General features: G+C 72.3%; 37 protein-coding genes and 1 pseudogene. 17 read left to right on the forward strand and 21 right to left on the reverse strand.

The window, feature by feature from the left end:
• Nucleotides 1-291: 291 nt before the first annotated feature.
• From B124_RS24370 to B124_RS24410, 9 genes are read right to left on the reverse strand one after another with little or no spacing between them, the layout of a single operon-like run.
• Complete coding sequence (locus B124_RS24370) at nt 292-846, reverse strand: NADPH-dependent FMN reductase (RefSeq protein WP_496505080.1); 555 nt, start codon at nt 844-846, stop codon at nt 292-294.
• Nucleotides 847-851: 5 nt separating this feature from the next.
• A complete protein-coding gene (locus B124_RS24375; protein WP_496505081.1) occupies nt 852-2,087 on the reverse strand; it encodes a cytochrome P450 family protein in 1,236 nt (411 codons plus the stop codon).
• A 40-nt stretch (nt 2,088-2,127) separates the two neighbouring features.
• A complete protein-coding gene (locus B124_RS24380; RefSeq protein WP_496505082.1) occupies nt 2,128-3,321 on the reverse strand; it encodes a cytochrome P450 in 1,194 nt (397 codons plus the stop codon).
• 57 nt (nt 3,322-3,378) lie between these two features.
• Nucleotides 3,379-3,654, reverse strand: a complete 276-nt coding sequence (locus B124_RS24385) for an acyl carrier protein (RefSeq protein ID WP_496505083.1) — start codon at nt 3,652-3,654, stop codon at nt 3,379-3,381.
• A 19-nt stretch (nt 3,655-3,673) separates the two neighbouring features.
• Nucleotides 3,674-5,428, reverse strand: coding sequence for an acyl-CoA dehydrogenase family protein (locus tag B124_RS24390; protein WP_496505084.1), 1,755 nt, complete (start codon nt 5,426-5,428; stop codon nt 3,674-3,676).
• Nucleotides 5,425-7,107 carry an acyl-CoA dehydrogenase family protein gene (locus B124_RS24395; RefSeq protein ID WP_496505085.1) on the reverse strand — a complete coding sequence of 561 codons (1,683 nt, stop codon included), beginning with the start codon at nt 7,105-7,107 and terminating at the stop codon, nt 5,425-5,427. Before B124_RS24395 ends, B124_RS24390 begins: the two co-directional genes overlap by 4 nt.
• Complete coding sequence (locus tag B124_RS24400) at nt 7,104-8,858, reverse strand: fatty acyl-AMP ligase (protein WP_496505086.1); 1,755 nt, start codon at nt 8,856-8,858, stop codon at nt 7,104-7,106. Before B124_RS24400 ends, B124_RS24395 begins: the two co-directional genes overlap by 4 nt.
• Nucleotides 8,855-10,570, reverse strand: a complete 1,716-nt coding sequence (locus tag B124_RS24405) for a thioester reductase domain-containing protein (RefSeq protein ID WP_496505087.1) — start codon at nt 10,568-10,570, stop codon at nt 8,855-8,857. Before B124_RS24405 ends, B124_RS24400 begins: the two co-directional genes overlap by 4 nt.
• Complete coding sequence (locus B124_RS24410) at nt 10,567-17,823, reverse strand: amino acid adenylation domain-containing protein (protein WP_496505088.1); 7,257 nt, start codon at nt 17,821-17,823, stop codon at nt 10,567-10,569. Before B124_RS24410 ends, B124_RS24405 begins: the two co-directional genes overlap by 4 nt.
• A gap of 254 nt (nt 17,824-18,077) precedes the next feature.
• Here B124_RS24410 and B124_RS24415 point away from each other — a divergent pair, with 254 nt between their 5' ends.
• Both B124_RS24415 and B124_RS24420 read left to right on the forward strand, forming a co-directional pair.
• Entirely contained in the window at nt 18,078-19,316 is a 1,239-nt protein-coding gene (locus B124_RS24415; RefSeq protein ID WP_496505089.1) for a helix-turn-helix transcriptional regulator, read from the forward strand.
• A complete protein-coding gene (locus tag B124_RS24420; protein ID WP_496505090.1) occupies nt 19,306-20,832 on the forward strand; it encodes an MFS transporter in 1,527 nt (508 codons plus the stop codon). Before B124_RS24415 ends, B124_RS24420 begins: the two co-directional genes overlap by 11 nt.
• 69 nt (nt 20,833-20,901) lie before the next feature.
• On the opposite strand, the gene B124_RS24425 is transcribed toward B124_RS24420, so the two are convergent.
• The 3 genes and pseudogenes from B124_RS24425 to B124_RS24435 all read right to left on the reverse strand — a co-directional run bounded on the left by B124_RS24425 (nt 20,902) and on the right by B124_RS24435 (nt 23,552).
• Nucleotides 20,902-22,263, reverse strand: coding sequence for a tannase/feruloyl esterase family alpha/beta hydrolase (locus B124_RS24425; protein ID WP_496505091.1), 1,362 nt, complete (start codon nt 22,261-22,263; stop codon nt 20,902-20,904).
• A 359-nt stretch (nt 22,264-22,622) separates the two neighbouring features.
• Nucleotides 22,623-22,859, reverse strand: a pseudogene (locus B124_RS24430) (lysozyme); the annotation flags it as partial.
• 54 nt (nt 22,860-22,913) lie between these two features.
• Nucleotides 22,914-23,552 carry a TetR/AcrR family transcriptional regulator gene (locus tag B124_RS24435; protein ID WP_496505092.1) on the reverse strand — a complete coding sequence of 213 codons (639 nt, stop codon included), beginning with the start codon at nt 23,550-23,552 and terminating at the stop codon, nt 22,914-22,916.
• Between the two features lie 122 nt (nt 23,553-23,674).
• On the opposite strand from B124_RS24435, the gene B124_RS24440 reads away from it, so the two are divergent.
• From B124_RS24440 to B124_RS24455, 4 genes are all read left to right on the forward strand, one after another.
• On the forward strand, nt 23,675-24,463 hold the full coding sequence (locus tag B124_RS24440; protein WP_496505093.1) for an SDR family oxidoreductase: 789 nt from the start codon (nt 23,675-23,677) through the stop codon (nt 24,461-24,463).
• Nucleotides 24,464-24,868: 405 nt separating this feature from the next.
• Nucleotides 24,869-25,369 (forward strand): nuclear transport factor 2 family protein, encoded by a 501-nt coding sequence (locus tag B124_RS24445; RefSeq protein WP_496505094.1) that lies wholly within the window; start codon nt 24,869-24,871, stop codon nt 25,367-25,369.
• 137 nt (nt 25,370-25,506) lie between these two features.
• Nucleotides 25,507-26,142, forward strand: coding sequence for a hypothetical protein (locus B124_RS24450; protein WP_496505095.1), 636 nt, complete (start codon nt 25,507-25,509; stop codon nt 26,140-26,142).
• A gap of 110 nt (nt 26,143-26,252) precedes the next feature.
• A complete protein-coding gene (locus B124_RS24455) occupies nt 26,253-29,018 on the forward strand; it encodes an ATP-binding protein (RefSeq protein ID WP_496505096.1) in 2,766 nt (921 codons plus the stop codon).
• Here the strand turns inward: B124_RS24455 and B124_RS24460 are convergent.
• From B124_RS24460 to B124_RS24475, 4 genes are read right to left on the reverse strand one after another with little or no spacing between them, the layout of a single operon-like run.
• Nucleotides 29,002-30,129, reverse strand: a complete 1,128-nt coding sequence (locus B124_RS24460; RefSeq protein WP_496505097.1) for an XdhC family protein — start codon at nt 30,127-30,129, stop codon at nt 29,002-29,004. The two genes, B124_RS24455 and B124_RS24460, sit on opposite strands and share 17 nt — an antisense overlap.
• A 3-nt stretch (nt 30,130-30,132) precedes the next feature.
• A complete protein-coding gene (locus B124_RS24465) occupies nt 30,133-32,373 on the reverse strand; it encodes a xanthine dehydrogenase family protein molybdopterin-binding subunit (RefSeq protein WP_496505098.1) in 2,241 nt (746 codons plus the stop codon).
• Complete coding sequence (locus B124_RS24470) at nt 32,370-33,350, reverse strand: FAD binding domain-containing protein (RefSeq protein ID WP_496505099.1); 981 nt, start codon at nt 33,348-33,350, stop codon at nt 32,370-32,372. The genes B124_RS24465 and B124_RS24470 overlap by 4 nt, the downstream gene beginning before the upstream one ends.
• Nucleotides 33,351-33,352: 2 nt before the next feature.
• Entirely contained in the window at nt 33,353-33,964 is a 612-nt protein-coding gene (locus B124_RS24475) for a (2Fe-2S)-binding protein (protein WP_496505100.1), read from the reverse strand.
• Nucleotides 33,965-34,200: 236 nt separating this feature from the next.
• On the opposite strand from B124_RS24475, the gene B124_RS24480 reads away from it, so the two are divergent.
• Nucleotides 34,201-34,578, forward strand: coding sequence for a nuclear transport factor 2 family protein (locus B124_RS24480; RefSeq protein ID WP_496505136.1), 378 nt, complete (start codon nt 34,201-34,203; stop codon nt 34,576-34,578).
• Between the two features lie 420 nt (nt 34,579-34,998).
• Here the strand turns inward: B124_RS24480 and B124_RS24485 are convergent, their stop codons facing one another.
• Nucleotides 34,999-36,027 (reverse strand): acetylxylan esterase, encoded by a 1,029-nt coding sequence (locus B124_RS24485; RefSeq protein WP_496505101.1) that lies wholly within the window; start codon nt 36,025-36,027, stop codon nt 34,999-35,001.
• 223 nt (nt 36,028-36,250) lie between these two features.
• Between B124_RS24485 and B124_RS24490 the strand changes: the two genes are divergently transcribed.
• The 10 genes from B124_RS24490 to B124_RS24535 all read left to right on the forward strand — a co-directional run bounded on the left by B124_RS24490 (nt 36,251) and on the right by B124_RS24535 (nt 49,396).
• Nucleotides 36,251-37,318 (forward strand): LacI family DNA-binding transcriptional regulator, encoded by a 1,068-nt coding sequence (locus B124_RS24490; RefSeq protein WP_496505102.1) that lies wholly within the window; start codon nt 36,251-36,253, stop codon nt 37,316-37,318.
• Nucleotides 37,315-38,916 (forward strand): FAD-dependent oxidoreductase, encoded by a 1,602-nt coding sequence (locus B124_RS24495; protein WP_496505103.1) that lies wholly within the window; start codon nt 37,315-37,317, stop codon nt 38,914-38,916. Before B124_RS24490 ends, B124_RS24495 begins: the two co-directional genes overlap by 4 nt.
• Nucleotides 38,917-38,934: 18 nt before the next feature.
• The gene (locus B124_RS24500) at nt 38,935-40,908 is read left to right on the forward strand and encodes an ABC transporter substrate-binding protein (RefSeq protein ID WP_496505104.1); all 1,974 of its coding nucleotides are present in this window, start codon (nt 38,935-38,937) and stop codon (nt 40,906-40,908) included.
• 30 nt (nt 40,909-40,938) lie between these two features.
• Nucleotides 40,939-41,931 carry an ABC transporter permease gene (locus B124_RS24505; RefSeq protein WP_496505105.1) on the forward strand — a complete coding sequence of 331 codons (993 nt, stop codon included), beginning with the start codon at nt 40,939-40,941 and terminating at the stop codon, nt 41,929-41,931.
• 9 nt (nt 41,932-41,940) lie between these two features.
• Nucleotides 41,941-43,044, forward strand: coding sequence for an ABC transporter permease (locus B124_RS24510; RefSeq protein ID WP_496505106.1), 1,104 nt, complete (start codon nt 41,941-41,943; stop codon nt 43,042-43,044).
• A 12-nt stretch (nt 43,045-43,056) separates the two neighbouring features.
• Nucleotides 43,057-44,121, forward strand: coding sequence for an ABC transporter ATP-binding protein (locus B124_RS24515; protein WP_496505107.1), 1,065 nt, complete (start codon nt 43,057-43,059; stop codon nt 44,119-44,121).
• On the forward strand, nt 44,118-45,215 hold the full coding sequence (locus B124_RS24520) for an ABC transporter ATP-binding protein (RefSeq protein WP_496505108.1): 1,098 nt from the start codon (nt 44,118-44,120) through the stop codon (nt 45,213-45,215). The genes B124_RS24515 and B124_RS24520 overlap by 4 nt, the downstream gene beginning before the upstream one ends.
• Nucleotides 45,212-47,671, forward strand: coding sequence for a beta-glucosidase (locus B124_RS24525; RefSeq protein WP_496505109.1), 2,460 nt, complete (start codon nt 45,212-45,214; stop codon nt 47,669-47,671). Before B124_RS24520 ends, B124_RS24525 begins: the two co-directional genes overlap by 4 nt.
• 80 nt (nt 47,672-47,751) lie before the next feature.
• Nucleotides 47,752-48,828: a glycoside hydrolase family 5 protein gene (locus B124_RS24530; protein ID WP_496505110.1), complete on the forward strand. Its 1,077-nt coding sequence runs from the start codon at nt 47,752-47,754 to the stop codon at nt 48,826-48,828.
• Nucleotides 48,829-49,228: 400 nt separating this feature from the next.
• On the forward strand, nt 49,229-49,396 hold the full coding sequence (locus B124_RS24535; protein WP_496505111.1) for a hypothetical protein: 168 nt from the start codon (nt 49,229-49,231) through the stop codon (nt 49,394-49,396).
• Between the two features lie 58 nt (nt 49,397-49,454).
• On the opposite strand, the gene B124_RS24540 is transcribed toward B124_RS24535, so the two are convergent.
• The 4 genes from B124_RS24540 to B124_RS24555 all read right to left on the reverse strand — a co-directional run bounded on the left by B124_RS24540 (nt 49,455) and on the right by B124_RS24555 (nt 57,351).
• Nucleotides 49,455-50,906, reverse strand: a complete 1,452-nt coding sequence (locus B124_RS24540) for a tetratricopeptide repeat protein (RefSeq protein WP_496505137.1) — start codon at nt 50,904-50,906, stop codon at nt 49,455-49,457.
• An 843-nt stretch (nt 50,907-51,749) separates the two neighbouring features.
• Entirely contained in the window at nt 51,750-54,536 is a 2,787-nt protein-coding gene (locus B124_RS24545) for a family 20 glycosylhydrolase (RefSeq protein WP_496505112.1), read from the reverse strand.
• Nucleotides 54,537-54,905: 369 nt separating this feature from the next.
• Nucleotides 54,906-55,838 (reverse strand): beta-sandwich domain-containing protein, encoded by a 933-nt coding sequence (locus tag B124_RS24550; RefSeq protein WP_496505138.1) that lies wholly within the window; start codon nt 55,836-55,838, stop codon nt 54,906-54,908.
• A gap of 154 nt (nt 55,839-55,992) precedes the next feature.
• On the reverse strand, nt 55,993-57,351 hold the full coding sequence (locus tag B124_RS24555) for a Gfo/Idh/MocA family protein (protein WP_496505113.1): 1,359 nt from the start codon (nt 57,349-57,351) through the stop codon (nt 55,993-55,995).
• Nucleotides 57,352-57,671 lie beyond the last annotated feature (320 nt).

Genomic DNA, 57,671 nt, shown 5'->3' on the forward strand with positions numbered 1-57,671 from the left:
CTGGACCTCGACGTCATGGTGGTCTTCGGCCCAGTCATCGCCGATCAGCAGCAACTCGTCCTCCTGGTCAGGAACTTCGCTTCCTCTGCAGCCTGCGGAAGGCGCGGCACGCGGCCTAATGGATCCAGTGCTCACGCCCCATGGGGCAGGCACGCCACCCCATCAACGGTCTGGCCTCCCGGCCGACCAGCAGGGGCACGGTCTGACCACAGAAGTCGGATGCTTCCGGCGAAGAAAGTGCTCACCTGCTGGCGGCTACGGCACCGAGTCTCACCGACCCGGCAAGTCCCATTAGGCGTAGGTGTCGTTCTCCTCCCGGGCCTTGACCGCGGCGTCGGCGAGGTCGTCGAGGAGGTCGCGCAGGGCGGCGACGGTCGGCTCGTCCGTGAGCCTGCCGTCGTTGATCTTCCGGGTGGCGATCGGGATGCGGAGGTCCTGCGGGATCACCTGGGCCCCCATCACGGTGAGGGTCTGCGACACCCAGGCCCGGGCGTTGTCGCCGCCGGTGATCGCGGTGGACGCGCTGACCAGGGCCACCGGCTTCGCCGCGATCTCGCCGCCGCCGACCATCCACTCCAGCGCGTTCTTCAGCACGCCGGAGGTGCCGTGCGCATACTCGGGGGTCACGATGAGCACCCCGTCGCACGCGCCGACCGCGGCGCGCAGGTCTGCCACGATGCCGGGCAGCGCCGTCTGCTCGACGTCGGCGTTGAAGAAGGGCAGGCGGCCCAGGTCCGGCCAGACGACGAGTTCCCGCGGGGCGACGGTCATGTCCACCGCGGTGCGCAGCACGGACGCGTTGAACGACCCGGAGCGCAGACTTCCGCACAGGCCGAGAATCTTCACGCCGATCAGCCTACGTTCCTGAAGGTCACCGGGAGGGAGGAAAGGGCCCGGGAGACGGTGGACGGACGGTAGGACGGCTCACCGTCCAGGGCCAGGCCGGGCAGTTTCGCGAACACCAGGGGAACGGCGATGCGCGCCTCCAGGCGGGCCAGCGGCGCCCCCAGGCAGTGGTGGATGCCGTGGCCGAAGGCCAGGTGCGAGCGCTCGCCGCGGGTGACGTCGAACGACTCCCCGCCCGGGTAGCGGTCCGGGTCCCGGTCGGCCGCGGCCACGCTCAGCGCCACCGCCTCGCCCGCCGGGATGGTGACGTCCCCGACCGCGACCGGCTTGCGGGTGAAGCGCCAGAGGGCGTTCTGGATGGGGCCGTCCCAGCGCAGCACCTCCTCCACCGCGTCCGCCCACCGCCCGGGCTCCCGCTGGAGCAGGGCGAGTTGACCGGGGTGGCGCAGCAGCGCCAGGACCGTGCTGCCGAGCAGGTTGACGGTGGTCTCGTGGCCGGCGGAGAGCAGCAGCGCCAGCATCGAGACGAGTTCGTTTTCGCTGAGCCGGTCGTCCTCGTCGCGGGCGCTGACGAGCGCCGAGGTCAGGTCGTCGCCGGCCTCGGTGCGCTTGCGCGCCACGAGGGTGCGCAGGGTGTCGTGGACCTCCTGGAAGGCGGCCATGGCCGCGTCCCGGCTGTCCTCGTCGTTGCTCATCACCGCTTCCACGGCGTGCCGCAGCCGCTCCCCGTCCTCGGCGGGCACGTCCAGCAGTTGCCGGACGACCTCCATCGGCAGCAGCGCGGCGAACTCGGTAGTGAGGTCGGCGCGGCCGGAGTCCTCGCCCCGCCGCCGCAGCAGGCCGTCGAGCAGGCCGGTCGCGGTCGCCTCGATGCCCGGGGCGAGGGCCTCGATGCGGCGCGGCGTGAAGGCCTTGGAGATCAGGGCCTTCAGCCGGGTGTGGCGGGGCGGGTCCGAGACCAGCATGTGGTCGCCCATCCCGATCACTACGTCACCGGTGATCGGGACACGCTGCTCCTGGAAGGCCGTCCAGGTGCCGGCCATGTCCTTGGAGTAGGAGTCGTTGTCGAGGAAGGCGCGGCGGCAGTCGTCGTACGAGGTGAGCAGCCAGGCCTCGACGCCGCCGGGCAGGGTCACCCGGTGCGCCCGGCCCTCCTCGCGCAGCCCGGCGTACGCCGCGTAGGGGTCGGCGACGAACTCGGGGGTGAACAGGGCGTCGGCGGCGTGCGGACAAGCGGTCATGAACGGTCCATTCGTCAGGCGGGGGTCGGCGCGGGCGGGGTCACCAGGTGACGGGGAGTTCACGGACGCCGTAGAGCACCATGTCGTGGCGGAACGGCAGTTCGTCGAGGGGGCGGGTCGGGCGCAGCCCGGGCAGCCGCCGGAGCAGGCCGCCGAAGACCTCGGTGAGTTCGACGCGGGCGAGCGTCGCTCCGACGCACTTGTGGAAGCCGTGGCCGAAGGCGAGGTGCTTGCTGTTGTTCACGCGGTGGATGTCGAACCTGTCGGCGTCCTCGAAGACGTCCTGGTCGCGGTTGGCGGCGTTCAGCATCACCAGGACGCCGTCCCCGGCCCGGATCTGCTGACCGCCGACGAGCACGTCCTCGGTGACGCCGCGGGGCAGCCCCGCGTGGTTGATGGACAGGTACCGCAGCATCTCCTCGACCGCGCCCGGCAGCAGCGCGTCGTCGTGCCGCAACGCCTCAAGCTGATCGGGGTGTTCGAAGAGGGTGACCGTGCCGATGCCGATCATCTGGGCCATGGTGTCGTAGCCGCCGAGCAGCAGCAGGGCGGCCATGCCGACGAGTTCCTCGTGGGTGAGGCCGCCGTCGGCGGACCGGGCGACCATACGGCCGAACAGGTCCTCGGACGGCTCCTTCTCCTTGGCGGTGACCAGCCGGTCGAAGTAGCCCATCAGCTCGCCTGCCGCCTGCACCGCCTGCTCGGGGGTGCTGGAACGGTCCAGGACGGTGTCGGTGAGCGACACGAACAGCACGTGGTCCTCGAAGGGGACGCCGAGGATCTCGCAGATCGTCATGGCGGCCATGGGCAGCGCGAACTCCCGGACCAGGTCGCCCGACGCGCGGTCGTCGGCGGTCATGCGGTCGACCAGGTCGTCGAGGATGCGGCGCATCGTGGGCCGCAGCGCTTCCATCTGGTTGATCAGGAACTCGCGGGTCACGGTACGGCGCAGCCGTCCGTGGTCCGGCGGGTCGGCCTGCATGAAGAACCCCGGCGGCGGGGGCACGTCCCCGGTGACGTAGGTGGGGAATCCTGGCGTACGGGGATCCGAGCTGAAGGCGCGGTCGGTCAGCACGGCCCGTACGTCCTCGTGGCGGGTGACGACCCAGGCGGTGTCCCCGCGGGGCGTACGCACCTGGAAGACCGGGCGTTCGGCGCTGAGCGCGCGGTACTGGGGCGGGGGGTCGAGCGGATGCTCACGCGGCATCGGGAAGTCGGGCAGGACGGCGGTCATCGCGGCTACTCCTGGCGTGGTGGCGGGATGTGCGGGGGCGGGCGGTTCAGCGGCGGTTCAGCGCGCGGCGATCAGCGGCACAAGGGCCTCGGCCAGCGGGGCGAGGGAGGTGTTGTCCCACATGATCGTCGGCTCCACCTCGATGCCGTAGTGGTCCTCGATCTCGGCGGAGAGACCGAACAGGTACACCGAGTCCAGGCCGTAGTCGCTGAGCGGGACGCCGGGGTCGATCTCCGCCGCCTGGCGGCCGGTCTGGGCCGCCACCCGGCCGCGGAGCCATTCGACGACCTCGGCGGCGGCCGACTGCGAGGTCTCGGTGGTGAGTTCTGACACGGTTCCTCCTGGGGACGGTTCAGGCCCCGGTGGGGCGGCAGTCGAGGTCGAAGGTGAGGCCGGCGTCGAGGCGCCGGAGGAGTTCGGCGTGCAGCGGTTCGGCGAGACGGCGCGGCAGGGGCTCGCGGTGGTGGTCCAGGTGGGCGCCGAGCCGGTGCAGCAGGGCGAGCGGGACGGCCGGGTCCGCGGCGCCGGGGGCGGTCTCCTCCGGGCGGCACCACCAGGTGTTCAGGCACGCCGACGCGGCCAGGACACCGGTCCAGCGCGTGGCCAGACCGAAGGCGTACGGGGGCGCGTCGGGCCCGATGAGGGCGGGGGCGAGGCCGGCCGCCTCGTCGGCCAGCGCCGTCAGCTCCGCGCACCAGGCGCGGCCGGCGGGGGCGAGCGGGTCGTCCGCGTCCGCGGCCCCGGCGGCGGTGACGAGCGAGCGGGCCAGCGGGTCGCGCCCGCCGGCCGAGACCGCGAGGTCGTCGAAGGACAGCGCGGGCAGCGGCCGGTCGGCGCGGAAGGTGTCCACGGGCAGCGCGGCGGCGGTACCGGACCGCCAGCCGCGGCGCGCGGTGAGCGGCAGTTGCGGGAGCAGCGCGGACAGGCAGGAGACCCGGGAGGCGTGCCCGAAGGCCGACGGCTGTACGTCGCGCAGCAGCTTCTGGAAGAGCGGCTGTTCGCCGTCGCGCAGGTAGAACTGCGAGCCGAGCAGCTCCGACAGGCGGCTCACGGCGCGGATCAGGACCGTCGGCACGAGGGCCTTGACGGCGCTCGCGCAGACGCCCGCCTGGGCCGGCGCGGTGTGCGCGGCCCGGGCGGCGACCATGGTGAAGGTGTCCGTCAGCAGCAGGTCGGCGAAGACCTCCGTCAGGACCGACCGGGACAGCGGCAGATCCGCCGCACGGGCACCGTAGAGGGCGCGTCCGCGGCTGCCGCGCAGGGCGGTGCGCAGGGCGGTGTCGAGCAGGCCGATCGTCATGCCGGGCAGGGCGATGCGGGTGAGCTGGAACGAGCGCAGGGCGGTCTCCACGCCCTGCCCCGGGTGCCCGACGACGCTGCCGTCGGGCACCGGGCAGTCGGTGAACTCGACGCCGCCGAGCTGCACGCCGCGCATGCCCACGGTGGCGAACCGGTCCAGGTGCCTCACGGCGCCGGCGGGCAGGTCCCCGGCGTCCAGCAGCAACTGGGAGTGGCTGCGACCGCCCTGGGCCGGGTCGGTACGGGCGAAGAGCACCATGGTCTCGGCCCGCCGCAGGTTGGCCACGACCTCCTTGCGCCCGTTCAGGCGCAGCCGCCCGTCGGGTCCCGGCAGGGCGGTGAGGCCGGCCCGGGTGAGGTCGTTGCCGTGGTCGAGCTCGTGGTACGCGCAGGCCGCCCGGGCGCCGGACAGCAGCCGCCGGGCGAGGAAGGCGCGCTGCCCGGCGCCGCCGGCCGTCCACACGTTGACGGCGGCCATGAAGGAGCCGGCGCCGTAGCCGAGGCCCAGGCACGGGTCGCGCCGGTAGACGGCCCGCATGACGCGGACGAGGTCGTCGAGGCGGGCGAGGCGGCCACCCAGCTCGACGGGGACGAAGTGGGCGTTCAGCCCGTACGCGGTCAGCAGCTCCTCGCCGGCCCGGAGCATCTCGCCGCGTTCGTCGGCGGCCAGGACCGCGGCGCGGCCGGCCGGGTTCCCCGGGTCGCCGGCGTCCGCGAAGAGCTTCTCCAGGCGGTCGGCGTCCTCGCCGCCTGCCGGCCCGGCCGCCGGCCGCGGTACGGGCTCGCCCGCCGTGTTCGCCGGGGTCATGCGATCAGCTCCCTCGCCGGCCCGGCGAGCACCGCCACCGCCGGCTCGTACGCCTCCTGCGGTGCCTCGTGGCCCGGCCGCAGGAGTTCCAGGGCCCGTTCGAGGGCGGCGGTCAGGAGGGTGACGCGCCGCTGGTCCCCGGGGTCCGCGAGCAGGAGGTGGGCAGCCGCGGCGCCCGCGTAGCACCGTTCGTAGCGGCGGGCGGTCTCGAATGCCTCGGGGGGCGCGTCGCGGCCGGCCGGCCGCAGGGCCGCCATGGCGTCCGCGACCGCCGCTGTCTCCTCGGTCAGCGCACCGGCCAGGTCGTGGACCCGCCCCGGCACGGTGCCGGCGGCGGCGAGCGCGGCGATCCGGCCGGCGACGGCGGGCAGCGCCTGCACCACGCTGCAGCCGGTACGGCTCACCAGCCGCAGTGCCCCGAAGTCCAGCGGCGGGACCGGCCCGGCCGAGACGGCGGCAGCGAGCCCCGCGCCGTCGTGCCCGCCGCCGCGTATCCGCCGGGCGAGCACGGGGAACTGGCCGATCAGCGCGGCGCGGTTCACCGCGGTGCTGCCGTCGAAGACGGCCACCACCCGGTGGTCGCGCTCCAGCTTCTGGAAGCGGCCGTGCTCGTGGTGCCCGGTCAGGAAGCCGCGGGCGCCGAGGAGTTCGGCGAGGTCGTCGACCGCGAGCTGGACGATGTCCGGCACGCCGGCCTTGACGACCGCCGACACCACGCTCATCTCCCCGGTCAGGCAGTGCGCGGAGCGCGCCGCCAGCAGCGAGGCGGCGTCGGCGAGCGCGAGCGAGGCCGCGGCCCGCCCGAGCACCCGGCGGGCCAGCGGGAGCCGCAGCAGGGTGGTGCCGTACAGGGCGCGCCCGGCCGCGAACCCGTGGGCCAGCCGCAGCGCGTGCTCACCGGCGCCCAGCGACAGCGAGGTGCACACGGTCCTGGTCAGTTGGAGGGAGCGCAGCACGACGTCCAGGCCCTCGCCGGCCCGGCCGGTCAAGGCGTCTTCGGGGACGTACGCGCCCTCGAAGCGGACGCCGCTGATGTCAGCGCCCCGGATGCCGTGCGTGGGCTCCTTGGGCAGGGGCCGCCAACTGCCCGGCGCCAGCGCTTCCTTGTCGATGAGGAACACGCTGAACCCGCGCGGCCCGCCCGCGGGCGCCGTACGGGCCAGCACCGAGACGAACCGGCCGCGGGTGGCGTTGTTGACCGGCCACTTGGCGCCGTCGAGCCGCCAGCCCCCGTCCGGCGCCTGCTCGGCCGTCAGCTCGCCGGCCAGCAGGTCGCTGCCGTGGCCGGGCTCGGTCAGCCCCCAGGACACCACCTCGCCGTCCAGGACCCGGGCGGCGAGGTCCCGCCGCTGGCCGTCCCGGCCGGCCACCCAGGTCGGCACCGAGCCCAGGAAAGTCTTGCCGTGCGCGACGGCGACGGTCACATCCCGGCGGGCCACCGTGCGCAGCGCCGCGATCAGCTCCGGCAGGCCGCCGGGTGCGCCGCCCAGTCCGGCCGGCACGTAGGCGCGGGCGATGCCGCAGGCGTCGAGGACCGCGGCGGCCTCGGCGGGGAACTCCTCCCGGGCGTCGAGCCGGGCGCTCGCCGCCGGGTGGAACGGCCCGTCGGCGGCAGCGTCCATGGCGGTCTCCAGGAGGCCCGGCAGGCCGGCGGGCCAGTCCGCCGCGCCGCCGCTCACGCGCCCTCCCGGCGCACCAGCGCGCCCACCGCCGCCTCCAGGTGGGCGTGGACGGGGGTGAGGGCGCCGTCGAGGAACAGCCGCCGCATCTCGGCGCGCTGCACTTTGCCGCTGGTCGTCTTGCGGACGGACCCGGGCCTGAGCAGGACCAGGCCGGCCGTGCGCACCCCGAACTCCTGGTAGACCGTGGTGCGCATGTCCCGGGCCAGCTCCTGGTACTGCTCGTCGGTGAACCGGCCGCGGACCTCGTGCAGGACGACGACCTCCTCCTGCGGTACGGACACGGTGAACGCGGTGCCGGCCAGCGTGGCGAGCGCGGGGTGCCGCAGCCGCAGTGCGTGCTCGATGTCCTGCGGGTAGAGGTTGCGGCCGTGCACGATCAGCAGGTCCTTGCTGCGCCCGGTCACGTAGATCTCACCGTCCTGCAGGGCGCCCAGGTCGCCCGTGCGCAGGAACGGACCCGCGCCGTCCGCGGTGCGGGCGCCGAAGGTCTCCTCGGTGGCGTCCGGGCGGCCCCAGTAACCCGTGGCCACGCTGGGACCGCGCAGCCATATCTCGCCCGTGGTGCCGTCGGGCAGCACCGTGCCGGCCTCGTCCACGATCCGTACGTCGAAGTCCGGTACGTTCCCGCAGCCCACCAGCTCGCGGACACCGCCGCCGGGCAGCGGGGGCTGCAGGACGTGTTTCTCCAGGGCTTCGGAGTCGACGGCGGTGATCCGGGGCCGCCGGCCGGCCAGGCCGGACACGTACACGGTCGCCTCGGCCATCCCGTAGCAGGGCGCGAGGGCCTCGGCGCGGAACCCGGCGGCGGCGAAGCGGTCGGCGAAGTCGCGCACGGTGGACGGCTGGATCGGCTCCGAGCCGTTGGCCGCGAACCGCCACCGGGACAGGTCGAGCTGTTCGAGCTGGGCGTCGGTCACCCGGCGCACACACAGCTCGTAGGCGAAGTCCGGCGCGGCGGAGTACCCGACGTCGTAGCGGTCGATGAGGCTGAGCCACTGGTGGGGGCGTTTGAGGAACGCCATCGGCGACATCAGTGCACAACTGCTGCCGAGGAACAGGCTGGGCAGCAACTGCCCCATCAGGCCCATGTCGTGGTACAGCGGGATCCACCCGCCGAAGTTGGTCTTCTCGGTCAGCCCGAGGGCGCGGCGCAGGCTGTCGGCATTGTGCAGCAGGTTTCCGTGGTCGACCATGACGCCCTTGGGGTCGCCGGTGGACCCGGAGGTGTACTGGAGCATGACCAGGTCGCGGGGGCCGGCCGCGGGGGCGCGCCAGCGGCCGGCGGCGCCGAAGTCCGCGCCGTCGCTGGCCGCCACGGTGAAGTCGAGGCCCTCGGCGTCGATCCAGCGGCGCGCCTCGTCAAGCTGCCCGGTGTCGGTGAGCGCCACGCTCACCCCGGCGTCCAGCGCGATGCCGGTGACCCGGCGCTGCTGGTACTGGAACTGCCCGGGCATCGGCGAGGGGACCGCGACGGTGCCCGCGTACAGGCAGCCCAGGAAGGCGGTGACGAAGGGCAGGCCCGGCGGGTGCAGCAGCAGGACCCGGTCGCCTGGCGCGCAGCGCTCCTGGAGCCAGGAGGCCACGCGGCGGGCCTCCGCGTCGAGTGCCGCGTAGTCGAGGGTGCGGGCGCCGTCGGCCGCGTCGTGGTCGTGGACGAAGGTGACCGCGGTCCGGCCGGGCCGTTCGCCGGCGTGGCGGCGCAGCAGGTGGACGGCGCTGGGCTCGTCCGGCAGCAGGGGTCCGGTCACGGGGCTGTCCTCTCCGCGGTCCTCTCCGCACGCGCGGGCAGGAAGCAGGTGGCTTCGAAGTGGTCGAGGTAGCGGCCGACGAGTTCGCGCCCGGGCGGCAGGCAGGCGATGCCCGAGCCCGCCAGCGCCGCCCGCAGGTTGGCGGTGTCGAAGACGGGCCGGCTGCCCCGGTAGCCCAGGTCCTCGGCCGGCTGGTCGGAGCCGAACAGGGGCAGGAAGCGGGCGAGTTCGTTCTCCTCGCCGCGTTCGACGGCCCGGGTCAGTGCGGCGTACCAGTCGGCGTACGGGAGTCTGCGCAGCGGGTATCCGCACTCGTCGAGCAGGCCGACCAGCCGGTCCCAGGCGAGCGGACGGCCGCCCGGCAGGTTGAAGGCGGTGCCGTGGCCCTGTCCGCCGAGGGCGATGTGCGCGACCGCCGCGGCGCAGTAGTCGACCGGGGTCATCTCCAGGAACACGTCGAACTCCAGGGCCGCGCCGAGCTGGACGCAGCCCTTGAGGGTGGCGTTGAGGAACGTGTCCTCGGCGCAGGCGCCGGTGGTCTGAGCGCCGGTGATCTGGCCGGGCCGGTAGACGCAGGTGGGCAGGCCCCGTTCGTGGGCCTGTGCCATCATGCGGTCGCCGACCCACTTGGTCTGCCGGTATCCGCCCACCACGCCCTCGGGGCCGGTCGCCGCGTCCTCCGGCCAGTGGTGCTCTCCGGGGCGGCCGGGGTACACCGCGAGCGAGGAGATGTAGTGCACCGGCTTGATGCGGTGCCGGGCGGCGAGCCGCAGCACCTCCTGGGTGCCGAGCACGTTGACCGGCTTGAGCCGCCGGTAGGGCAGCGCGTAGCTGGACCAGGCGCCGTTGTGGACGATCATCTGCACGTCGCGGGCGAGGCGCCGGTACGTACCGTGGCCGAGGCCGAAGTACGGGCGGGCGAGGTCGCCGGGCACCCCGGTGAACCGGCTCTCGTCGCCGTGCCGCCACACCCCGTACCGCTCCATCGCCGCCCGGACCCGCCCCGCCGCCTGCCCGGGCGTGTCCGCGCGCACCAGGACGTACAGGTGGGCGCCGGACCGGTCGAGCAGCTCGCGCATCAGGAACGCCCCGGTGTATCCGGTGCCGCCGGTGAGCAGGACGGTGGTGTACGGCGCCGGGGCCGGCGGGGCGGCGTCGTCCGCCGGGGCGATGCCGGCGGGCAGGACGGCCTCCGCCGCCAGGTCCGTACCGGAGATCGACCGTGGGTGCCGGCCGCTGTCCGCGGCGGGCGCCGGGCCGTCCTGGGCGCCGATGTGGCGGGCGAGACGTCCCAGCGTCGGGTGGTCGAACAGGCCGCGCAGGCTCACCTGGAGCCCGGTCGCCGCGCGCAGCCGGGCCGCCATCTGGGCCGCCGCGAGGGAGTCGCCGCCGAGCTCGAAGAAGTTGTCCTTCAGGCCGACGCGGCCGACGCCGAGCAGATCGGCCCAGATGCCGGCGAGCCGGATCTCCAGGGGCGTCTGCGGCGCCACGTAGGCGGTGCCGGCGCTCTCGCCGTCGGACGGTGCGGGCAGCCGGCCGCGGTCCACCTTGCCGTTGGGCAGCTTGGGCAGCTCGGGCAGGACGACGAAACGGGACGGGACCATCGCCTCCGGCAACTGGTCGGCGGCGAACTCCCGCAGCCGGGTGCGGAAGGCGGCCCAGGCCGTCTGCGCCAGCGGGTCATTGGCCAGGGGCGGGGTGGGTGCGTTCACGGTCCCTGCTCCTTCCTCGGCGGCCGGTCCGCCGGCTCGGATGCGGTCCGTCGCGGTGCCTGCCGCGCCTTGGTCCGGGGCTCGGTCCGGGGCTCGAAGACGACGTCGAACTCCCCGGTGCCGCCGGGCCGCGACGGCAGCAGCCGGACGGTACGGCCGTGCCGGCCGGCCAGCTCCGCGAGGTCCTCGGGGTCGACGCCCTGGTCGGCCGAGAAATCCCACAGCGCACGCTCCAGCCCCCACGCGGTCTGGTCCTGCGCCTGCCCGCCGCGCAGCAGGGACAGCGCGGCGAGGGGGCGTACCAGGCGCCCGTCGGGCAGGCCGGTGACGGTCAGGGCCCGGTCCGCGGCCGTGCCCTCCAGCAGTTCCGTGAGGGCACCGGGGCCCGGCAGGTCCGTCCACGGCAGCCGTTTGCCGTCGGCGTCGCCCGGGGCCCGGCGGGGGCCGTACAGCGTCACGTCCCAGCGGAAGCGGGTCAGCTCGTTGGCGTGGCGGCCCCGCTTGAGCTCGATGCGCAGGCCGAGCCCGGCGGCAGCGGCGAAGTCCTCGAAGAAGCCGGGCGTCAGGCACAGTTCGCGTTCCTCGGCCAGGGCGCGGGCCGAGGCGGCGGCCACTTCCCGGGCCGGCGTCAGCGGCGGTGCCAGGCGAAGCTGGGTGTCCGCGTGGAAGGCGGGCAGCAGCGCCAGGTCCCGGACGTCGCCGACGAAGACGGCGCCCTCGGGGCCGGCGACGCGGACCGCCTCGCTGAGGACGCGGCGCAGGTAGTCCGGGCCGGGGAAGTACTGGACGACGGAGTTGAACAGCACCAGGTCGGCGCCGGCGTCCGGCAGTTCGGCCAGGAGCGTGGCCTCGGCCTGGCGCAGGGTGACGTGCCCGGGCAGCGCCCCGTCCCGGGCGACCGAAGCGGTCGCGGCGGCCAGGGCCGCGGGGGAGAGGTCGAGCCCCAGGTACGAGCCGGCGCCGGGAGCGAGCCGGCGCAGGTACAGGCCGACGCCGACGCCGACGTCCACGATCCTGGCCCCGCCGGTCCCGTCCGCCCCGCCGATCCGGCGGATGCGGTCGACGGTGTGCCCGAGCCATTCCCGCATCTCGTGCACGGGGATGGGCCGCTTGGTGTAGCTGCTCAGCCAGCCGGCGAAGTCCCGCGCGTCCTCCGTACCGGAGCCGGAGTCGGAGCCGGCGGCGGGGTCCGGGGGGCCGGCGGGGCGCTGCGCGGCCGGGCCGCCGTCGTCGCCGGCCGCGCCGTCCGTGCCGGTGGCACCGCCGGTGCCGGCCGCGCCGTCCGTGCCGGGGCTGTACGCGCCCTCCCACACGTCCCGCCAGCGGTCGACGTGCGCGCGCTCGCCGTCGCTGTCCCCGGTACGGACCGCCGGCGCCACATACGCGACGAGTTCCGCCCCGCCGCCCGCGTGCTGCGCGGCGACGACGGCGACCGAGGCGGCCTCCGGATGGCGGGACAGGACGCTCTCCACCTCGTCGGGCTCCACCCGGTGCCCGAGGATCTTCACCTGGCGGTCGATCCGGCCGAGGAACTCCAGCAGCCCGTCGGCCCGCCACCGCACCCGGTCCCCGGTGCGGTACCAGCGGCCCTGTGCCGTCGCGACGAACCGCTCGGCGGTCAGCCCGGGCCGGTCCAGGTACCCTTCCGCGACGCCGTCGCCGCCGATCCACAGCTCGCCGGCGACGCCGACGGGAGCATCGCGGCCGTCCCCGGCGACGACCCGTACGGTCGTGTTGGCGATCGGCCGGCCGATCGGCAGGGCGGCGGCGTGGACGTCCCGTTCGCGGTCGAGTTCGTGGACCGTCGACCAGATGGTCGTCTCGGTCGGGCCGTACATGTTGAACACCCGCACCGAGGGCAGCGCCGTCAGCAGCCGCCGCGCCAGCCCCGAGGGGAACGCCTCGCCGCCCACCAGCAGGGCCCGCAGCGGCAGCAGCGCGTCGAGCGCCGCCGGTTCGGCCGCCACCGCCGCGAGGAACGACGGGGTCGCCTGCACCAGGGTGACGGCGTGGCGGCCGAGAAGGTCCCGCAGGGAGTCCTCGCCGTCGGCGGGGGTGAGCCGCTCGATCATCCGCTCGCCGCCCACGACGACGGTCGCGCCCCGGGTCAGCGGCCACAGCAGTTCGAGCACGGAGATGTCGAACGAGATGCTGGTGAGCGCGAGGACGACGTCCTCGCCGCCGAGCCCGATCCGCCGGTCCATCCCGGTGAAGAAGTTGGTGACGTTGCGGTGCAGCAGCACCGTCCCCTTGGGACGGCCGGTCGAGCCGGAGGTGTAGATGACGTACACCGGATCGTGAGCGCGGGGGCCGTCGTCCAGCGGCACGGCGGGCCGCGCGGCGATGAGTTCCGCGTCCAGATCGAGCCGTACGACGGTGCCCGCGGCCGGGTCCCGGGCCCCGCCGCCCTCGGTGACCAGGCCGTCCAGGGCGGCGTCGGCGGCGATGTAGCGGAGCCGGTCGGCGGGGAACCCCGGGTCCATGGGGACGTATGCGGCGCCCGTGCGGGCGATGGCGAGCAGGGTGACGACGAGGTCGGCCGAGCGCCGTACGCTCACACCGATCCGGCTGCCGCGCCGGGCGCCGCCCGCCCGCAGGTGGTGGGCGAGCCGGGCGGCGCGCTCGCCGAGTTCGGCGTAGCTGAGGCGGTCACGGCCGTCGACGAGCGCGGTGGCCCGCGGGGCGGCGGCGATCTGCCGGTCGATCAGCCCGCTGACGGTGGCGCCGGTGTCATAGGGCACCGCGGTGTCGTTCCAGCCGTCCAGCAGGGCCCGTTCGGCCGTGCCGCGCAGCTCCGCGACCGGGGGCGCGGCGGGGCCGGCGGCGAGCGCGTCCAGAGCCCGCCGGTAGTAACCGGCCAGGCGGTCGCAGAAGCCGGGGTCCAGCAGGGAGGTGTCGCAGTCCAGCCAGAGCCGCAGCCGGCCGCCGGCCGGGTCGACCAGGAAGTTCACGGCGAGCGGGAAGTTGGTCTCGGCGATGCCGAAGCCGTCCTGGATCGCCGAGTCGGAGCCCCACCGCTGGTGGAAGTCCATGAAGTTGACGTACGAGTCCAGCGCAAGGTCCGGGTGGTCGCGCAGGATGCGGGCGTACGGGTAGCGGCGGTGCGGCAGCGTGCGCTGCTCGTGCGCGTGGACCCGGTGCGCCAGGTCGAGCCAGGATCCGCCGGACACGGTCAGCCGCAGCGGCAGCGTGTTGAGGAACACGCCGATCGCCCGGTCCCCGCCGTCGTCCTCCAGCCGGCCGTGGGCGACGACGCCGGTGAGGATCTCGTCGCCGGGCGCCACCGCGTGCAGCACGACGGCGTGGGCGGCGGCCAGCAGGGACTTCACGGGGAGCCCGGCGGCCCGTGCCGCCTCGGCGATGCGGACCCCGGTCGCCTGCTCCAGCGGCACGTCGAACCGCCGGTGCCGGGCGCCGGCCGGGCGGCCCGCGGTGCGGGTGGGCAGCGGCGCCGGCTGGGCCCCCGTCAGTTCCTCCGCCCAGAAGGCGCGGTGCTCCGGCTGCTCCGCCGCCCGCCGTTCCGCGGCGACGAACTCCCGGAAGGTGGCGGGGACCTCGGGCAGGAACAGGTCTTCGTCGGAGAGTGCGGACCGGTAGCGGGCGACGATCTCGTCGAGCATCGCCGCGTCGCTCCAGCCGTCCAGCACCACATGGTGTTCGACCACGCCGAGCTGGAACGAACCCTCGTCCAGCGGGTGGGCGGTGAACGCCAGCAACGGGGCCGCGGTCAGGTCGAAGTCATGATGCTTGGCCGCGTCGGCCCACTCGGCGAGCCGGGCGTCGCGTTCCCCGGCGCCGGCGCCGCGCAGCGCCCCGTCGACGGTGAGGGGGACCCGTACGTCACGGTGCACGAGCTGGAGCGGTTCGCCGAAGCCCGTGAGGTGGAAGGAGCTGCGCAGCGCCGGGTGGCGCCGGACCGTGGCGTCCAGCGCGGCGCGCAGGGGCCGCTCGTCGAAGGGCAGCCCGACGCGGATGCTGGTGACCACCCGGTAGACGGACGAGTTCTCCTCGTACGCGGCGTGGAACACCATGCCGGACTGCATGCTGCTGAGCGGGTGGGCGTCGTCCAGGCCCTCGGGCAGCCGGTTCCGGTCGGCCGCGGACAGCAGCGAGAAGGGCCGGGTGCCCGGTGCGGCCGGGGTGTGCGGCCGGGTGCGGCGGGCCAGGGCGCGTACGGTCGGCGCGTCGTACAGGTCCGGCAGGTCGAAGGTGTGCCCGGCGTGTTCCAGGGCGCTCCGCAGCCGGATGCTGAGCAGGGAATCGCCGCCGAGGGCGAAGAAGGACGTGCCGACGTCGACGTGTGAGGTGCCGAGCACCGCCGCGAAGGCGTCGTGGACCCGCTGTTCGCTCTCGTCGCGCGGGCCGGCGGCGTCCGCCGCCGCGGGTGAACCGGTGGAGCCGGGGGACGGGCCGGGGGCGGGAAGCGCGCGCCGGTCCACCTTGCCGTTGGGTGACAGGGGCAGGGCGTCGAGCAGCACGATCGAGGACGGCACCATGTACTCGGGCAGCCGCGCGGCCAGGGACGCCGTCAGTGCCTCCGCATCGGTACCGGGTGCCACGGCGTGGGCGAGCAGCCGATGCTGCCCGTCGGCCTGCCGGGGGGCGGTGACGACGGCCTGTTCGACCCCGGGCAGGGCCAGCAGCACCGACTCGACCTCACCCGGTTCGATGCGGAAGCCGCGGATCTTCACCTGGTGGTCGGTCCGGCCGCGGTACTCGACCGTGCCGTCCTCGCGCAGCACGGCCAGGTCGCCGGTGCGGTAGAGCACTCCGCCGCCCGGCGTGTACGGGTCGTCGATGAAGCGCTCCGCGGTCTGCCCGGGCCGGTTGAGGTAGCCGGCGGCGACCTGGACGCCGCCGATGTGGAGCTCTCCGGGTACGCCGAACGGCAGTGGTTCGCCGCCCGGGTCGAGGACGTACAGGCTGGTGTTGGCGACGGCGCGGCCGATCGGCACCGGGCCCTGCGCGTGCCGCTCGGTGCATCTGAGGTGGGTGACGTCGATGGCGGCCTCGGTCGGCCCGTAGAGGTTGAAGAGGCCGGGGGCGCCGGCCGGGGGCCCGTACACGGCGAAGAACCGGGCCACGGTCTCCGGCCGCAGCGCCTCGCCGCTGCACACCACGCGGCGCAGTCCCGGCAGTCCGGCGGCCCCGGGCTCGGCCAGGAAGAGGTCGAGCATCGGCGGCACGAAGTGCAGGGTGGTCACACCGTGGTCCCGTACGGCGGCGGCGACGGCCCGGGGGTCGCGGTGGGCGCCGGGGGCGAGCAGGTGCAGCCGGGCGCCGGCGAGCAGGGGCCAGAAGAACTCCCAGACCGACACGTCGAAGGTGAACGGCGTCTTCTGCAGGACGCATTCGCCGGTTTCGAGGGCGTACTCCTCCTGCATCCACAGCAGGCGGTTGACCACGGCGCGGTGCGGTACGGGGACGCCCTTGGGGGTGCCGGTCGAGCCCGACGTGTAGATGACGTACGCGATGTCGGCGGGGCTGCCGGCGGGCAGCGGGCCGCCGGCGGCGGGCAGGGCGGGCAGCACCTCGTCGACGGCGACGACCCGTGCACCGGTCCCGGCCGCTGGTTCGGCGAGCCGTGCGGTGGTCAGGACGGTGGTGACGGCCGCATCGTCGATCTGGAAGGCGACGCGCTCCGCGGGCAGTTGGGGGTCTAGCGGCAGATAGGCCCCGCCGGCCATGAGGATCGCGAGCAGGGAGACGACCAGGTGCACCGAGCGCTCCTGGTACACGCCGACGACCGTTCCCGGTGCCACGTCGCACTCGGTGAGGTGGTGGGCCAGCCGGCGGGCGTGGCCGGCCAGTTCACGGTAGGTCAGCGTCGTGGTGCCGTCGGTCGCGGCCACGGCGTCGGGGGTGCGGCGGGCCTGGGCCTCGACCAGCTCGTGCAGCCGGGTGTCCAGGGGGTAGTCGCGTCGGTACGGGGCGCCCGCGGCGAGTACGGCGCGCCGCTCGTCGTCGTCCGTCAACGGCAGCCGGCCCACCGGCAGGTCCGGGTCGGCGAGCGCCGCGCGCAGCAGGGTCAGCAGCCGGCGGCTGTGGGCGGCGGGGGCGCCGGGCGGGTGCCGCTCGGGGCTGGCGTCGGCATTCAGCCGCACCCGGGTGCCGCGGGCGTCGGAGAAGACGTCGAAGCGCAGGTCGTCGACCGGGCCGGAGGACAGGTGGTGCGCGGTGCTCGGCACGTCCCCGAAGAAGACCTCGGCGTCGAAGGTGACCACGTTGACGGTGGTGCCGGCGAGCTGCTCGCGGCGTCCTTCGGGGAACAGCTCCCGGTGCAGCCACTCGCCGCGGAAGCGCTGGTGGCGCAGGGCGAGACCGAGTTCCCGCGACACCTCGGCGGCCAGCTCGGCGAAGGAGGCGGAGCGGGGCACGGCGGCGCGTACGGGCAGTTCGTTCGCGAACATCGCCGGGGTGCTGAGAGCCGCGCTGCTGGGGCGGGCGGGCAGCGGCACCCGCAGCAGGGTCTCCTCGCTGCCGGTCAGCCTGGCCTGGTAGGCGGCCACGGCCGCCACGAACAGCGTGGAGGTACGGGCCCCCAGCCGCCGGGCGGCGCCCCGCAGCAGTGCGGTGTCGGCGGGCGCGAGATCGGTGGTACGGCGCAGCAGCCCGCCCCCGCCCCCGCTGCCGGTGTGCCGGTCGCCCAGGCTCACCGGGGCGGGGCGGTCCGCGAACCGGTCGAGCCAGTAGGCGCGGTCGCGTGCGAAGGCGGGCGTGTCCGCGTAGGCGGCGTCTGCGGCGAGAAGGTCGCGCAGCGGCAGGGGACGCGCAGCAGGTGGACCGGCGCCCGCGGTGAGCGCGGTGTACACCGCGGCGATGCGCCGGACATGGACCGTGTGGCCGAGTCCGTCCATGACCACGTGGTGGTAGCGCAGGTACAGCAGCCAGCTTTCCGCCGACTCCCGGATGAGCACATGCCGGACCAGCGGTCCTGCCGTCAGCTCCACCGGCCGGGAGAGATCGGCGCGCATCCAGTCCTCGGCCGCGGCCCGGGGGCCCTCCGCGGCCGACAGGTCGAGCACCTCCAAGGGGCTGTCGCCGGCCGGGGGCAGCACGGTCTGCCCGGGACCGCCGTCGTCCGCCAGCCGCACACGCAGCGCCTCGGCCTCGCCGACTGCGACCGCGACCGCCCGGCCGAGCCGCCCGGCGTCGACAGGGCCGTGGATCTCCAGATAGCTGGCGCAGTTGTAGCGCGGGTTCGCCGGGCTCAGCCGCTGTGCGGCCCACACGCCTGACTGTGCGGCAGTCAATGGAAGCATGCCGATCGTGACTCTTCCCCCGTAGTAATTGCGCTGAGGCCGGATTAGCCCACACCTCGGGCTGTCCAAAGCTGTCAAAAGATCCGCGAGTTATCCACTACTTGTTCGAGTAGTTGACGAACGGGACGGGGCTGGGGTAGGCCGCTGTATCGGGTGTGGAATCCGTCCCGACCTCGGGAATCAGGTCCGTACGTGACACCCGGTCAGTTAATGTCGGTCGCCGCACCAGGCGTTCAGGGGGAGACATGAAGCTGCACGGCCGCGTTCCTGAACTGCGCGTCATGCGGGAACGGTTGCATCGGATGCGACATGAGCAGAGTGGTCTGATTCTGCTCAACGGCCCGAAGGGCTACGGGAAGACCGTTTTGGTGGATCAAATTGCGGCCACCGCACGGCGGGCGGGCTTCGATGTCGTGAACGGCCGTATAACGCAGCACAAGAAATTGCTATTGGCCGCCTCTTTCAAGCCGGGCTCAAGTGATTCTCCGGCGTTTTCCGGTACGGCCCGTCCTGGCGTCGCCCCGCCCGGTCCTGACCTGCTGGAAGAAGCCCTCGGCGCGGTGCTGCCGGCGCCCGGCCGGGCCGCGGCCCGGCCCGCGCTCGTCGCCCTGGACGACGTGTCCTGGGACGATCCCCTGGTCCAGGCCGCGCTGCGCGGGCTGCCCGCCGCGTCGCCGGGCCGTCCGGTGCTGTGGCTGCTGTCGGGCACCGGAGGCCCCGACCCGTACGCGCCGATCCGGCACCCGGACGCGGTCGCCCTCGTACTCGGACCGCTGGACGGCCCGGACGCGCTGCGGATGGCGGCGGACCGGCTCGGCGGAGCGCCGGACGAATCGATCCGGCGCCTGGTCGCGGCCTGCGGCGGGCACCCCGCGCTGCTGGCGGCTGTGCTTGACGAACTGGTCGGCGGCGCCGGCTACCGGGTCTGCGGCCGGGGCGCCGCCCTGGTGCCCGCGGCGCTTCCGCCGCGGGTGGTGACCGCTCTGCTCCGCGCGGACCCCCGGCTGTCCCGCCCGGCCCTGGACCTCCTCAAGGAGGTCGCCGCCCGGCGGCTCCCGCCGCGGATGAACGAGCTGATGCGCCTCCCGGACAGCCAGGCGGTCTGCGCGCTGACCTCCGCGCGGGAGGCGACCCAGGCCGGCGTGCTCGTCCTCGACGGCGACCGGCTGCGCTTCGGCCACCCGCTGCTCCGGCAGGCCGCCGAGTTGCTGCGGCACGATCGGCCGGCAGAGGCGGGCGGACTGCTGAGCCCCACCGAGGAGGTCATCACGCGGCTGGTCGCCGCAGGTCTGACAAACCGTCAGATAGCGTCCCGTATCAAGCTGTCACCGCACACCGTCAACTTCCACCTCCGGAAGATCTTCCAGAAGCTCGGCGTCTCCTCGCGCGTCGAACTGGCGGGGATCCGTCTCCACCAGCCCGGCCCGTCCGACGCCGACGTCACACCCCCCGCCCACGAGAGCAGGCCCGCACATGCAGGATGACAAGACGGTCGCCGTCACCGACCCCGTCACCGACCCCGTCACCGGCCGGAGCGAGACGGCGGACACCCCCGCGGACGCCACCGGCGGCGGTCCGCCGCCGCTGCCGCCCGCCCAGGTCAGGGCCATGCTCCTGGTCGCGATGGCCGCCACGTTCATGGCGATGATGGACTCCTACATCGTCAATGTCGCCATCCCGTCCATCCGCACCGACCTCGGCGCCTCGGTCTCCGCCGCCGAGATGACCGTCGGCGGCTACATCCTGGTCTACGGGCTGTTCCTGGTCACCGGCGGTCGCCTCGGCGACATCGTGGGCTACAAGCGGATGTTCCTCGCCGGCCTCGGGCTGTTCACCGTCGCCTCGCTGTGCTGCGGTGTCGCGCCCAGCCCCGAGACCCTCATAGCCTTCCGCTGCTTCCAGGGCTTCGCGGCGGCCCTGTTCTTTCCGCAGATCCTCTCCCTCATCCAGACCTCCTTCGAGGGGACCCGGCGCGACCGGGCCCTCGCCCTGTTCGGCGTCACCATCGGACTGGCCGCGATCACCGGCCAGTTGATCGGCGGTGTCCTGGTCCACCTGGACCTCTTCGGCTGGGGCTGGCGGCCGGTCTTCCTGGTCAACCTGCCGCTGGGCCTGGCCGCCATCGCCGGCGCCGCGCTGACCATGCCCGGGGTCCGCAGCGCTCAGCGGCCCCGGCTGGACCTGCCGGGCGTCGGCCTGCTCACGCTGGCCCTGCTGCTGCTCTCCTTCCCGCTGGCCGAGGGCCGTGCGGCCGGCTGGCCCCTGTGGAGCTACGCGATGCTGGTGGCGTCCGTGCCGTGCTTCGCCGCGTTCGGCTGGTGGCAGCGCCGGCTGTCCGCCAGCGGCGGCCAGCCCCTGATCAGCCCGCCCCTGCTGCGGCTGCGCGCCTACCGCTCCGGCAACGCGCTGTTCTTCGCGTTCTTCGCCTGCAACGCCGGGCTGTTCTTCGTCCTCGCCGTACAGTTGCAGAGCGGCCTCGGCTACTCGGCCCTGGAGTCCGGCCTGCTGTTCGCCCCGCTCGGCATCGCGTTCACGGCCACCTCCATGGCCCTGCCCCGGATCATGCCGCGGCTCGGCCTGCACGTCCTGACCGCCGGATACGGCCTCAACGCACTCGGCTACCTGCTCCTGCTGCTCACCACGCTGGCCGTCGGCGACTCGCTGTCCGGCCCGGTCCTGATCCCCGCCCTCGTCATCATCGGGGTGGGACAGGGCCTGGGCGTCAGCCCGCTGCTCGGCGCCGCGCTCACCGGAGTGCCGCCGCGGGAGGCCGGCAGCGCGGCGGGCGTGCTGGAGACCGTGGGCCAGCTCGGCATGTCCCTCGGCATCACGCTGGTGGGCCTGCTCTACTTCAGCACCCTCGGCGACGGGACGTCACAGCACGAGTACGTGCACGCGTTCACCGTGACGCTGGTGCTGAACCTGGCGCTGTCCCTGCTCGCCCTGGCGTTCGTGCCCCCGCTGCGCAAGACCGCGGCTGCGGCCCAGGCGGGCGGTTGAGACGCCGTGTCCCGCCGTCCCGCTGTCCCGCCCTCCCGCCGGACAGAGCCCTGCGGGTCGGCGGACGGCTCAGCGCAGCGGGCAGGTGTGGAGGAGATCACCGGACGCGGGGCGCGGCACGTCCGTCGTGGGCGGCGGTGCCGTGCCGTCCTCCACCCAGGCGGTGAGCGCGCGGAACGCGGTACGGAAGCAGGGAAGCAGGGGCCGCAGCCGGTCCGGGTAGGTGTCGTGGAGGCTGTCGACGTGGGTACCGCCGGCCACGCGGTACGTGCGGTGCAGGCCGGCACGGCCCTCGTCCGCGACCATCTCCGCGTAGACGTCGGAGTCCGTGGCGATCGGCAGCAGCGCGTCCATGGTGCCGTGCAGGGTGAGCATCGGCCTGCCGATCCGCCCCGTCAGTGAGATCCGCTCGACCGCGCGGTGCACTGCGGCGGGGCGGGTGGCGTAGTCGTACGCGGCGTCCGAGGCGCAGGGCGCGAGGATCTCCGCGGTGGTGTCTCCCGCGGAGGCGCCGGGGCAGGCCGGGTCGTAGCCGGGGTCGACCTCGGCGCGGTAGATCTTCTGCGTCAGGCCCCAGTAGGCCGCCTCGTGGTACGGCCACAGGAACTCGGTGCCGGGTGCGAACCCGACGGCGTACATGTCCTCGTCCCCCGCCGTGCCCGTCTGCCGGGCCACGGCGGTGGGCAGGTAGGTCAGCAGGCTGGGCCCGTCCGCGGTCCACAGCGTGCCCTCCCAGTCGACGCCGCCGTCGTACAGGTGCGGATGGCGTTCCAACTGCCAGCGGGTGAGGTAGCCGCCGTTGGAGACGCCCGCCATGTACGTGCGCTCCGGCGCGGTGCCGTAGCGGCCCGCGACCACGGCCTTGGCGGCGCGGGTGAGCTGGGTCGTACGGCGGTGCCACTCGCCCACGGCGTCGCCTGGCCGGCGGCCGTCGCGGTAGAAGTCGGCGCCGGTGTTGCCCTTGTCGGTGGCGGCGAAGGCGTAGCCCTGATCCAGCACCCAGTCGGATATCAGCTCGTCGAGCGCGTACTGCTCGCGCACGCCGGGTGCCCCGGTCACGACGAGCCCTCCGTTCCAGCGCTCGGGCAGCCGGATCACGAATTGCGCGTCATGGTTCCAGCCGTGCGTGGTGTTGGTGCGGGAGGTGTCGGGAAAGTAGCCGTCGATCTGCATGCCCGGCACACCCGACGGGTGTGAAGTGCCCGCGGCGGAGAGGCCCGCGTAGTCGGCGGGGTCGGTGTACGGTGTGCCCGCGAGCGCGGCCGTCGTCAGGTCCGGCAGGCAGACGGTGCGCTGATGCGCGGCGCCGGGGACGGCAAGGCGGTGTGGGCTGCCGCAGTGGGAGGGCGCGTCCGCCGTGGCGGCCGGTCCCGTAAGAGCGGTGCCGAGCAAGGCGGTCGCGACCAGCGCAAGAACCGGGCTGCGGCGCATGGCATCCCTTTCCGTCGGCGGCTTCACCGCGTCAGGCACCCCGTACCGGGCACCGGTCCCCGACGCTAGACGCACGCCTTGGCCGTGCCAGTGGAGGCGGCCCACACTCTTGGGGGCTCCGGCCTGTGGCCGCACGCCGCTGACGCTGGGCGCGGCAGCAGGTCGTACCACGTCACAAACGACGTTGCGCCGGACCATCCCCACCGGCACCGCCGTCTCCTGACCGTATGCCGGCACGGCGGTTGCGCTCTTCCGTCACCGGCGGGGGAGCGCCTGTGACCGGGAGGAACTCCTCCCGATCACGGGCTGGTTCTCCGCTGCCGTACGTACCGCGGTGTCAACTCACCTCGCGGGTTCGGTCACCGTACGTCCACGCGAGGGCTGGCCAGCGTGGTGTTGTTGGCGAGCGCCAGCAGCCGGTCCCGGGTGCCGTTGAACTTGTCGCGGTCGACCGGGCTGATGCCGCCGATGTTCCCCGAGTCCGTGCACTGCCAGACGGTGCAGAAGGGGAAGCCGGACGGGATGGCGGGGCTGCCGGTGGTCCAGTGGGCGACCCACAGCGGCGACTTGTCGCTCATACCGCTCCAGCCGCAGGTCTGCCTGCGCGGGGACATCGGGTGGTTGCGCAGAGCGGTGGAACGCCTGGTGTCTCAGGCGCCGTGGTTCCCCGCCGGGCCGTATCGGGCGAGCATGGTCAGCACCGCTTGGTCGACCGCGTTGGTGATGGCGGTGTCGTCGGGCTCCCAGCGTGCGAGCAGCATCCGCGGCCAGAACACGTAGTTGGAGATCATCCCGAGGAATTGGGTGGCCGCCGTTTCCGCATCGTCGAGCCGGGCTGTACCAGCGGTGTTCTCCGCTGCCAGGTAGCGGCGGACCGATTCGAAGTAGGGCATCTTGCCGAGCTTGAACTGGGTCTCGCCGAGCTCGGGGAAGCGCGGTACCTCGGCGATGACGATGCGGAAGAGGGCGGCCATGCCGGGCTGGGTGAGAAGGGCCGCGTATCGGCGTCCGAGGGTCTCAAGCCCTGTCCGGAGGTTCCCCGGCTCGGGGAGGGGTGCCTCCCCGTCGTCGACCTTCCAGTATTCGGTGACGATCGCCTCGAACAGGGCCGCCTTGGTGGTGAACTGCTTGAACAGAGTCGCCCTCGACACTCCGGCCGCCTCGGCGATGCGGGCCAGCGAGGTGCCGTCGTAGCCGGAGTCGAGGAACAGCTTCGTGGCTGCCTCGATGATGGACGTCCGCTTCTGCGCTGCCACGCGACGGTGGTACTCCGAAGGCTGTGCCGTCATGCCCTCCAGTATGACCCCTACCACGAGGTGAGTCACTTGACTCACCTCTAATTCGGCCCTTACCTTGAGAGAGGAGGTGAGTCACTCGGCTCACCATGAGCGCAAGCCTGGAAGGAAGCAGCATGGGACGCTTCGAGGGCCAGACCGTCATCGTCACCGGCGGCAGCGGGGGCATGGGCAGCAGCCATGTGAAGGGCTACCACGCCGAGGGGGCGAACGTCGTCATCGCCGGCCTCGACGACCACGCCGGCCGCGATCTCGCTGCTCAGCTCGGTCATCGGGCTCTGTCCGTTCGCCTGGATGTCGCCAGCGAGGACGACTGGGCGGCGGCGGTGCGAGAAGTCGAAGGCCACTTCGGGCCGGCCACCATCCTGGTGAACAACGCGGGCGTCCAGAACCCGGCGGCCCCTATCGAGCACACCGAACTCCGCACCTGGGAGCACACCTTCAGCGTCAACGTCACCGGCCAGTTCCTCGGCATCAGGGCCGTGGCTCCGTCGATGCGCAGGGGCGGTGGCGGAACCATCGTCAACATCGCCTCGACCATGGCCCACGTCGGCACGGCCTTCTACGCCCCCTACACCGCCAGCAAGTGGGCCGTGCGCGGGCTGACCAAGACGGCCGCGCTGGAGCTGGGCCGGGACAACATCCGGGTCAACTCCATCCACCCCGGCGTCGTCTCCACACCACTGATCAACGAACCCACCGTCGCCGGCCAGCCGGCCATCGCCGACTTCTACTCGCCCGACCCCTTCGCCATCCCCCGCCTCGCCGAACCCTCTGACATCACCCGTCTGTTGCTCTTCATCACCTCCCGCGACGCATCTTTCGCCACGGGCTCGGAATTCGTCCTGGACGGGGGCCTGCTGCTCGGCCCTGCACTCCAACCCGAAGCCGACATCGCAGCTTGAGCCGGCATCGCAGTACGGAGCGTGCAGTCGCGGGAGCCATCTTGTCCAAGGCGAAGCGATCTTGCCTTTGCGGCGCATTATTCTGACCACGTCGGCCCCCGGCTCGCGCGCAAGCCTCGTCGGCGGCTCCGCAAGGACACCGTGCTCATCGCGGACAGCAGATGGCAAGTGGAGCGCGGCTGGTTGCTTCAACGACGCCCTGGCCGCCGCCGAACACACCCGCGGCAGCCTTGCCGGAGCGGTCATGCACACCGATCACGGCGCCCTGCTTGAACTCAACCGGTCGTCGAAACACCGGCTCCGGTCGTCGCCGACACCCGGGGCTTTACGTCCGCTTTCGCTGCGGCTTACTACTCTCCTGTCCGTCCCGGGTTGGCCGAGGGCTCCACAGACGGAAGTCAGGGCATGGAGATGAACCGACGTAAGCTGCTCGGCGGCAGCGCCGCCGCATCCGCGGCGGCTGCGGCGGCTGCGCTGGGCGGCGCCGCCACGTCTGCCGCCGCGGTCGGCAGCGGTCCCGTCCGCAGGATCGCGGACAGGGCTATGGACCGGTTCGACGCGGGCTGGCGCACGGGGCACTGGCAGCCGTTCCTCGCCATGCTGACGGACTCGTTCAGCTTCTGGTTCCCGGAGGAGCCTGCGCGTGGCCGATTCGAAGGGACCGAGGGGCGGCGCGTCGTCGAGGAGTGGGCGCTGTTCCACAGCAACGCCGGCAATCGGGTGCTCGGGGAACGGCGCGGCGCCGACGTCGTGGGGAACCGGGTGTTCTACGCGTACGAGTCCCACGGCACCTCTCCCGGAACCGCCGCGTACCGCAACTGGGAACTGATCATCGTCGAGGTCCGCGGCGACCGGATCAGCGCGTTCCACGAATACTGGGGCGACGCCCGCCCGGCCTCGGCCTGACGACGACGTGCGCAGCCGGCGATGTGCGTCGCTGCCGCGTCCGTCAGCTGGTCTTTGACTTGCCGGTCAATATTCGGTATGCCGAATAGCCACGCCGGGGACTCCCCGCTTCTGCAACGTCGCCGGCACAAGCAGCGGTGACGGCCGCCCAACTCGCCCCCGGGGGCTGGGTCGCCGGCGGCTACGAGCGCCGCTGGAACTCCACCCTCGCCCAGTACCGGCGCACCGTCGACCTCGGCGGCACGTTCACCATGCTTCCGCACGATCTCTGGGGCGCCGACGGCAGCGCCATCCCCCGCTTCCCCGGCGACAACGGCGACTGGTCGGACTACGACGCCTTCCTCGATCGCCTGATCTCGGACATCCAGGCCGCCGGGATCAATCCGGAGTGGGACATCTGGAACGAGCCCGACCTCTCGATATTCTGGAACCGGCCCCAGGAGCAGTACCTTCAGATGTGGGACCGCACCTATGCCAGGATCCGCGAGGAACTCCCGAACGCCGTTATCGTCGGCCCTAGCAGCGCGAACGAGCCTGCCGAGAACAACGACTGGTGGAGCGCGTACCTCGACCACGTTGCGGCTGCCGGCACCGTGCCCGACATCCTCAGCTGGCACGAGATCGGCGGCAGCCCGCACGGCCAGGACCCCGTGGCCAGCAAGGCAGCCCTCCAGGACATGATCGCCGCGCGCGGCATCGCCGTAGACGAGTTCCAGGTCAACGACGACGCCTACACCGTCACCCTGCTCCCGCCGGAAGGGGCATCACCCTGACGTGTCGCACTCCCTGCCGGAGCTCGCCGAAACCGTGGGGTACCCGGCTCCGAAGCGCCGTCGCCGCCGCGGCGGAGGGTTCGGTCGTGGAAGGAAGGTAGCCTCAAAAGATGTTCCATGGGCGGGAAGAGGAACTCCGCCGGCTGAGCCGGCTCATCTCCGGGACACGCCGTGGCCGGGGCGGTGCCCTCGTGGTCCGGGGCGAGGCAGGGATCGGGAAGACCGCACTGCTGCGGCGTGCGGCGGCCGGGGCCGGGTCCGATGTCCGGATGCTCGGCTGCTCGGGCGTGCAGGCGGAGATCCCGCTGGCCTTCGGCGGGCTGCACCAGTTGCTGTCGCCGCTGCTCGACCTGCTGCCGGAACTCCCGGAGGAGCAGGCCGCGGCGCTGCGCAGTGCGCTGGGTCTGTCCTCCGCGCCTACCGGTGATCTCCCGGTACGTTCCGCCGCGCTTTCGCTGCTGCGGCGGGCGGCGGAGGACACCCCGCTGCTGCTCTTCGTTGACGATCTGCAGTGGCTCGACCCGGCCAGCGCCGGCGTCGTGCTCTTCGCCGCCCGCCGGCTCGACGGCCTGCCCATCGGCCTCATCGCCAGCCTGCGCGAGCCTGCCGGGCCAGGAGAGGAGCCCGCGGCCCCGGACGTCCGGGATCTTCCCCGGCTCGTCCTTCGCGGACTCGCTGACGACGCCGCCTCCGCCCTCCTCGACGAACGCGGGTGGGGGACACCGGGGCCCACCAGGCGCGCGCTCGTCTCCGCCGTCGGCGGCAACCCGCTGGCGCTGGAGGAAGTGGTCCGGCTCGGCGGCCAGCCGGAGGTGGCCGAGAAGATCACGCTGACCGGTACGGCCCCCCTCGGGCGGCGGCTGCGCGCGGTCTTCGCGGAGCAGACCAGAGGACTTCCCGAACCGGTGCGCACCCTGCTGCTGGTGGCGGCTGCGGAGGACAGCGGACGTACCGACGTGGTGCTGGGCGCAGCCGGTCGACTCGGGGCGGATGAGCTGGCGTTGACTGCGGCGGAGCGCGCGGGTCATCTCGACGTGCCGGGGCCGCGGCTGCGGTTCCGGCATCCACTCGTACGGGCCGCCGTGTACGCCGACGCCTCCTCGCGGCAACGGGCGCGGGTGCACCGGGCCCTCGCCGAGGAGCTGGCCCATCTGCCCGGGCCGGAGCATGGTGAACGAGCGGTGTGGCACCGCGCGCTGGCGGCGACGGAACCCGACGACGGGCTGGCGGAGGTGCTGGAGTCCGGGGCGACTCAGGTGAAGCGCCGCGGCGGACTGGCGGCTGCCGCAGCCGTGCTGCACCGGGCGGCGCTGCTGAGCACGTCCCCGCACCAGCAGACCAGGCGGCTGACCGCGGCGGCGTACGACGCCTGGAAGTCCGGCAGTCCGCAGCTCTCCCGTCCGCTGCTGGCGGAGGCGCTCACCCGGCCCGCGGACGACAGCACTCGGCTGGAGTTGCTCCGGCTGCAAGGCATGATGGAACTCTGGGGCGGCGATCAGGAGGCGGCGGTCGCCAAGCTGCTGCACGGTGCCCGGTCGCTGGCAGAGCGACAGGCTGAACACCCGGAGCGCGCCGTCGCTCTGTCGTTCATGGCCGTGGACGGCGCGCTGCGCGCCGACCGGATGGACGACGCGCTGCGCGCGGCGGCGCAGATCGAAGCCGCGGGCGCCCGGGAGCCGGGCTATGCCGGCTACGGGCGGTGGCTCGCGGAGTCGCTCGCCGATCAGCCCCGGCACGGACTGTCCCCGTGGCAGCTGTTCGAGGCGGCCCCGGAGTCCCTGGCCCGGGACAGGGCGAACCGCTGGGTGTGGGCAGCGGTGCTAGGGATGTCCGGGTCACCGCCCCGGCAGGTCCGCGCCTTCATCGTGGAGGCGTGCGCGCACTTCCAGGCCGGCGGAATGCTGGCCGTCCACGTTCTGCTGCTTTCCTGGCTCGCGGAGCTGGAGTACCGGCTGGGGCTGTGGCGGGAGTGCGAGGCGCACGCGCAGGAGGGGCTGCGCGGGGCGAGGGACGTGGGCCAGCCCGTCCTGGAGGCGGACCTGCTGGCTCTGCTCGCCCTGCTGTACGCCGGGCGCGGCCAGCAGGAGGGCTGCCGGGAACACGCGGAGCGGGCCGAGGCGTTGGCCGTCGCGCAGGGCAACAGATCTGCGGCGGCCACGGCGCACTGGGCGCGAGGACGGCTGGCGCTGGGTGCGGACGACTACGAGGAGGCCTGCGAGCGGCTGGCGTCGCTCGGCCGGCCCGGGTCGCCGTTCGCCCATCGCCGGGTGGCGCGCCGCGCCGTTCTCGACGGAGTGGAGGCACAGCTGCGGGCGGGCCGTGGCGAGGGCGCCGAACAGGCCGCGTGGGCGTTCGAGCAGTGGGCAGAGCAGAACACCCTGGTGTGGCCGCAGCCGCACCGGGATGCCGTACGGGCGCTGCTCGCGGAGGGCGACGCGGCGGACAAGCACTTCCGGGCCGCGCTGGCCGCGCCGGGCGCGGCAGACGAGCCGCTCACCCGGGCCCGCACCGCGCTGCTCTACGGCGAATGGCTGCGGCGCACCCGGCACGAGAGCGAGGCCAGGAGGCAGTTGCGGGATGCGGTGGAGACGCTGGAGTGGCTCGGCGCCGAGCAGGAGGCAGCACGCGCCCGGCGCCAGCTGCGGGCGGCCGGCGGCGCGGCCCGGCGGCGCGACGGGGATCCCGCTGCCCTGCTGACGGTCCAGGAACTGCAGGTTGCCCGGCTGGCGGCGGCGGGTCTCAGCAACCGGGAGATAGGCGCCCGACTGGCCGTGAGCCCGCGGACCGTCGGCTACCACCTGTACAAGATCTTTCCCAAGCTGGGCATCAGCAGCCGCTCCCAGTTGCGCGACGCCGACCTCAAGGTGTCGGGCTGACGTCCCGTACCGGTGCGGCCAGGCCGTTGCGGGCCAGCACGAGCTGGGCCGCGACGGCCGTCGCGATCTCGGCCGGGGCACGGCCGCCGAGCGGCAGGCCGATCGGTGAGTTGATCCGCGCCAGGTCGGCCGCGTCCATGCCCGCTGCCCGCAGCCTCCTGTGCCGGTCGCGGTGGGTCGCTGCCGATCCCATCGCCCCCACGTAGCCGACGCCCGCCGAGGTCGCCTCCAGCAGCGCGGGAACGTCGACGCGTGCGTCGTGCGTGAGCACCACGACCGCGGACCGTACGTCGAGCAGCTCCTCGCGGCGCAGGCTGCCCAGCGTCGTCTGCGGCAGTCCCGGGACCACCTCGGCCCCCGCTGCCTCGGCCTGTGCCCCGAAGGCCGGCCGGTGCTCAAGCACGACGACGCGGTAGCCGAGTTGCGCGCCCATCCGCGCCAGGTGGTCGGCCACCGGGGTCCAGGACACGAGCAGCAGCAGCGGCGGTGGCGCATGAACGGTGACGAAGCAGCCGAACCGGTCGTCGTGGTCTTCGTTCGCGTCGCCCGGGGGCGCGTGCGACCCGGCGGGGAGCAGCACGCTCCCGCCCTCGGGGAGCAGCAGCCGCGCCGCCGTCTGGGCTCTGCTGTCTTGCCGGTCCCCGCCGATGCTGCCGGTACGGCTCCCGTCGGGTAGCAGCACCAGGTGACCGGGGCGGGCGGGGTCGAGGCGGGTGGCGAGCGTGACGGGCCGCCCGCGACGGACGGCGGCGGCGACGGCGGGGAGCCAGTGCCCTCGGTGGGGCACCACCGGCTCGACCCAGACGGACAGGGTGCCACCGCAGGTCAGTCCGACGCCGGATACGTCCCCTGAGACGTCGTCCGCGGTGTCGGCCGGACCGTAGCGGCGCAGCTCCGGGCGGCCCTCGCGCAGCACGTGCTCCGCGGTCGCCGCCACGTCGGCGTCGACGCAGCCGCCGCTGATCGCGCCCAGCACCGCCCCCCGCTCGTCGGCGGCCATCGCCGTGCCCACCGGCAGGGGTGCGCTGCCGACCGCTTCGACGAGCGTGGCCAGCGCGAACGGGCGGGACCGCAGCCACCATTCCTCCAGGTCCGGGAGCAGCTCGCGCATACGTCAGTCCACCAGCTTGTCCGGGGTGAGGGGCAGTTCGGTGATCCGCTTGCCGGTGGCATGGTAGACGGCGTTGGCGATGGCCGCGGCGACGCCGACGGCGACCACCTCGCCCATGCCCTTGCTGCCGTGCGGGTGGGCGAGCGTGTCGGGCTTGTCCACGAAGAGCACGTCGATGTCGGGGACGTCGGCGTTGACCGGGATGTGATAGTCGGTGAATGCCGGGCCGGTGTACCGCCCGGAGACGGGATCGGGCACGAGTTGCTCCATCAGCGCCCATCCCATGCCGAACACGATGCCGCCCTGCGCCTGGTTCCGCGCCGCCTTGTGGTTGGTGACCCGGCCGATGTCGAAGACGCCGACGTGCCGGGTGACGCGGACTCGCGGCAGCCGGGGGTTGATGCGCACCTCGGTGAAGTGCGCGCCGAACGTGGCTACCGCGTGCGAGGTGCGCGGCGCGTAGTCCCCCCGGCCCACGACCGGCTTGCCGCCGTGGCGGGTCAGCAGGGCACGGTAGGTCTCACCGCGCTGTGGCTCACGGCGGTGGAACAGCCTTCCGTCGGCTGCTCCGACCTCGCCTCGCGGCAGCCCGTGCAGCGGTGACTCCGGGTCGGCGACGGCCATGCGTACGGCGGTCTCGCGGGCCTGTTCCGCGGCGAGATGGACGGCGGAGCCGGTGTAACCCGTCGTCTTCGAGCCGACGTTGCCCGGGGTCCTGGGCAGCCGCGTGTCGCCCGCCCGGACGTCGATCCGGCCCAGGGGTACCCCGGTGCCGGCCGCGGTGAGCTGGGCGACAAGGGTGAGGCTGCCGGTGCCGATCTCCTGGATGGCCGTACGCGCCTGGGCCGTGCCGTCCGCCCGGATCTCCACCTCGGCCCCGTTCGGTCCCGGATCGGGGAGATCGCCGCGAACGGCCGTGGCCATGCCGTACCCGATCAGGTCGTCGCCGTCACGCAGCGAGCCCGGCCCGGCCGGGCGGCTCGACCAGCCGAAGCGCTCCGCGCCCAGGTCGTAGGCCTCCAGCAGGTTCTTGTCGCTCCACTCCCTGCCGGTGAGCGGGTCCGCGGTCAGGTGGTTGCGGCGGCGCAGCTCCAGCGGGTCCAAGCCGAGGCGGTACGCCAGCTCGTCCATCGCGCACTCCAGCGCGAAGGAGCCGGGACCGTCGCCCGGCGCGCGCAGATTCAGGGACGGGGCGATGTTCACCTTCGCGACCTGCGTGGTGACCGACAGGACCGGCGCGGCGTAGGTGGAGGCGGTGGAGACGACCGCGGGCTCCGGGCGGTCGCCGCGCACCTCGGTCGCGTTGACGACGTCGTGGAGGATCACCGCGAGCTTACCGCCGGCGTCCGCGCCCAGGCGGATGCGCTGGATGATCGGCGGCTGGTGACCCGTCCCGGTGAAGGTCTGCTTGCGCGTGAGAACCAGCTTGACCGGGCGCCGGACGGCTCGTGCCGCCGCTGCGGCGAGCAGGCTGTGCGCCCAGACGGTGGTCTTGTTGCCGAACGCCCCGCCGACGAGCGGCGACAGCACCCGGACGCGCTCGGCCGGCAGCCCGAACACGGCGGCCACGACGTCCCGGTGCAGGTGCACCCTCTGGCTGCAGTCGCGCAGCGTGAGCGTGCCGTCCTCCCAGGAGGCGACCACGGCGCCGGGCTCCAGCGGGGCATGGCCGTAGTGCGGCAGCCGGTAGGTGGAGTCGGTGCGCACGTCCGCGCCGTCCAGCGCCGCCTGCGGGTCGGCGTCCGGCGGCAGCACGGCCTGCTGGGGGAAGGGCGGCTGGATCAGGCGTCCCTCCGCGGTGTAGGCGTCCGGGAGCGCGTCGTCGAGGGTCGGCACCGGCCGGTGCTCCTCGTAGTCGACGGCCACCAGCGACGCCGCGAACACGGCCTGCTCCGGCGTTCCGGCGACGACGACGGCGAGGTACTGCCCGTAGTAGGTGATGCGGTCGTCGGCCAGCGGGAAGCGGTTCTCGACATATCGGGCGTCCGCGGGAGTGCCCCGCCACGGCAGCGGGTCGTGGTGGGTGAGGACGGCGAGCACGCCCGGTGCGTCCGCCGCCTGTGCGGTGTAGATGTGGCGCACCCGGCCCGCGGAGATCGTGCTGGCGACAAGGGCGGCGTGGGCCATGCCGGTCAGCCGGGCGTCGGCGGTGTACCGGGCCGCGCCGGTGACCTTGTCGCGCGCCTCCACCCGGTCGACGGGCGCGCCGATCCCCGACTGCGGCGCCTCGGTCCTGGACGTCATCGCTCCCCTCCCAGCTCGGTGAGGGCCTGCCGGACGACTTCCCGGGCCAGGCTCACCTTGTACGTGTTGTCGGGGCGCGGTGTCGCGCCACTGGTCGCCGCCTGTGCGGCGGCGTCGATGGCCTCCTCGTCGAAGGTCCGGCCGAGCAGTGCCCGCTCGGCCGCCGCGGCCCGCCACGGCTTGGGCGCCACGCCGCCGAGCGCGATCCGCGCCGCCCGCACCGTGCCGCCGCGCAGCTCCACGCCGACGGCGGCGGAGGCGAGCGCGAAGGCGTAGGAGGCGCGGTCCCGGAACTTGACGTAGTGGGAGTGCGCGGAGGTGGCCCGGGCCGGCAGCTCGACGGCGAGGATGATCTCGTCGCGGGCCAGCGTGACTTCGCGCTCGGGGCTGCGGCCGGGCAGCCGGTGCAGCGCGTCGACGGGGATGCGGCGCTCCCTCCGTGGCCCGCGTACCAGGATCTCGGCGTCGAGCGCCTGCAGGGCGACGGCGCAGTCCGACGGATGCACGGCGACGCACGCTCCGCTCGTACCCAGGATCCCCTGGTGGCTGCTGTCGCCGCCCAGTGCCGCACAGCCCGCGCCGGGGTCACGGCGATTGCAGGCGAACTCGGGCAGCCGGTAGTAGGAACAGCGCACCCGCTGCAGCAGATTGCCGCCGAACGTGGCGCGGTTGCGGATCTGCGGGGAGGCGCCCGAGCGCAGCGCCTCGGCGAGAACCGGGAAGCCCCGCTCGACGCGCGGGTCGGAGACGGCGTTGCGGCACAGGGCGCCGATGCGGAGCCCGCCGTCCGGGCGGGTGGAGATCCCGGCGAGGTCGAGCCCGTTGATGTCGATCAGGTGGCTCGGCCGCCGGATCCCGTCGCGCATCAGGGTGGTCAGATCGGTGCCGCCGGCGATGACGGCGGCCTCGGGGTTGTCGGCGAGCACCTGGATCGCCTCGCCGACGCTGCGGGCTCGTACGTACTCGAAGGGTTCCACGCCTACCGCTCCCCAGCGGACGTGCCGGCGGCCTCTTCGATGGCGTCCCGGATGTTGCAGTAGGCCGCGCACCGGCAGAGGTTGCCGCTCATCGCCTCCGGAATGGCCTCCCTGGTGATCCCGGGCTCCTCGGTGAGCAGCCCGACGGCGGAGACGATCTGCCCGGAGGTGCAGAAACCGCACTGGAAGGCGTCGTGGTCGATGAACGCCTGCTGCACGGGGTGCAGGTCGTCGCCGTCGGCGATCCCCTCGACGGTGGTGATCTCCTGCCCGTCGTGCATCACCGCGAAGGTGAGGCACGACAGCACCCGCCGCCCGTCCAGCAGCACCGTGCAGGCCCCGCAGGCGCCCTGGTTGCAGCCCTTCTTCGGCCCGGTGGTGCCCACGTCGTCGCGCAGGGCGTCGAGCAGGCTGCTGCGCGGGTCGACAGCCGGCGTCACGCGCTGTCCGTTGACGGTCAGGGAGATCCGGCGCGGCGCTCCCGCGTCGGGCACGCCGGCCGCCCCGGCCGCGGGCAGGTGGTAGCCGACGGCCAGGGCCGCCCCGGCGGTCGCACCCCCACGCACCACGGTGCGCCTGGTGGGTTTCCGAAACGCCCTATCCGAATCCGACATGCGTGCTCCTCTCGGTACACACCCAGCCTCCCGGGCCGCCGGGCGGGCCGCATCTGTCACTCTGACCGGTCGCCGGCGGCGTGCACGACGGGCTTGCCGCACCGCCGTGCTACGCGGCGCTCTGCACCTTGGTGGTGCCGTGGGGGACGAACCGCACGTCGTGCCGCCCGATGCCAAAGGGATCCAGCGGCGGCTCGTGGGACGAGCGCACGCGAAACGGCTGGTATTACTGGGGCATGCAGGAAGAGACCGCACGCTCCGCGATCGACATCTTCATCTCCGCGTTCAACGCCTCGGACGACAGCTATGTGACTGCCCTGCTCTCCCAGGCCCTGACCTCAGACGTGGTCTTCTGGGGACCGTTGGGCCGCAGCGAAGGAATCGCGGCGGTCGAGCGGTTCGTGCTGGACATCCGGCGCCACCCGGCGGGGACCGGCACGATGGTGCGCTGCTCAGCGGTGGACATGCCTGACGAATGGGCCCGGTACCAGTGGGTTTTCACCACGCCTGATGGAGGCCCCCGCCTGGCGGGAACAGACGTCGTCCATCTGCGACGGAGCCTCATCGACCAGGTCATCGTCTTCGCGGGGGAGATCGAGCCGTCCGCCTCCTGAGCCATCCTTCTGCCGCTGTCCTTCTCGTGAACTTGCCCCTTCGGCGTTCGGGAGCTGCGGTTCGCGGTTGAGTTCGCGGTTGGTCAAGTTGCGGTGGTGAGGGGCGTCCGCCCCAGTCGCAGGCGAATCGCTTTCATCGGTGGCCCCTTGCCGGTGACCCAGCTCTGCGATCGGCTCGCCGGTGCCAGGTCCGCCCTGTCCGTAGACCGGCGTCGAAGCCGAACTTGACAAACACACCGAACAGGCTGGACGCCGGGCCGCGAGGCAACTCCTCGCCCGCGCCCCCGAGAACCGCACAGATGCCGTTCAGGCGGGCAGCGACCCCCGGTGCGAGCCTGCGCAAGCGGTCTTCCGGACGGGTGCTCCAGGCCAGTAGCCGCGGGCCCGGTCAGCGCGCAGTGCTTCCTTCAGGCACCTCGATCAGGAAGGGGTATGGAGCGCCTGCGTCAGGAAGTGGCGTTGCGCGGCGATGAGGTCCTCTTCCTCTCCTGCCTGGCCGGCGTGGGCGAAGTGGCCCGCGGTGAGTACGTGCAGCTTCTTCGGACCGGGCAGGGCGTTGTGGATGGCGAACTGGCCCGGGGGCGGGACGGCCGGGTCGAAGAGTGCGGCTCCGACGTGGACCGGGATGCCTATACGCCGCGCCGCGGTGGCGGCGTCGAAGTACGCCAGCACGTCAGCGACTTCCGGGTGCACGGCGTGGTGCCGGCGGACCGACTCCCCGCTCCCGGTACACGGCAGTGTCAGCCGCAGCGGGTGGTTGCCGAAACTGGGAACGTTCAGCACGGCGGCGGTGAACCGCTCGTCCCACGGCAGCGCCAGCGCTCCGATGCCGCCGCCGAAGCTTGTCCCCGCGTAGGTGAGTCGACGCCCCGCGAGGGGCACGAGTTCCACGAGCGCGGTGGCCGCGCACCAGACGTCGGCCGCACAGCCTCCGTGCACGTACGACCGCCGGGAAGCGATGCCGTGCAGGACGTGCGCGGCCGGGTCGGACGGCAGGTCCGGTTGAAGGCTGCGTGCGCCCTGTCCGCGCAGGCACGGCCAGATGGCCGCCGTGCCGGGCGGCAGCAGCGCCGGATCGGGGCCCTCCCGGCCGCCGTAGCCGTGGGTGACGACGCTGCCCTGGCGCACCTGCCCGTCCGTGGGCAGCGTCAGCCAGCCGCCGATGCGGCGCCCGCCGAGCGAGGTATACGCGACCTCGTGGACCGCCACCGCTTCCCGCCCGCCGATCGTCCCCGCGCGGGTGCCGAGGCGGGGTGCGACCCGCGTGCGGCGGCTTTCGGCGTACAAGGAGCGCCAGAACTCCTGGAAGCCGGAGGGGGCGTCGGGGGCGGGCACGGCGAGCAACCGGTCCAGGTCGTATCCGTAGGTGGGGTCGAAGGGCAGGTCGTGTGCCAGGCCGGCTGTCCGCCCAGGCGGGCGGTGGTGATGACCGCTACCGCTCGTCCGCACTACCCGAGTCCCCCCGCCCGCCACTGCCGTTCGGCCCACGCTACCCGGGCCGCTCCGCGCGTGCGAGCGGTGCCGTCCGCAACGCCCGGAAACCTGCCGGAAATTCGTTCGCCACCGCCTGTTGACGGGGTCATGCCCCGCTCCTATGGTCGCTGTTACGAAACAGCAATGAGGACTTACGTCCTGTTGGGCATCTGCTGATACGTAACAGCAAGGGGTTCCTTTGTCAGTCAAACGCCGTCGTGGGGCACCGACCCAGGCCGACGTCGCCCGCCGCGCGGGCGTCTCGCAGGCGACCGTCTCCGCCGTCGTGAACGGTCGCGCCACCGACCACCGGATTCCCGTCGAGACCGAGGAACTGGTCCGCCAGGCCGTCCGCGACCTCGGCTACGCGGCGAATCCCGCCGCGCGCAGCCTCAAGGGCAAGCGCAACCGGATGATCGGGGTGCACACCTTCGAGTCGGTCTTCCCGATCGCCAGCCGCGACTTCTACCACGAGTTCCTGGTCGGAGTGGAGGAGCAGGCCGTCGCCGAGGGACACGACCTGGTGCTGTTCACCTCCACGGAGGGCCCCGGCGGTCAGCGCCAGCTCTACAGCGACGGCTCGAACCGGCTCAACGTCGCCGACGGCAGTGTGCTGCTCGGCGTCGCGCACGACCACTCCGACCTCGCCCGGCTCAGCCGGGAGGGCTACCCCTTCGTCCATATCGGCCGCCGCGAGGTGCCGGGCGCCGACATCGCCTGGGTCAGCGCCGATTACGCCGAGGCGACCCGGGAGGCCGTCGCCCGGCTGGTCGCGCTGGGCCACCGCCGGGTCGGCTACCTCGGCATCACGCACCGGGTCGAGGCCGTCGTCGACCGCGAGGCCGGTTACCGCGCCGCCTGCGCGGACGCCGGCATCCCGCAGCTCCCGGTGCTGATGAACGCCGGGGATGTCACCCAGGAGTGGTTCGACCTGGCCCTGGCGTCCGGGATGACGGCGTTCGTCGCCGAGGACGAGTCGTTCGCTGGCCGGATCGCCGGCTTCGCCGCCGCGCGGGACCTGGTCATACCCGCGCAGATCTCGCTCGTCGTGCTGCGGAGTACGGAGACGGGCCCGTACCCCGGGACCGGCTGGAGCTGCGTGGAGATCCCCCGCCGGGAGATCGGCCGCGAGGCCGTACGGCTGCTCCTGCGGCTGCTCGACGCCCCGGACTCGCCGGGCGCGGACCAGATCCTGCTGTCCTGCACGCCGCCCGGCGAGGAGACCGTCGCCGCGGCCCCGGCGAGCGCTGCGGGGGGAGAAGCATGACCGCGCTGCGCACCGACATAGCCGTTGTCGGGGGAGGGCTCGGCGGCGTGGCCGCCGCGCTGGCCGCTGTCCGTTCGGGCTTCAGGGTGCTGCTCACCGAGGAGTACGACTGGGTCGGCGGCCAGTTGACCGTCCAGGGCACGCCGCCTGACGAGCATCCGTGGATCGAGCAGTTCGGCTGCACCGCGAGCTATCGCCGGCTCCGGGACGGGATCCGCGACTACTACCGGCACTGGTACCCGCTGTCGGCGGCGGCGCGCCGGCAACCGGCCCTCAACCCCGGCGCCGGCCGGGTGAGCGCGCTGTGCGCGGAGCCGAGCGCGGCGCACGCCGTGCTGCGGGCCATGCTTGCGCCGCACCAGGCGAGCGGCCTGCTTGACCTGCGGGTCAGGCACCGTCCCGTCGCGGCAACCACCGACGGCGACACCGTCACCAGCGTGACCCTTCGCGACCTCGACACGGGCGCCGACGTCACGGTGACCGCGGCGTACTTCCTGGACGCCACGGAGACCGGCGAGCTGCTGCCGCTCACCGGCACCGAGTACGTCACCGGGTTCGAGTCGCAGGCCGACACCGGGGAGCCCAGCGCCCCCGCGCGGCGGCAGCCGCTCAACATGCAGGCCGCCTCCTGGTGCTTCGCGGTCGAGCACCGGGCCGGCGAGGACCACACCATCGACAAGCCCGACGACTACGGCTTCTGGCGCGACTACCGCCCCCCGTACTGGCCCGACCGGATGTTCAGCATGGTCGCGCCCAAGCCGCAGACGCTGCGGGCGACGACCCGCGTGCTGATCCCCAACCCCGCGCCCGGCGAGCCCGCAACCCAGGGCCTCGCGGGCGACCTCGACCTGTGGGCCTTCCGCCGCGTCCTCGCCCGCTCCGCCTTCGAAGAGGGCACGCTCGCCAGCGACGTCGTCATTGTCAACTGGCCGATGATCGACTACGTCGAGGGGCCGCTGTACGAGGTGGAGCCCGCGGCTGCCGCGCGCCACCTGGCCGGTGCGCGCCAGATGAGCCTGTCCTTCCTGTACTGGATGCAGACGGAGATGCCGCGCCCCGGCGGGAGCACCGGGCTGCCCGGACTGCGGCTGCGTGGCGACGTGGTGGGCACGGCAGATGGGCTGTGCAAGGGGCCGTACATCCGCGAGTCCCGGCGCATCCGGGCCGTGTACACGGTGACGGAACAGGACGTGTCCCCCGCGGTGCGGGGCGATCGCGGGGCGGTGGCGTACGAGGACTCCGTCGGCATCGGCTCGTACCGCATCGACCTGCACCCCTCCACCGGCGGCGACAACTACATCGACGTGGCCTCCTCCCCTTTTCGTATCCCGCTGGGCGCCCTGCTGCCCGAGCGGATGCGCAACCTGCTGCCCGCCGCCAAGAACATCGGCACCACCCACCTCACCAACGGCTGTTACCGGCTGCATCCGGTCGAGTGGAACGCCGGCGAGGCCGCCGGCCTGCTCGCCGCGTACTGCCTGCGCCACCGCACCACCCCGCACCAGGTCCGCGCCGAGCCCGCCCGACTCGCGGACTACCAGAGCGCGCTGACCGGCCACGGCGTCGAGCTCGCCTGGCCCGACATCCGCGGTTACTGAACCCGAGGGAGCGAGAAGATGACGGGACACATCGACAGGAGAAGGCTGCTGCTGGCCGGCGGCTCACTGGTGGCGGCCGGGGCCGTCGGCGGACTTACTCTGAACGGCTGCGACTTCAGCACGGATCCTGCGGGCGGCGCAGACACGGGACCGGTCGAGGGGAAAGGCCAGGCACCCGAGCTGCAGAGGCTGGTCGACGAGGGGAAGCTGCCCGCGCTGTCGAAGCGGCTGCCCGCGCAGCCGCTCGTGGTCCGCCCCGTCGACCGGGTGGCCGCCTACGGCGGTACCTGGCGCAACGCGCTCATCGGCGCGGGCGACGCCGGCCGCCTCGGCTACGCCTTCGCTTACGAGAACCTGGTCCGCTGGGACCGCGACTGGAAGAAGATCATCCCCAATGTTGCCGAGTCGTTCAGCGAGAGCGAGGACGGCACCCGGGTGACGTTCAGGCTCCGCAAGGGCCTGAAGTGGTCCGACGGCGAGCCCTTCACCGCGGACGACATCGAGTTCGCCTTCCGGGATCTGATCACGAACAAGGAGATCATCCCGGACACGCCGGGCCAGTACCTCGTCGGCGGCGGCCCGGCGAAGCTGCGGAAGGTCGACGCGTACACCGTGGAGTTCACCTTCGCCGGGCCCAACGCCCTCTATCTGACGGGCATGGCCAACGAGGTGTACGACATGCTGACCCGGCTGCCCAAACACTACCTCGGCCAGTTCCACCCCGATCTGAGCCCGGACGCCGAGAAGGCCGCCAGGGGACTGGACTACGCAGGACCGATGGAGCTGCTCCAGGACGCGCTGTATGCCGGCATGCTCTGGAAGGACCCGCGGTTGCCCCGGCTGCACGCCTGGCTGCCTGACGGCGCTCTCGGCGAGGGCACACGGATGCGGTTCACCCGCAACCCGTACTACTTCAAGGTCGACCCGGAGGGCAACCAGCTTCCCTACCTGGACGGCGTCGACTTCGCCATGGCCCAGGACGCGGAGGTCGTCCTGCTCAACGTATTGCGGGGTGACATCGACATGATCGAGCGCAACGTCACGACCACCAAGAACAAGCCGGTGCTGGCCCGGGACCGGACCAAGGGGCACTACCGCTTCTTCGACCTGGCGTCGGACAAGCTCAACACCCTGACGATCATGTTCAACCTCACCTGCAAGGACGCGGCGAAACGGGAGGTCTTCGGCAACCGCGACTTCCGTGTCGGCCTGTCGTACGCCATCGACCGGAAGAAGGTCATCAAGGCGGTGCATGCGCGGCAGGGCGAGCCCTGGCAGGCAGCCCCCGCGCGCGAATCCGGCTTCTTCGACGAGGAGATGGCCACGCAGTACACCGCGTACGACATCGACCGGGCGAACGAGCACCTGGACCGGGCGGGCCTGGAGAAGAACGGCGACGGTCTGCGGCTCGGCCCTGACGGCGAGCCGGTCACCTTCCGCATTCTGGTCAGCGCCGGGGCCGGGAAGCCTGAGCTGGCCGACGCGCTGGAGATCATCAAGCCCATGTGGGAGGCCGTCGGGATAGGGATGACCGTGCAGGCCGAGGACGAGACCCTGCGCATCCAGCTGATCCAGGGCAACGGCCACGAAGCGCTCGCCTGGGACGGCGACGGCGCCTTGGACCCGGTCAGCACTCCCGCCTTCTTCATGCCGGAGTGGGGCGAGAACAACTCCTTCTGCCCCGAGTGGTTCACCTGGCTGGCCACCCGAGGGCAGGACGGCATGGAGCCGCCGGCACACGCCAAGGAGCAGTACCGCCTCTACCACGAGGAGATCGCGGCCGAGACGGACGAGAAGCGGCGTGCGGCGATGATGAAGCAGATCCTCGCCATCGCGAAGGAGCAGTTCTACACCATCGGCATCAGCACCCCTCTGCCTGGCTACGGCGTCGTCGGCGAGACCTTCCGCAACGTGCCTGAGAAGAGCTTCTTCGCCGCCAAGTTCCCCATGCCGGGCGCCATGAACCCCGAGCAGTTCGCCATCGGCGCGTGACCGGAACACGGCTGACGGGACGGTCGAGCAGTGCTGAGCTACCTGGCACGCCGGTGCCTTTACATGATCCCCACGCTCTTCGGGATCTCCGTGGTGGCCTTCGCCATCATCCAACTTCCCCCGGGTGACTTCCTGACCACCCTCGCCGCCCGGCTGGAGAACCAGGGCGACCGGATGGACGAGGCGCAGATGTCCGCCCTGCGCGAGCGCTACGGGCTCGGCGAGCCGGTGTACGAGCAGTACGCGAAGTGGGTCAAGGCCATCGTGCTGCACGGCGACTTCGGGGAGTCCTTCGAGTACGGCAAGTCCGTCTCCAGCCTCGTGATGGACCGGCTGCCGCTCACCGTGGTGCTCGCGCTCTCCACCCTCCTGGCGACCTGGCTCCTGGCCTTCCCCGTCGGCCTGTACTCAGCGGTCCGGCAGTACTCGGTGGGCGACTACCTGGCCACCACCGTCGGGTTCCTGGGCCTCGCCATCCCCAACTTCATGATCGCACTGGTGCTGATGTACCTCGGCCACAGTGTCTTCGGCATGAGCGTCGGCGGGCTCTTCTCGCCCGAGTACGAGGACGCGGCCTGGAACCTGGGCAAGTTCCTCGACCTCATGGCCCACCTGTGGGTGCCGGTCCTGGTACTGGGGGCGGCCGGCACCGCCGGCCTGGTGCGGGTGCTGCGCGCCAACCTGCTGGACGAACTGCGCAAGCCGTACGTCGTCGCCGCCCGGGCGCGCGGCATGCCGGAGCGCAGGCTGGTGCTGAAGTATCCGCTGCGGGTCGCGCTCAACCCGTTCGTCTCCAACGTCGGCTACGTGCTGCCGGCGCTGGTGTCCGGCGAGGTCATCGTCTCCCAGGTGCTGTCGCTGCCCACCACCGGGCCGCTGCTGCTGGGCGCGCTGCGCAGCCAGGACATGTACCTGGCCAGCTCGATCATTCTCATCGTCAGCATGCTGACCGTGATCGGCACCTTGCTCTCCGACGTACTGCTGGCCTGGCTGGACCCGCGGGTCCGGCTGGCCCAGGGATGAGGGACGACCATGCGCATACGCACCCGGCCCGCGCCGTCCGCAGAACCGGCCAGGCACGGCGCCTCCCAGTGGCGGCTCATCTGGCGCCGGTTCCGCAAGCACAAGCTCGCCATGGCCGGCCTGATCGTCACTCTCGCCTTCTACTTCGTCGCACTGTTCGCGGAGTTCCTGGCGCCATACGGCACGGACTACCTCAACGACGACTACCCGTACGCCCCGCCGCAGACGGTCCAGTTCAGCGGTGGCCTGCACGTCGACGGCTACACGACGGCCGTGGACGACGAGACGTACGAGCAGACCTTCACCACCGACCCTTCGGCGGAGGTCCCCATCGGCTTCTTCGTCAAGGGCGACGACTACCGCCTCTTCGGCCTCATCCCCTGGGACCGCCACCTCATCGGCCCCGAGGAGCCCGGCGCCGCGATGTTCCTCCTGGGTGCCGACCGCAACGGGCACGACCTGCTCTCCGAACTCATCCACGGCACCCGGGTGTCCATGACCATCGGACTCGTGGGCGTCGTAGTGGCCTTCCTGCTCGGCGTCACACTCGGCGGCATCTCCGGCTACCTCGGCGGCAGAACCGACACCGCGATCCAGCGGCTCGTCGAATTCTTCATGTCCCTGCCCCACCTGCCACTGTGGCTGGGCCTGGCCGCGGCCCTGCCACCCGACTGGGGACCACTGCAGCGGTACTTCGCCATCACCGTGGTGCTGGCCATGATCGGCTGGACCCACCTTGCCCGGGAGGTACGCGGACGCTTCCTCGCTCTGCGCCAGGAGGAGTTCGTCACCGCGGCCCGCCTGGACGGCTGCACCCGGCGCCGGGTGATCTTCCGGCATCTGCTGCCGTCCACCAGCAGCCACCTCATCGCCCAGCTGTCGCTGTCGATACCGGCGATGATCCTGGCCGAGACCGCGCTGAGCTTCCTCGGCCTGGGCCTCCAAGCGCCCGTCGTCAGCTGGGGCGTCCTGCTGCAGGACGCGCAGAACATCCGCGTGCTCTCCACCGCCCCGTGGCTGATGCTCCCCGGCCTCGCCGTCGTCACCGCGGTGCTCGCCCTCAACTTCGCCGGCGACGGGTTGCGCGACGCGGCAGACCCCTACAGGAAGTGACGGAACGCGACAATGGCCCCTGAACCGGCCCCCCCGCTGCTCGACATCACCGACCTGAAGACCCACTTCGACACCGAGGAAGGCACCGTCCGCGCCGTGGACGGAGTGACCTTCACCGTCCCCCGCGGCAAGATCGTCTGCATTGTCGGGGAGTCGGGCTGCGGCAAGAGCGTGACCGCACGCTCCGTGCTCGGCCTGATCGACGAGCCGGGCCAGATCGTCGGCGGTTCGATCCGCTTCTACGCCGGAGCCACCGCAGGCGCCGCGTGCGTCGACCTCGCCGCGCTCGACCCGCGGGGCGAGGAGATCCGCGCCGTCCGCGGCGGGCGGATAGCCATGGTCTTCCAGGAACCGATGGCCGCCCTGTCGCCCATGTACACCGTCGGCGACCAACTCGTCGAGGCCATCCGGCTGCACCTGCCGCTGACCCGGGAGGCGGCCCGCGCGCGTGCCGTGCAACTGCTGGCGCGAGTGGGCATCCCCGGCGCCGAGCGGCGCATGGACGCCTACTCCTTCCAGCTCTCCGGCGGCATGTGTCAGCGCGTGATGATCGCCATCGCGCTGTCCTGCGACCCCGAGCTGCTCATCGCCGACGAGCCGACCACCGCGCTGGACGTCACCACCCAGGCCCGGATCCTGGACCTGCTGACCGAGGTCCAGGCGGACTCCGGCATGTCGGTCCTCTTCATCACCCACGACCTCGGTGTGGTCGCCGAGATCGCGGACGAGGTGGTGGTGATGTACCTCGGCACGGTGGTCGAGCAGGGACCCGTGGACGCCATTTTCCACGACCCCGCACACCCCTACACGCGGGCCCTCCTCGGCTCCGTACCCCGCATGGGCACCGGCGCCCGGCAGCGGCTCGTCACCATCCGCGGCAGTGTCCCGCACCCCTCGGAGCGCCCGGCTGGCTGCCCGTTCCACCCGCGCTGCGCGAGCGCGGTCGGCGGTGTCTGCGACACGGCGGAGCCGCCGGAGACGGCACTGTCGGAGAACCGCAGGGTCCGCTGCGTGCTGCATGGCGACACACCACCGGCCGTGCCCGCGGCGGCCACGGCCGAAGGGGCCCGGCCATGACCGACACCGCGCTCCCAGGCACCCCTGCTGCCGCACGCACGGCCCCGGTCCTCGAAATCAGTGGCCTGCGCACGCACTTCTCCGTCAAGCGCGGCTTCCTCGGCCGTACTGCCGGCCACGTCCGCGCCGTCGACGGCGTCGACCTCTCCGTCCTGCCCGGCGAAACCCTGGGCCTGGTGGGGGAGTCGGGCTGCGGCAAGACCACGCTCGGCCGTAGCGTCGCCCGCATCCTGGAGCCCACCGCGGGCCGGATCGACTACCGGCCCGCGGCCCAGGCGCAGCCGGTGGACGTGGCCGGCCTGTCCGGCCGCGGGCTGCGCGCGTACCAGCGGCAGGTACGGGTCGTCTTCCAGGACCCGTTCTCCTCCCTCAACCCCCGGATGACCCTGCTGCAGATCGTCGGTGAGCCGCTGCGCTCGTACGGCATCGCCAAAGGCGCGGAACTGGAGGACCGGGTGGCGTCCATGCTCACCCGCGTCGGGCTGTCGCCGAAGTACCTGCACCGCTACCCGCACGCCTTCTCCGGCGGCGAGCGCCAGCGCGTCAGCATCGCCCGCGCGCTGATCGTGGACCCGAAGCTGGTCGTCGCCGACGAGCCGGTCTCCGCTCTCGACGTGTCCGTCCGCGCCCAGATCCTGAACCTGCTCCGCGACCTCCAGGACGAGTATGCGCTGACCTACCTGTTCATCTCCCACGACCTGTCGGTGGTGGAGAGCGTGTGCGACCGGGTCGCCGTGATGTACCTCGGCAAGATCGTCGAACTGGCGGAGACCGACGAACTGTACGCCCGCCCCCGCCACCCCTACACCGAGGCACTGCTGTCCGCGGTGCCCCGCCCGGACCCGCGCCTGCGCGGCAGCAACCGCCGCATCCGGCTCTCCGACGATCTGCCCGACCCGGCGCACCCGCCCGCCGGCTGCTCGTTCCGCACCCGTTGCCGCTTCGCCCGCCCGGGTGTCTGCGACGTCCCGGAAGAGCCGCCCGTGCTGGCGTCCGCCGACGGCCGCGCCGGTACGGGACATAGGGTCGCCTGCCACCTCGCCGCCGGGCTCACGCTGACCGGAGTCCACGAAACCCCTGGAGTGACCGCATGACCGACAGCACCGCACCGGAGCCCGCCACCGCAGCGCTGCAGGTCCTCATCGGCAAGCTGACCCTGGAGCAGAAGGTGCGGCTGCTGACCGGCGCCGACAACTGGGCCCTGCACGCCGAGCCCACTGTCGGGCTGCGCCGGATCGTGCTGTCCGACGGCCCCAGCGGCGTCCGTGGGGAGAGCTGGGACGGGCGCTTCACCGCGCTCAACCTGCCCTCCGCGACCGCCCTGGCCGCCTCCTGGGATCTCCCGCTGGCCTACCGCTACGGTGCGATCATCGCCTGCGAGGCCCGCCGCATGGGCGTCGACGTCGTCCTCGGCCCCACCATCAACCTGCACCGCAGCCCGCTGGGGGGCCGGCACTTCGAGGCGTACTCCGAGGACCCGCTGCTCACCTCACGGCTCGCCGCCGCGTTCGTACGCGGGGTGCAGGACAGCGGCGTCGGCGCCACACCCAAGCACTACGTCGCCAACGACGCGGAGACCGACCGCCTCACCGTCGACAACCGCATCGGCGAGCGCGCCCTGCGCGAGCTGTACCTCGCCGCCTTCGAAGACACCGTGGTCGACGAGCGCCCCTGGATGGTGATGTCCGCCTACAACTCCGTCAACGGCACCACGATGACCGAGCATCCGCTGCTCGCCGAGCCGCTGTGCGGTGAGTGGGGCTTCGACGGCGTCGTGGTCTCCGACTGGTGGGCCGTCCGCAGCACCGAGCCCGCGGCCCTGGCCCACCAGGACCTGGTGATGCCCGGCCCCGAGGGCCCGTGGGGCGACAAGCTGACCGCGGCGGTGCGGGAGGGGCGGGTGCCCGAGGAGACCGTCGACGACAAGGTGCTGCGGATTCTGCGCCTCGCGGCCCGGGTCGGTGCACTGGAGGACTTCGCGCCGGCCGTCCCAGAGCCGCCGGCCGCCGAGGACGGGCCGGCGCTGGCCCGGGAGGTGGCCGCCGCGGGCACCGTGCTCGTACGTAACAGCGGCGAACTGCCCTGGTCCGCGGGCGATCTGCGCTCACTGGCCGTCATCGGACACCTCGCCCTCCAGCCCCGGACCCAGGGCGGCGGCAGTGCCACCGTCGAGCCCGACCGGGCCGTCTCGCCGCTGGAGGGCCTGCGCGCGGCACTGCCGGACACCCGCGTCGACTGGCACCTCGGTGCCCTCGCACAGCGCGGTATCGCACCCTTCGCGGGCAGTGACCTCACCGATCCGGTCAGCGGCCGGCCGGGCGCGCGTCTCGTCTGCCGCGGCGCCGACGGCACCGTGATCCTCGACGAACACCGGCGCGACGCCAACCTGGCCCGCCTGGGCTCGGCCCGGCTCGCCGGCACCGCGGCCGTCGAGGTCACGACGCGCTACCTGCCAGCGCGTACCGGCCCGGTACGGATCGGAGTGGCCGGCGCCGGAACGCTCCGGCTGCTCGTCGACGGCGCCGAACTCCTCCAGGAGGAACTCGTCCACACCGGCGAGGAGTTCGGCGGCGGACTCGTCGCGCCGCCGCACGTGAGCGTGCCGGTCGAGCTGGTCGCCGGCGAGCCGGTGGACATCGCCGTCCGCCTCGAACTGCCGCCGCGACAGGGCCCGGACTCCGGCGTCACCCTCGTCGCCGGGCTCGACCTCGACACCGCCGCGCCGGACGCCGAGATCGCCTCCGCCGCGGCGGCGGCACGCGACGCCGACGCCGCCCTCGTCGTCGTCGGCACCGGCCCCGAGGTGGAGAGCGAGGGCTTCGACCGCGCCACCCTCGCCCTCCCCGGCCGGCAGGATGACCTGGTCCGCGCGGTCGCGGCGGCCAACCCCCGCACCGTGGTCGCCGTCAACGCGGGCGCGCCGGTGCTGCTGCCGTGGCGGAACGACGCCGCAGCCGTACTGCTCACCTGGTTCGGCGGCCAGGAGTTCGGCCACGCGCTCGCCGACGTCCTGCTCGGCGCGGTGGAGCCCGGCGGCCGGCTGCCCACCACCTGGCCGGCGGACGAGGCGGACGTACCCGTGCTGTCCACCACGCCGGCGGCGGGGTGGCTGTCGTACGACGAGGGTGTCCGGATCGGCCATCGCGCCTGGCTGGAGTCCGCCGCCCTGCCCGCGTACCCGTTCGGGCACGGCCTGGGGTACACCACATGGACGCCGCCGACGGCTCTGATCCCCGGCGAACTCGCCGCCGGCGACGATCTCCTGCTCACCGCCGACCTGCGCAACACCGGACAACGCCGGGGCAAGCAAGTGGTCCAGGCCTACCTGTCGCGGCCGGGCAGCGCCGTCGACCGGCCGGTGCGCTGGCTCGCCGGTCACACGACCGTGACGGCCGAGCCAGGGGAGACCGCCACCGCCGCCCTGACGATCCCGGCCCGCGCCTTCCAGCACTGGGACGGCGCCTGGCGCACCGAACCCGGCGATTACCGGGTGCACCTCGGCTTCAGCTCGGCGGATCTCGCGGTCACCGAGACCGTACGGATCCGCTGACAACGACCCGAACGGGAGAGGAGGACCGCAACGCGCATCGGCACCACCCCCCACCGAATCTTCGTTTCCAGGAGAGCCGCATGCAAAGAAAAGCACGAAAGCTCCTGCTCGCCCTGCTGGCGACGGTGGCCGTACTCATCACCGTCATCGCCCCGGGGCAGGCCACCGCCGGACCCGCGCCCGAGGACTCGGCGCCCGAGGCAGCCGTGCCCTGGCTGAAGACCGACGGCAACCGCATCAAGGACGAGGCGGGCAACGCCGTCACACTGCGCGGCGTGTCCATGATCGGCCCGCGGCACAACGGCGAGTGCACCGAGTGCAACCCCAAGCCCGTGTCGGAACTCATCGACCGGGCCACCGACCCGGCGCAGGGCTGGCACTCCAAGGTGATCCGCCTGCCCGTCACCGAATGGGCACCCAACGACTCGCTCAGCCTGGAGGAGAACTTCCGCCAGCACATCGACCCGTACGTGAAACAGGCCGTCGCCCTCGGCGTGTACATCATCGTCGACCTGCACAAGGTGCAGGACTACGGCGGCACGAGCGGCATGCCTCAGCAGCGCGTCCTGGACTTCTGGTCGTACGTCGCGCCGAAGTACAAGGATGTCCCGAACGTGATCTTCGAGGTCTACAACGAGCCCATCAACCCGGACTCCTGGTCGACCTGGAAGAGCTACATCCAGCCCGTCGTGAACAAGGTCCGCGCCGCGGCCCCGAAGAACCTCATCCTCATGGGCGGCCCGCAGTGGAGCACCCGTGTCAACCAGGCTGCCGCCGACCCCGTCAGCGGCGGGAACATCGCGTACGTCTACCACCTCTACCCCAACCAGGGCGCGGCGACCGCCACCAACCTCGACGCGAAGTTCGGCAACGCGGCGAAGAAGATCCCGGTGATCCTCACCGAGTTCGGCTGGAATCCGGAAGGCCCCTGGTCGGACCCGGTCACCAAGGGCACCACCTCGGGCTGGGGCGCGCCGCTGCGTCAATACCTGGACGCGCGTCCGGAGATCAGTTGGGTGGCATGGGCGTACAGCAACTACTGGAAGCCCATGATGTACGACCACAACTGGAACCTGCTCGGCGGTGAGCATCAGGGCCAGTTCATCAAGCAGTGGCTGGCGGACAAGAAGACCGCCGGCCAGCCCGCCGGCACCTGATCCGGCACGTGGGCTCCGCCGCCCCAGCGGGCGGCGGAGCCTGGCTGCGCAGGCTGCGGTGGCGAAGCCCACCCACGATGGACGCGCCGGAAGGCGAACCGGGCCACGCAGCGTGGTCCCTGGACGGGTACGAGCCCCTCGTCGACCGATGGGCCGCCGCCGGATTCGCCGTGGTGCAGCGGTGAGGTCTCGGTACTTGAACCGCCTCTGGATCTCGTCCGAGTGCTCGTACACCGTCGAACGCCGCTCGGCGTACCGCTTCACGCACGAGACGGCGCACCGGCGGCGAAGGGGCAGGCTGTCTGCCCTCCCCCATCGCCGTACGGCAGGACGGACGACGGTGCTGCGGCGAGGGACCGGGCGGCGCGGAGCTGGAGATCCGTTTCGCCTGTCCGGGCCGGTGGACCGTGTCGACCTGACGGTCACGGTGCTGACGGACGTCACTCCGGCGTACCGGACGCTGTCGGTGTCCGACACCGGGCCGCACACGGCGGAGGAGCCGGCGCGTTCGCCGACGGCCGCCGGTCCCGGATCTGCGGGGTGGACGCGTTCCTGGACGACGATCTGACGTCGCTGTTGAACAGCGCATCCGCAGAGCTGCTCATCGCATGAGGGTCAGGGGTCAATCAGAAGGGCACGGCGGGGGCCGGCCCGAGCGTGGTGGTTCCGGGTGTTGCCTGGTGGCCGAGTCCGGCGCGGTAGACGTTGAGGGCGGCTTCGGTCTTCCCTTTCTTGCGTAGCAAGTCGCCGAGGAGGCGGCAGATGTCGGCCAGGTCTCCGGACGCTCCGGCTCGTTCCAGCAGGCTCATAGCGGTGGCGTAGTGTTCCTCGGCTCGTTCGTTGTCGCCGCTCCGTTCGGAGATCAGGCCGAGCAGTCGGTGGGCGCCCGCTTCATGGACCGTGCCGCGTGCAGAACTCAGGCCGACAAGAACGTCGCGGAGCAGTTCTTCGGCCTCGGTGTCCTTGCCCTGCCGGTGGAGCACGGCAGCAAGTTCCACTCCCACCTGGTGGGCGAACAGCGCGGCGCGCCGGGAGGACAGCATCTCGTGCGCGGTACGCAGCGCGTTCTCCGCAGCGGGCAGGCTTCCGCCCTGGGCCAGGACGTATCCGCGCATCCAGTGGCAGTGGGCGAGTTCTGTGCGGATCTGGAGCTGTTGGTAGTACGCGGCGGCCTTGGCGAGCGCGGCGTCCGCCTCGGCCGTGCGGCCTTCGGCGATCAGCGTGCGGGCGACGCCCCGGTGGAGCCGGGCGACGAGGGCGGGGTCGGAGACGTCGGGGGCAAGGGCCAGCGCGAGTTCCGCGGCTTGCGCGGCGCGGGCGTGGGCGCCCATGTCCATGTAGGGCGCGATGACGGCCGTGTAAAGGAGTACGAGCGATTCCGGATCGTGCATCCCGGTCGAGTTGAGTTCGTCGAGCGTGGTCTCCAGCAGGTAGCAGGAGTAGCGCAGTTCGCCTGCCAGCAGGTGGGTCAGGGCACGGCCGCGGATGGCGGGTACGCGCGATGTGAGCGGTGTGTGCGCGCGCAGGAGGACGGCCTCGGCCCGTTCGAAATCGCCACGTGCACGTTCGAGTTCACCGTTCTCCAGCGCGCACTCGCCGCGGCCGGTCAGCGCTGAGGCCAGCTCTGCGTCGAGTTCGTACTCCTCGGCGTCGCGGATGAGTTCGTCGTAGCGCGCGGCGGCCTCCGCCGGGTCCCCGGTGGCCAGAGTGAGCTGTGCCTGGGCCAGGCGCATCCGCACCTCGGTGGCGAGGTGGGCCGGGCGTCCGCTGACGAGTTCCTCGTAGGTGCTGCCGAGGCGTGCGGCGATGTGCCGCAGCGCCTTCTCCGAGGGCTGGACCTTGCCTGCTTCGACCGTGGAGATGTAGGCCGCGGTGTAGCCGGGCTCGGCCACGGCGCGCTGGGTGAGCTTGCGCTCGGTCCGCATCCTGTGGATGCGTCGCCCGAGCTCACCCGGCCCGCCGCGCGCACCGTCGCCGGTGCCCGCTCCCGCCGCCGACTGCGCCGTCGTGCCGCTGGCCCGTGTGCCCTTCGAGGCCCGGCGCGTTGCTGTGCCCTTCGCGACCTGCTTCTTCGGCACCCGCTTCTCCCCGCTTCCGTGACTCACGGTTTTCGCGTACGCCCGACCGGCCGGTACCCGGTGTCCACCCTGGATTTCCGGCGGCCAGGGCCTTGCGCAAGCTCCATCCCACCAGGCGGTTTTGCATCTAGAGTAAACGGAATTAATGGGAGTTTTAAGGTGATCCAGGTGCTTCACGGCCCGCAACCCAGTCCTTCTGAACAGGGGTGGCGAGGTCGGCCACTCACCACTGCCTCGGGCGGTTGGATGCAAGCCGCGGGACTTGTCCACCTCGCCACGCATGTGGACGGCGGTGCCACCGACCCATTCTCCGGACAGGACACTTCCTCCATGCTCGCCGTTCGCACCGGCCCCGCCGCGGTTGACGGAGTGGGTCTCGACGATACCCCCGTCTCGGGCCCCTACTTCGGATACGACGTCAGTCATTCGATGTTCTGCCCGCCGGGCGTCCGGGTTGGAACGGTGGCATCGAGTCCTACGCGCATCCTGAATATGGGCTCGGCCACCCACCAGACGCGTTGCCAGCGAGACGGAGTTCACGTCCGGCAATCGGTGTTCGCCAGCCAGCCATTCCGACCGGGTACTGATATACAAGCTGCCCACCGGGCGCCCGGTGGGCAGCTCCGGGCCATGGAGAGCCTGTGCGCGTGCCCGGGAACGGAGAGAGGCAGCCGGGTGGCCAGCGCGAGTTCTTCGAGGATGGTCGCGCCGGACCTGCTCGGGACGGTCCGGCTGACCTCTTCCGGCAGGAACCTCGCCGGCACTCGCCGAAGCGACGTGCTCCGATGCCGGGGTTCGCAGCGCCTGGCATCGGAGCACGTGTCACATCCGGACTGCCTTACATCACAGGGGGCGGCCTCCGATGTTGATCTCCGCTGCGCCGGCGAAGGCGTTGCCTGCGTGGGAGTTGAGGCCGGTCAGGCGTACGTACCGGCCGCTTGTGGCGCCGAACTCGACGTTCTGCGGTGTGAGGGCTGTGGTGAAGGAGCCGGTGGCCGCCTCGGTCCAGGTGGTGCCGTCGGCGCTCACCTCGATCCGGTAGTCCTTGATCCGGCTGTTGTTGGAGTTCTGCCGCTGCGTGTACGCCAGGCCGGTGACGTCGTACTGCCTGCCCAGGTCAAGGGTGATGTGGTGAGGGAAGTCCGGGGCCGCGTCGAACCACTCGGTGTGCCAGAAGGTGCCGGGGTCTGCGTCGATGGCGTTGACCGCGGCGCCGTTCTCGCCGGTGGTCTCCTCGCTGTCGACGTCGTGCACGCTGAGCGTGGACTGGTCGATGAGATCCGGCAGCGGCCGCACCTCGGAGGTGACCGATACTGTTTGCTGCGCCGAGCGTTCGTCCTGGACGGCGCTGATCGTCTGCTCACCGTGGAGGGTCTGAGCCGGTATGACGCCGTGGCGGGCGAACCGTCCGGTCTCGTCGGCGCGCACGGTGTAGACGGTCTCACCGTCGATGCGGATGTCGACGTAGCCGGGCGCGAAACCGGTCAGCTTCAGCGGGACCCAGGTACCGGCCTTCACCTCGGACGGGACCGAGATCTCCGGAGCGGAGGCGGGGGGTTCCTCGTTGGCCGGGGGATCGGCCAGCCTGACCCGGACGAACATCTCATCGCCCGCCGACGTCTTCAGCGTGCACGCCGTGTCCTTGGTGAACGCCGCCTGCACACCTGCGGTGTAGACACCGGCGGCGTGCAGCACGTCGCGTGGCCGGCTCTGTGTGAACGTCACCGGCAGCACCCGGTTCCCGCAGGTCGCCGTCGCGGTCAGCGGCTCGTTCAGGGCGCTGGCGGAAGCGGGGTCTCCGTCGGTCGCCACGGTGTCCGGAACAATCTGAGTACCGTCCTCGGCGACCTTGGTGCCTGGAGCGGCAACCTGGCCCAGTTCGACGCGCGTCGTGAGGCCCTTCGGTGCGGTCGTGTCGGTGCCGGCGGCGGTGGCGGCCCACCGGGCACCGGGGCTCTCGTAGAAGTTGGCGCCGGCCACGGTGAGGTGCGGGCCGAGGCGGGCGAGACGTTCACCGAAGTCGGCGACGTCCTTCTGGTCCGCCGGTGTCCAGCCGGTTTCCAGGATCGCGGCGGCTCGCGGCAGGGTGAGGAACGCCGCCTGGTCACCGCCGCGTACCGTCTCCGACCACAGCGGGCCCTCGACGCCCAGCACACCCGTCTCGGGGATGCCGCCGCTGACCGTCGTCGTCGGGTCCCAGTTGTAGTAGCGCTGGAAGTCGCAGGTGCCGCTGCAGGCCCACGTCAGGCCGATCGGGGTTTCGCCGGTGTACTTCTGGTCCAGGTACGAACCGCCCGCGGCGGACACCACGGTCTTGCCGCCCTTGGCGATGAAGTCGCGTACCCAGTCGCCGCTGCCGACCCAGTACTGCACGACCGAACCGTCCCAGAAACCCTCCCCCTGGGAGAGCCCGGCCTCGGCGTACTCCGTCCAGCCGACTGTCCCGACGCCGGTCGCGGCCTTGATGTCGGGGACGGCGCGGGAGATGAAGTCGACGTAGCGCTCGTGGCCCATGGCATGGGACTCGTCGCCGCCGAGGTGAACGTACGGGCCCCCGGTCATCTCGGCAAGCTGCCCGAAGACATGCTTGACGAAGGTGTACGAGAGATCGTGCTGCTCGTCCAGGGCGGAGTAGCCCACGCTGCCGGTGCCGTTCCAGTCCACCACCCCGGTCTCGGGATCGGGCGCGGGGAGCGAGCGGTCGGTGTTCAGCTCCGGGATCGCGTGCAGGGCGGCGTTGGTGTGGCCGGGGACGTCCACCTCGGGGACGACGGTGACGAACCGCTCCCTGGCATAGGCGACGATGTCCCGGTACTGCTCCTGCGTGTAGTAGCCGGTACGGCCCAGCTCGTTGCGGTAGCCCTGCTGGTTCATCGCCGTCGCGCCGGACTCGCGGTGCAGCGCGCTGTAGTCGATCGGATCACCCGGTGCCTTGCCCTCGTTGGTGATCTCGATCCGCCAGCCCTGGTCGTCGGCGAGGTGCAGGTGCAGCACGTTCATCTTCAGCCCGGACAGGGTGTCGATATAGTCCTTGACCTCCTCGACCTCCTGGAACGACCGCGCCACGTCGAGCATCACACCGCGGTAGGAGAACCGCGGGGCATCCTCGATATGCGTGGCGGGTACGCGCCAGTCGGTGACGACCGGACTCGGCGAACCGGCCCACGCCGGCAGGAGCTGACGCAGACTCTGCACACCGTTGAACGCCCCGTGCGCGGTGCGCGCGGTGATCGCGACACCTCCGCGGTCCACGTCCAGGACGTACGACTCCGGAGTGGGCGCGGCGCCCTTGACCGTGTACCCGGCCTTCGGGTTCACCGTGATACGGATGCCAACGCCCTTTTCGCGTACCGGCACCCGGAACCCGGTCGCCCGGCGCAACTGCACCGCGAGCTGCTCCCCGACGCCGGCCGCCTTGCCGCGGGCGACGATCTCAAGGGAGGGACGAAGGACGAACGGCTCTGCACCGGCGTCCTGTTGAACGACGGCAGGACGAGGGATGAGCGCACTGCCGTCAGGCTGTGCGGACGAGTCCTGCTCGGCACCGGCCGACGGCGCGACCACCAGCCCGCCCACGGTCGCGAGGACTGCCGCGAACAGCAGATACGGCTTACCACGTGGGGATAGCAACGAACGTCTCTTCCGCTTCTGCAACTGCATAGGGACTCCCTGTTGGCTGGGTGGTCAGTGCATACCCCTGCTTATAGAGGGCTTATTTCACGCATTTTCCAGCACTGTAGCGAGGTGGAATCGCAGTGGTCTAGTCCCTTGAAAGCAGCAATTCAGGGAGGTCTGGGAACCGGCAGATCGCGAGCGGAGCCTCTGATGGACATCACCCAAGGCCGACTCCAGACGCTTCGACGGCCAGGTGATGGGCCCCGCCGTAGTGGCGCTGAACCTGCGAGCGGCGCGGTGAGAAGCCCGGACTGCCCGGTCCGCCGCCTGCTGGACAGGACAGTCCGGGGCTTCACCAGTGGCTCGGCCGCTGGTCGTGGTACTTCAGGGCGCGATGGCCATGGCGAAGATGTGGATGCCGCCCTGCCCCGGCAACACCACCAGATCCACCGTCTTGCCCGCCTGGAGCGGCACGGAATGGGCGAAGATGCTGTACGTGACGCCCGCGTTGCCGTACCCGTCCTGACGGTTGCGGCCGTTCGACGCGGCTATCTGGGTGGCGCCGTGGTCGGTGACGTTCTGGAATGACCAGTTGGGGAAGCCGAAGCTGCCGCTGCTGCTCGTGCCGTCGGTGTAGAAGACCCGGGCGCTGCCCACTGCGTTCGTGCCGATCCCCGAGCCGAGGAAGACCAGCTTGCTCCCGGAGCCGCTGAGGGAGATCGCCTGGCCGCCGCTGGACACGTTGTCCTTGGCCCCCGGTGGGACGTCCGGCCAGGTCAGCTCGGCGCCGAGCGCGGTGACGGACGCACCCGGGCTGAGGCCCACGTCGGCGAGCTTCTGGGCCGAGAAGCTGTTGCCGCCGCCGTCGAAGTCGCCTGGCGTGGTGTTCGATTCATCGGTGATGCCGACGTTGTTGTATGCCGCCGCGAGAGTGGGCAGCGGCTCGCCACGTCGCTCCGTGCGGGTGGCGGTGGCGGTGGCGAGGCCGTCGCCGCCTTCGTACAGCGCGGTCGCGGTGAAGTTGAGCAGTTGGAAGCCGGAGCTCGGTGCCGGGACCAGCAGTTCGAAGGTCACGGTGGCGTGGGCGTTCGGGGCGATGCCGCCCTTGACGGTCCGTACCTCCGGCTCCACCACCCAGCCGGCCGGCCCGGAGAAGCTCACGTGCAGGTCACGCATGCGCTTGGGAGCGGTGTTGCGGACGGTGACGGTGACGGTGGTGACGGCGGGTCCGTCGAGGTCGATGGGAGAGACGGTGATCTCGGTCTGCGCGGCGGCGGCGCGGGCCGTGCCTGCGAGGAGGGTCGCGGGCAGCAGCACGGCCCCCGCTCCGGCCACGGCGAAGGATCTTCGGGACAGGGCGGTGCGGGATGGCTCGGTCGGCATGAGCGTTTCCTCTCCTCCGGGGAGACGGGGCCGATGGGCGGCCTGAGGTTGCGTGGAGGTGGTCCGGGACGACGTGGGTGAGCCCTGCTCAAGCCGCCGGCGGCATGTCCGACTCGCGCGTGTCGAGACCGAGACGGATGTTCACCCAGGATCCGCGGGTGAAGTCCGGCACCTCGACCGGACGCCCCTTGCTCTCCAGCGACATCACGCTGAGGGGCACGGGTGAGCACCACACCGCTGCGTCGTACACGTCCATGTCCGGTACCAGGCCGGCACGCATGCACTGGACCGTGCGCCACTGCAGCACATAGTCCATGCCGCCGTGCCCGCCGTTGTTGGCGGCGTCGTCGCCGATCTTCTTCCACAGCCAGTGGTCGTACTCGTCACGGTAGGCTTTGAAGTCCCGCCAGGAGTGCCCCCCGTGGTCGGGCTCGATGTAGATCCGGCCCCCGGTCGGAGCCGGACCGGCGTAGTCCTCGAAGATGCCGCGGCTGCCGGCGATCGTGTTGATCCTGCTGTAGGGCCGAGGCGAGCTGACGTCGTGTTCGGCCCGGATGGTGCGGCCGTCGGCGGTGTCGATCATGCAGGTGACGAGATCGCCGTTGACGTACGTCTCCTTCCACGCCGGGTGCCCCTCGGGCACGAACCGGGCTCGGTAGTCGGCCAGTCCCTTGGGCTCGGTGGCGGTGGCGCGCAGGGTGACCATCCGGTCTCCGCGGTTGATGTCCATCGCGGCCGCGATGGGGGCCAGGCCGTGCATCGGGTAGAAGGAGGCGATCGAGCGCGTGTGCCACAGTCGCCGCCACGAGTCGGTGTAGTACGTGGGGGAGAAGAGCAGTTCACGCAGGTCGTGAAGGTAGCCACCGTGGCCGTTGGTGATGTCGCCGAAGGCGCCGTCGTGGGCCATGCGCAGCATCGCCAGTTCGTTGCGGCCGTAGGAGACGTTCTCCGCGAGCAGCAGATGACGACGGGTCTGCTCCGAGGTGTTGACCAGATCCCACAGTTGGTCCAGCTCGGTGGCGATGGGCAACTCGACCAGCACGTGCTTGCCGGCGAGCAACGCGGCTTTGCCCTGCTCGTAGTGGAACTCCCAGGGGGTGGCTATGTAGACGAGGTCGATATCGTCGCGCTTGAGCATCTCCTTGTACGCATCCGGCGAACCGCCGAACTCCAGAGGCCGCGGCTTGCCGTCCGCCGCGAGCTGGTCGGCCTTGGCCTTCGCGCGTGGGGCCCGCACATCGCAGACCGCGCGCACCACGCAACCGGGTACCGCAGCCCACCCGTTGGCCATCCCGCTGCCGCGGTTGCCGATTCCTATCACCCCGACCCGCACGGTCGGATACACGTCGAAAGCCTGTTTCGCCATCGACGTCTGCCCCGCGGGCCGACCGGGCGCGCCGCCCGTTCCGGCGGCCCTCGCGGCGCCCGCAGCCCCCAGCGTGGCCATGGCTCCAGTGGCCGCTGCTCCGCCCAGTACGGCACGTCTTGAGAGTCCAGATGCTTCCTGCATGCGTTTCTCCCCGGCATGGACATCGCTGGCGCCCATGAATCTCCCGGAGGCGGGACGGCGTGTCAAGATGTGCGTGAATGCCACGGCTTTCGAGCAACTTCAAACAGCGTGAAGGTGCGGGAGGTGGCACGCCGCCGCCTGCTCGGAGGGGCCCGGCGATTCGTACCGGCCGGCCTTGGTCGTCGTACGGCCGCGGGAGCGCGGGTCGAGGTGGATGCGCGAGTGCGCCGATGGCGGCCGTCACTTGGCTGGAGAAG

The sequence above is a fragment of the Streptomyces sp. CNP082 genome (assembly GCF_059570535.1).

Coding starts and splice junctions, on each gene's coding strand:
- B124_RS24375 (WP_496505081.1), bottom strand. CDS start 2,087: ATGACCGCTTGTCCGCACGCCGCCGACGCCCTGTTCACCCCCGAGTTC.
- B124_RS24380 (WP_496505082.1), bottom strand. CDS start 3,321: ATGACCGCCGTCCTGCCCGACTTCCCGATGCCGCGTGAGCATCCGCTC.
- B124_RS24390 (WP_496505084.1), bottom strand. CDS start 5,428: ATGACCCCGGCGAACACGGCGGGCGAGCCCGTACCGCGGCCGGCGGCC.
- B124_RS24415 (WP_496505089.1), top strand. CDS start 18,078: ATGAAGCTGCACGGCCGCGTTCCTGAACTGCGCGTCATGCGGGAACGG.
- B124_RS24420 (WP_496505090.1), top strand. CDS start 19,306: ATGCAGGATGACAAGACGGTCGCCGTCACCGACCCCGTCACCGACCCC.
- B124_RS24425 (WP_496505091.1), bottom strand. CDS start 22,263: ATGCGCCGCAGCCCGGTTCTTGCGCTGGTCGCGACCGCCTTGCTCGGC.
- B124_RS24435 (WP_496505092.1), bottom strand. CDS start 23,552: ATGACGGCACAGCCTTCGGAGTACCACCGTCGCGTGGCAGCGCAGAAG.
- B124_RS24440 (WP_496505093.1), top strand. CDS start 23,675: ATGGGACGCTTCGAGGGCCAGACCGTCATCGTCACCGGCGGCAGCGGG.
- B124_RS24445 (WP_496505094.1), top strand. CDS start 24,869: ATGGAGATGAACCGACGTAAGCTGCTCGGCGGCAGCGCCGCCGCATCC.
- B124_RS24455 (WP_496505096.1), top strand. CDS start 26,253: ATGTTCCATGGGCGGGAAGAGGAACTCCGCCGGCTGAGCCGGCTCATC.
- B124_RS24460 (WP_496505097.1), bottom strand. CDS start 30,129: ATGCGCGAGCTGCTCCCGGACCTGGAGGAATGGTGGCTGCGGTCCCGC.
- B124_RS24465 (WP_496505098.1), bottom strand. CDS start 32,373: ATGACGTCCAGGACCGAGGCGCCGCAGTCGGGGATCGGCGCGCCCGTC.
- B124_RS24475 (WP_496505100.1), bottom strand. CDS start 33,964: ATGTCGGATTCGGATAGGGCGTTTCGGAAACCCACCAGGCGCACCGTG.
- B124_RS24480 (WP_496505136.1), top strand. CDS start 34,201: ATGCAGGAAGAGACCGCACGCTCCGCGATCGACATCTTCATCTCCGCG.
- B124_RS24495 (WP_496505103.1), top strand. CDS start 37,315: ATGACCGCGCTGCGCACCGACATAGCCGTTGTCGGGGGAGGGCTCGGC.
- B124_RS24500 (WP_496505104.1), top strand. CDS start 38,935: ATGACGGGACACATCGACAGGAGAAGGCTGCTGCTGGCCGGCGGCTCA.
- B124_RS24510 (WP_496505106.1), top strand. CDS start 41,941: ATGCGCATACGCACCCGGCCCGCGCCGTCCGCAGAACCGGCCAGGCAC.
- B124_RS24515 (WP_496505107.1), top strand. CDS start 43,057: ATGGCCCCTGAACCGGCCCCCCCGCTGCTCGACATCACCGACCTGAAG.
- B124_RS24520 (WP_496505108.1), top strand. CDS start 44,118: ATGACCGACACCGCGCTCCCAGGCACCCCTGCTGCCGCACGCACGGCC.
- B124_RS24525 (WP_496505109.1), top strand. CDS start 45,212: ATGACCGACAGCACCGCACCGGAGCCCGCCACCGCAGCGCTGCAGGTC.
- B124_RS24530 (WP_496505110.1), top strand. CDS start 47,752: ATGCAAAGAAAAGCACGAAAGCTCCTGCTCGCCCTGCTGGCGACGGTG.
- B124_RS24555 (WP_496505113.1), bottom strand. CDS start 57,351: ATGGCCACGCTGGGGGCTGCGGGCGCCGCGAGGGCCGCCGGAACGGGC.